Source organism: Pseudomonas sp. UBA7530 (assembly GCF_002479365.1).
Lineage (GTDB): Bacteria > Pseudomonadota > Gammaproteobacteria > Pseudomonadales > Pseudomonadaceae > Aquipseudomonas.
Genome location: NZ_DLMS01000001.1, coordinates 861,291 through 918,102 on the forward strand (window position 1 = coordinate 861,291; position 56,812 = coordinate 918,102).

Here is a 56,812-nt window from a genome sequence, read left to right on the forward strand (position 1 = left end):
GCCTTGCACGTAAATAAAGGCCATGTCCACGTCATGCCGCTTTTGCAGGAGAGGATTTAACCGCGAAATCGCGAATAAATTCGCTCCAACAGAAGCCGGATCAGGGCATAAAGGTAGCTTCGACATAGCCTAAAGAAAAGCCGCACGCCTGATTAGGGCAGTGCGGCTTTTCTCGGTCAGAAAGCTGACTGTGACTTATTGCGCGTGGGCAGTCACGTAGTCGATGGCTTCCTGAACGGTGGTGATCTTCTCAGCTTGCTCGTCCGGGATCTCGGTCTCGAATTCTTCCTCGAGAGCCATCACCAGCTCAACGGTGTCAAGAGAGTCGGCACCCAGGTCTTCAACGAAGGAAGCGCTGTTGGTTACTTCCTCTTCCTTGACGCCAAGTTGCTCAGCAACGATTTTCTTGACGCGTTCTTCGATGGTGCTCATACCTTGTTTTCACTCCTATTGGACAAATCCAGGCAGCTGGTAGCGGCCAAGTGTATAGAAAGGGTTTTTAGCATTTCAAGCTGAATGCCGGGGAGCCCCCAGGAACACTTCAACGATCTGTCTATAAACCTGTTGCAGCTTTATAACGGATTTTAGACAGCCACTATGACAGTTTTCTGATGGCTCGCGTCACATTCGAGAGCCTCCGGACATTCGGAGGCGCCCTTTTTAGCTCATGTACATCCCGCCGTTCACCGGAATAGTAGCCCCAGTGACGTAACCTGCGCCATCGGAAGCCAGGAAACCGACGACCTTGGCGATCTCTTCGGCCTGACCCAGACGGCCCAGTGGAATCTGCGTCAGCAGCGCGTCGCGCTGCGCTTCCGGCAGCTCGCGGGTCATGTCGGTATCGATGAAACCGGGAGCGACCGAGTTGACGGTAATGCCGCGCGAACCGACTTCACGCGCCAGGGCGCGGCTGAAACCTTCCAGACCGGCCTTGGCGGCAGCGTAGTTGGCCTGTCCGGCGTTGCCCATGGCGCCCACCACGGAACCAATGTTGATGATCCGGCCGAAGCGCGCCTTGGTCATGCCGCGCAGCACGCCCTTGGACAGGCGATAGAGGCTGTTCAGGTTGGTGTCGATGACGTCGAACCACTCGTCGTCTTTCATGCGCAGCATCAGGTTGTCGCGGGTGATACCGGCGTTGTTGACCAGAATCGCCGGCGCACCGAACTGCTCGGCGATGGCGCCCAGCACGGCCTCGACGGACTCGGCACTGGTCACGTTCAGCTCCATACCGGTACCGTTGATGCCGTGTTCTTTCAGCGTGGCAGCGATGCGCTCGGCGCCGGATGCCGAAGTGGCAGTGCCGATGACGATGGCGCCCTGACGGCCCAGCTCCAGGGCGATTGCCTGGCCGATACCACGGCTGGCGCCAGTGACCAGCGCGACCTTACCTTGCAGACTCATGTTCGTTCTCCTTTCTCAAGCCAACGCAGCACGAGCAGCGGCGAAAGCATCGGGGGTATCCAGGTTGTAAGTGTTGATGCCTTTGACGCAGCGCTTGTTCAGGCCGCTGAGCACCTTGCCCGGGCCGCACTCGACCAGATCGGTCACGCCCTGCTCGGACAGACGCACCATCGACTCTACCCAGCGAACCGGGCTGTATAGCTGCGCCAACAGGTCGGCCTTCAGGGTGGCCAGGTCGGATACCACGGCCGCACTGACATTCTGTACCAGCGGGATTTGCGGCGCCTGCCAGTTCAGCGCCTCGACCGATTCGGCGAAACGCTCGGCGGCCGGCTTCATCAGCGCGCAGTGCGACGGCACGCTGACCGGCAGCGCCATGGCGCGCTTGGCACCACGGGCCTTGCACGCCTCGATGGCACGCTCGACGGCAGCGGCGCTACCAGCGATCACCACCTGGCCGGGGGCATTGAAGTTCACTGCACTGACCACATCACCTTGCGCCGCTTCGGCGCAGGCGGCCAGCACGTCGGCATCTTCAAGGCCGAGGATAGCGGCCATACCGCCCTGCCCGGCCGGGACAGCTTGCTGCATCAGCTGACCACGACGCTCCACCAGCTTCACGGCGTCAGCAAAGCCGATACTGCCAGCAGCGACCAAAGCGGAGTACTCACCCAGGCTGTGGCCGGCGACGAACGCCGGCTTGGCGCCGCCCTCGGCCTGCCACAGGCGCCATAGGGCGATGGAAGCGGTGAGGATGGCCGGCTGAGTCTTGTCGGTCTGGTTCAGTTGCTCTTCCGGGCCTTGCTGGGTCAGTGCCCAGAGGTCGTAGCCGAGTGCTTCAGAGGCTTCACCGAAGGTATCGAGCACCAGCTTCTGCTGGGCACCGTGATCGGCGAGCATGGCCAGGGCTTGCGAACCCTGACCGGGAAAGACGAATGCGAGGGATGCAGACATGAATAAGTCCCTTGAGTCGAAAAACCAGCGCCAGGCGAGCCTGGCGCAGCAAACTGACAGTTGGATGACAGGCTGCGTGCCGCGGTCACATTCCGCCGCAGCCCATACCCTGAAGGGCGCCTCTAAAAACGTAGGCGAGGCTGCCAGCGCAAGGCAAAAAACAGGCGAAAAAGCGCAGTTTACGCGCTGTAAATGAGCATTTTGAGCCTGTTTTTAACGCCGCGATGGCAACGCAGGTAGTTTTTAGAGGCGCCCTGAAAACGCGACGAGTCTACAGCAACAAGTTCTCAAGTCGACCATGCAGTCGCTGCGGCAAATTTTCCTGCACCTCACGCAGCGCACAGCGGATCGCGCTCTGAAAGCTCTCCAGCCCCGCCGCGCCGTGACTCTTGACCACGATGCCCTGCAGCCCGAGAAAGCTCGCGCCGTTATGCCGGGCCGGCGCCAGGTCGGCCTTGAGACGGCGCAACAAAGGCATCGCCAACGCACCGATGGCCTGAGCGAACAGGCCATCATTGAACAGCGTCTCGACCCGCCCGGTGATCATCTTCGCCAGACCTTCGCTGGACTTGAGCAGGATGTTGCCGACGAAGCCGTCGCACACCACCACGTCGGCTTCGCCACGGTACACCCCGTCGCCTTCTATATAGCCGATGAAATTCAGCCCGCTCGCCTGCTGCAACAGACTGGCCGCCAGCTTGACCTGCTGATTGCCCTTGATGTCCTCGGTACCGACATTGAGCAAGGCGACCCGAGGTCGATTGATGCCCAGCGTTTCCGCGGCAACGGCGCCCATAATCGCGAACTGGTAAAGGTGCTCGGCACTGCAGTCGACGTTGGCACCCAGATCCAGCAGGTAGCAGTGACTACGCTCGGTCGGAATCGGGCTGACCATCGCCGGTCGATCAATCCCCGGCAGGGTCTTGAGCACATAACGCGACAACGCCATCAGCGCACCGGTATTGCCGGCACTGACGCAGGCATGTGCCTGACGCTGGCGCACCAGCTCAAGCGCCACACGCATTGAGGCATCCGGCTTGCCGCGCAAGGCCTGGGCCGGACGCTCGTCCATGGCGATCACTTCACTGGCGTGATGAACCTGCAGGCGCGAGCGATCGACGCCGGACTGGCGAGCGAGCTGTTCTTCGATGAGGGGAGCTTGGCCGACGAGGGCCAGGTGCAGCGAGGGGAATTCGGCCAGCGCAGAAATGCAGGCCGGAACAATGCAGTGGGGACCGAAGTCCCCACCCATTGCATCAATCGCGATGATCGAGGCGGACAAGGATTACTCGTCAGCGCCCTTGTCGATCACTTTGCGACCGCGGTACACGCCTTCCGGAGAAACGTGGTGGCGCAGGTGAACTTCACCGGTGCTCTTCTCTACGGACAGGGTGCTGGCCTCGAGAGCGTCGTGCGAACGACGCATGTCGCGGGCGGAACGGGATTTTTTGTTCTGCTGAACAGCCATAACTCATTAACTCCTAAACGTTTGGGTCACGCTTTAACTGCGCCAATACACTGAACGGGTTGGACCGCGATACCTCGTCCTCGCCCGGCTCGGGCTCATCGAGACCGTCCGGCTGCTGGCAATCACCTGGGGCATGAGCAGGAACGATCGGCAGGGCGAGAAGCAATTCATCCTCGACCAGACCAAGCAGTTCCAGCGGCTCTTCACCCACTTCCAGCACGTCGTAGCCCTTCGGCAAGGACTGAGTGTTCGCTCCAACCCGAACCACCGCGTATTCACATTCGCTGCGGATGGGTAGCGCGACCAGCTCCAGACAACGCTGGCAGACCATTTTGACCTCAACCTCGAGCTCACTGCGGATCACCACAGTTTTCTGCTCGTCACGCGCGAAATGAAATTTCGCCTGCACCGTGCCCGCCGTATCGGCAAGCGGGTCGCAGAGACGCGGCAGGCTGGCCAGCTCGAGCTGCCCTTCGAGGGTAGCTTCGCGGTCGGCGAGCTTGCGCGGATCAACGTGAGGTGGAATCGGCCCATTCAACATAGGCGCAGCATTCTAGGGATGCGCCCTGCCCATGTCAAAGGAAATTCGGCCTGTCTTCAGGGGCACCTCTAAAAACTACCTGCGTTGTTATCGCGGCGTTAAAAACAGGCTCAAAATGCTCATTTACAGCGCGTAAACTGCGCTTTTTCGCCTGCTTTTTGCCTTGCGCCGACTGCCTCGCCTACGTTTTTAGAGGCACCCACAAGTAGCGGATCAGTAGAATTTCCCACCCACCTATATAAAGGAAGAGAACATGCCCGCGCTGCTGCTCGCCTCCAGCTCACCCTATCGCCGCGAGCTGCTCGAACGCCTGCAACTGCCCTTTAGCTGGCAGTCGCCTAGCATTGATGAAAGCCGACGAAAGGACGAAGCGGCCATCGATCTGGTCAAACGCCTGGCCGAAGAAAAGGCCCGCGCTCTCGCCGATAGCCACCCAGACCATTTGATCATCGGCTCGGACCAGGTCGCCGTGCTCGGCAGCGGCGAAATACTCGGTAAACCCCACGACCTGCCAAGAGCCCAGCAGCAACTGCGCGCCGCCAGCGGCAGCAGTGTCACCTTCCTGACCGGCCTGGCATTACTCAACGCCAGCAGCGGCGAGTGCCAGGTCGACTGCGTGCCTTTTACCGTACATTTCCGCTCAATGAGCGACGAGCAGATCCTGCGCTACCTGCAGCGCGAGCAGCCATTCGATTGCGCTGGCAGTTTCAAGTCAGAAGGTCTGGGCATCACCCTGTTCCGCAGCACCGAAGGGGAAGATTCCACCAGCCTGATCGGCCTGCCACTGATCCGCCTGGTGAATATGCTGCTGAACGAAGGCGTGGAGATTCCGTAGGGCGGGTGCAACCCGCCAATATCTGCCAGGAGCGATTTTATTCGTGAATAAATTCGCTCCTACAGAATCAGCGCAGCGTCGGCCCCTGGAAGCCCATCCACAACGCAATGCGATCGGCCACGCTGGTGCCCAGACGTTTGGCGAAGCGGTCGAACGGCGTGTCACGCTGGGTGAAATCGACCATTTCCTTCTCGCCGATCACTTCACGCGCCACGTAGCTGGCACTGCCCAGCGCGTCGACCAATCCAAGCTGCAGCGCCTGCTCGCCAGACCAGACCAACCCCGAGAACAACTCGGGATGCTCGTCTACCTTGAGACGATCACCACGCCCCTTCTTCACACTGTCGATGAACTGACGATGAGTGGTATCGAGCACGGTTTTCCAGAAGCGGGTTTCCTCTTCCTTCTGCGGCTGGAACGGATCGAGGAATGCCTTGTGCTCACCCGAGGTGTAGACGCGACGCTCGACACCCAGCTTCTCCATGGTCTCGACGAAGCCGAAACTGGCCGCAGTAACACCAATGGAACCGACCAAGCTGGCCTTGTCGGCATAGATCTCATCGGCCGCACTGGCGATGTAGTAAGCCCCGGAAGCACCGAGGTCACTGATCACCGCATAGACCTTGGTCTGCGGGTGCTCGCCGCGCAGGCGGCGAATCTCGTCATAGATATAGCCGGACTGCACCGGACTACCGCCCGGGCTGTTGATGCGCAGGATCACGCCCTTAGTATTGGCATCTTCGAAAGCCGCACGCAGGCTACCCACGACCTTGTCGGCACTGGCCTCCTCGCGATCAGCGATCATGCCGCGAATTTCGATCAGCGCCGTATGGGCGGTGGTGGTCGAGGCCGATTTCAGATCAAGCGCCGGCAACACCAGTGCCAATGCACCGAACAGATAGATAAAGGTCAGCAGCTTGAAAAAAATGCCCCAGCGACGCGAGCGGCGCTGCTCCTGAACACTGGACAGCAGGGCTTTTTCCAGCAGCTTCCAGCTCTTGGCATCCTCGCCCGAAGAAGACGATGACTTCCACTCATCCGACATGCTCACTCACCTCTGCAGAACGCTGCGCGCGATGGCCATCCAGCCATGTACGCAGCTCATTGAATTCGTTGATCGCCAGGCGCGGCGAACAGTCACGCAACAGTGACAGCGGCTGCGCACCAAAACCCACCGCAACCGCGTCCATCCCCGCATTGCGCGCCATCAAGAGATCGAAGGTCGAATCTCCGACCATCAGCGCGTGCTCAGGCTGCACCCGGCAATGCGCAAGAATCTCGTGCAGCATCAGCGGATCGGGCTTGCTCGCCGTCTCGTCAGCGCAACGGGTGATATCGAAATAATCCAGCCAACCCTTGTCGGCCAGCACCCGATGCAGCCCCTTGCGCCCCTTGCCAGTCGCGACAGCCAATTGATAACCCTGCTCGCGAAAGGCTTCGAGCGACTCGCTCACACCATCGAACAACGGCGACGGCTCGGTTTCCAGAGCCAGATACTGCTCACTGTAGGCGCTACGGATGGCTTCGATACGCAACGATTCATCGAGTTCCGGATAGAGCGTGCGAATCGCCACGCCCAGCTCCAGCCCGATAATGCCGCGCACCGCGACATCGGTGCAGCGTGGCACACCCACCACATCAGCAGCACGGTGCATGGCCTCGACGATACGGCCGATGGAATCCACCAGCGTGCCGTCCCAGTCGAAGATCAGCAGTTGATAGTCAGGCACTGAGCCGCTCCAGGGTCTTGGCCCACACTTCGTCCACTGGCGCCTCGAGCTTCAGCACCCCACCTTCAGGCAGCGGCACATGCAATTCGTAGGCATGCAGAAACAGGCGCTTGCCGCCCAGCTCGCGAATCTCACGGGTGAAGTCGTCATCACCGTACTTGGAGTCGCCAGCGATGGAGTGCCCGGCATGCTTGGCATGCACACGAATCTGGTGGGTGCGACCGGTTACCGGCTTGGCCTCGACCAGCGTGGCGAAATCACCGAAGCGGCGCAGCACGCGGAACAGCGTCAGTGCCTCCTTGCCCTCGCCATCGACCTCGACCATGCGCTCACCGGAGCGCAGGTTGCTCTTCTGCAGCGGCGCATTGACCTGCTTCTTGGCTGTCGCCCAGTGGCCGCGCACCAGCGCCATGTAGCGCTTGTCGACGCCATCGCCTCGCAGCTGCTCATGCAGATGACGCAACATGCTGCGCTTCTTGGCGATCATCAGAAGACCGGACGTATCGCGATCCAGGCGATGAACAAGCTCCAGATCCTTGGCATCAGGGCGCAGCTGACGGAAGGCCTCGATCACCCCGTAATTCAAGCCACTGCCACCATGCACGGCGATGCCGGCCGGTTTGTTCAGCACGATCAGTGCTTTGTCCTCGTAAACGATGGCCGCCTCGAGACGCTCGAGCAGCCCCTGCGCCAGCGGCTCGGGCTCGTCGCGCTCAGCAAGGCGCAACGGCGGCACACGCACCACATCGCCAGCCTGGAGTTTGTATTCGGGCTTGATCCGCCCCTTGTTGACACGCACTTCGCCCTTGCGCAGGATGCGGTAGATCAGAGTCTTGGGCACGCCCTTGAGCTGCGCCCGGAGGAAATTGTCGATGCGTTGGCCGGCGAGTTCCGGTGCAACCTCGATCAGCTGGACGCCGGAGGTTGGAGAGGCAGGAGTAGTCATCGCGCAATCATAACAATTTTTTATGGAATTGAAGCACTTAATCATTGCTGCTATAGTCGCGAACGCCGCCAAAAGCGGCCTGGCTTGCGGATGATCGCCAAACTTGCCATCCCCTGCCCGCGCAAACCTTACTTGGACGTGAGGCCGTCCCACGGATTCTTCAGGTTAGAAAGGCCGCAAAAGGCCACGAAGACTTCGGAAATAAAGCCTTGAGTATGATGCGCGATTCGCCCGCAGGGCGGTCGCGGTAAATGACAACCGCTGCGGAATCCGCGCGCGGCACCCGATTTTCAGCGATACGTGTAGGGTGGAGATGTACAACTGTCGGACTGCGTAGCACATCGCTTGATCAAAGACGCCTCATCTCGTCCGCTACCGCCAGTTGATTCCTCTTCCTGACTGAGTGCTTCTGTCACCACAGCAAGCAGGAGACGTCCGTCGCGACCGCGGCCTGATATGGCTGGCCGTCGCTAGACAGTGGAACGATTTACGACCGTTTCTGACGCGCCTGACACCGACCCTGAGAGTCGTGTGTGCCTAACGTGGCTTCCGGCAGCCCCGGAACCCATTGGTACCACATGAAAAGAATGCTGATTAACGCAACTCAGCCCGAAGAGTTGCGTGTTGCCCTGGTAGATGGCCAAAAACTCTACGATCTGGACATCGAGTCCGGCGCCCGCGAACAGAAGAAGGCCAATATCTACAAAGGCCGCATCACCCGCGTCGAACCCAGCCTTGAAGCAGCCTTCGTCGACTTCGGCTCCGAACGTCACGGTTTCCTCCCCCTCAAAGAAATCTCCCGCGAATACTTCTCCAAGGCCCCCGAAGGCGGCCGCGTCAACATCAAGGACGTGCTCAAGGAAGGCCAGGAAGTCATCGTCCAGGTCGAGAAGGAAGAACGCGGCAACAAGGGCGCAGCCCTGACCACCTTCATCAGCCTGGCCGGTCGTTACCTGGTGCTGATGCCGAACAACCCGCGCGCCGGTGGCATCTCCCGTCGCATTGAAGGCGAAGAGCGCAACGAACTGCGCGAAGCGCTGAACGGCCTCAACGCTCCGGCCGACATGGGCCTGATCGTCCGCACCGCCGGCCTCGGTCGCTCCAGCGAAGAAATGCAGTGGGACCTCGATTACCTGCTGCAACTGTGGAGCGCCATCAAGGAAGCCTCCACCAGCCGCCCTGCCCCCTTCCTGATCTACCAAGAATCCAATGTCATCATCCGCGCCATCCGCGACTACCTGCGCCAGGACATCGGCGAAGTGCTGGTCGACAGCGTCGAAGCCCAGGAAGAAGCCCTGAGCTTCATCCAGCAGGTGATGCCGCAGTACGCCAGCAAGATCAAGCTGTACGAAGACAGCGTGCCGCTGTTCAACCGCTTCCAGATCGAAAGCCAGATCGAAACCGCCTTCCAGCGTGAAGTGAAGCTGCCGTCCGGCGGCTCCATCGTCATCGACCCGACCGAAGCCCTGGTTTCCATCGACATTAACTCGGCGCGTGCCACCAAGGGCAGCGACATCGAGGAAACCGCGCTGCAGACCAACCTGGAAGCAGCCGAGGAAATCGCCCGCCAACTGCGCCTGCGCGACATCGGCGGCCTGATAGTCATCGACTTCATCGACATGACCCCGGCCAAGAACCAGCGCGCCGTCGAAGAGAAGGTGCGTGAAGCCCTGGAAGCCGACCGTGCCCGCGTTCAGGTCGGTCGCATCTCGCGCTTCGGCCTGCTGGAAATGTCCCGTCAGCGTCTGCGTCCGTCCCTGGGCGAGACCAGCGGCATCGTCTGCCCGCGCTGCAACGGTCAAGGCATCATCCGCGACGTCGAATCCCTGTCGCTGGCCATCCTGCGCCTGATCGAAGAAGAAGCGCTGAAGGACCGCACCGCCGAAGTTCGTGCCCAGGTGCCGATCCCGGTCGCCGCCTTCCTGCTCAACGAGAAGCGCAACTCGATCACCAAGATCGAACTGCGCACCCGTGCGCGCATCGTGATCCTGCCGAACGATCACCTGGAAACCCCGCACTTCGAAGTGCAGCGCCTGCGTGACGACAGCCCGGAAGCGCTGAGCGGCCAGACCAGCTACGAAATCGCCGCCACCGCAGAAAACGAAGAAGCTGCCGCTCACCCGGCCGCCGCCACGCGCACCCTGGTTCGCCAGGAAGCCGCGATCAAGGCCGCCCCGCGCAGCAGCGCTCCGGTCGCCGCCGAGCCGCAACCGGCTCCACTGGCTCCGACCAAGGCACCTGAGCCGAGCCTGTTCAAAGGCCTGGTGAAGTCCCTGGTCAGCCTGTTTGCCGGCAAGGAAGAAGAAGCTCAGCCAGCCGTGGCCGAGAAAAAGAGCAGCGAGCGCCCGCCGCGCGAAGAACGCCGCAACGGTCGTCAGCAGAGCCGCAACCGTGGCGGTCGCCGCGATGACGAGCGCAAGTCCCGCGAAGAGCGCGCCCCGCGCGAAGAGCGCCAGACTCGCGAGCCACGCGAAGAACGCCAGCCGCGTGAAGAGCGTCAGCCGCGTGAAGAACGTGCCCCGCGCGAGCCGCGTGAAGGCCAGGAGAACCGCCGCGAGCGCAAGCCACGCGAAGAGCGTGCTCCGCGTGAAGAGCGCGTGCGCGAGCTGCGTGAGCCGCTGGACGCCGCCGGTAACGAGCAACGCGAAGAGCGCGCCGAGCGTCAGCCCCGTGGCGAGCGCCAGGAGCGTCAACGCCCGCCGCGCGAAGAGCGTCAGCCGCGTGCCGAGCAGGCCGAGGCTCTGCAGGACGAAGCCCTGCCAAACGAAGAACAGCTGCAGGATGACGAGCAGGACAACAACGACGGTGAACGTCCGCGTCGCCGTTCCCGTGGTCAGCGTCGCCGCAGCAACCGTCGCGAGCGTCAGCGTGATGCCGATGGCAACCTGATCGAAAGCGCCGAGAACAGCGAAGCCGCAGGTAACGAAGCTCAAGCAGCCGCTCCAGCTGCCGTAGCGACTGCTGCCGCCGTGGTCGCAGAAAGCGTCGACAGCAGCGAAGCCGTTGCCAGCGAAGCTCCGATCAGCGAAGTCCCGGCCGTTGCAGCACCGACTGCCCAGGCTGAAGAGACCCCTGCCGCTCAAGCGGTCGAGGCGCAAGCCGAGGCTAGCGTAAGCGAAGTGATCGAAACCGCTCCGGTCGTAGAGAAGCAAGCTGAAGCAGCCCCGGCCGCAGTCGCAACCCCTGCTGCCGTTGAAGTGCCACTCGCCGAGCCGGCCACTCAAGCTGAGCCGACGGTCGAAGTCGCCCAGGAGCCTGCTCCGGCGCCGGTCGAGCAAGCGCCTGCTGCCGCACCGGTTCCGGCAAATGCCACTGGCCGTGCACCGAACGATCCGCGTGAAGTGCGTCGTCGTCAGCGTGAAGCCGAGCGCCTGGCTCGCGAAGCTGCCCAGGCCGCTGCTGCAGCCCCGGCTGTAGAGGCTGCTCCGGTAGTCGAAGCCGCTCCGGCCGCTGAAGCGAGCCCCCTGGCAGAAACCGAAGCCACTGCAGTCGAAACCGCTCCTGCGGTCGAGCCAGTCGCCGAAGCCGAAGCCACTCCTATCGTCCGCGAGCAAAACGTGAGCGAAGCGGTAGAGCAAGCGCAGCCGGAAGAAGAGACGCCAGCCGACAAGGAAGAGGTCAAGCCTCAGGCTTGATCCTCCTGCGGTAACTAAAAAGGGGATGCCTAGGCATCCCCTTTTTCATGTCCGTCACTGATAGCCCGGATGCAATCCGGGAATGGCGGTCGTCGGATCACGTCCGCCCCGCAGATCAAAGCACGTTCGGTTCGATTTCCAGCGTAACGCCGAAACGCTGCAAGATATCGCTCTGGATGCGCTGCGCCAGCTGCAGCAGCTGCGCACCCGTCGCTTGGCCGTAGTTGACCAGCACCAACGCCTGCAGGCGGTGAACGCCGGCATCACCCTCGCGTACCCCCTTCCACCCTGCCCGCTCGATCAGCCAGCCGGCTGCCAGCTTCACCAGGCCATCGCCCGCCGGATAGCTGACCAGGTCAGCATGCTCGGCGCGGATGTGCTCGGCCAGCTCGAACGACACCACCGGATTCTTGAAGAAACTGCCGGCATTACCCAGCTCGACGGGATTCGGCAGCTTTTCGCTGCGAATGGCACAGATAGCCTGGCTGACGTCGCTGGCGGTCGGCGCTTCCACACCCATCTCGGCGAGGCGCTGGCGCACCGGACCGTAATCCAGTCGCAGCGAAGCCAGGCGGCTCAAGCGAAAGCGCACTCGCAGGATCAACCAACGTCCGGCTTCACGCTTGAACAGGCTGTCGCGATAGGCGAAGGCGCACTCCTCTAGCGCGAAATCGCGCAGCTCACCGGTATGCCGATCCAGTGCGGTCAGGCCGGCGAACAGGTCCTTGATCTCCACGCCATAGGCACCGATGTTCTGCATCGGCGCCGCGCCGACGGTGCCGGGGATCAGGCTGAGGTTTTCCAGGCCGCTCAGGCCCTGCGCCAGACTCCACTGCACGAAGGGATGCCAGGGTTCACCTGCCTCCGCCTCGACCAGTACCTGATCGCCATCCTCTTCGAGAATGCGAATACCACGGCTGGCCATGCGTAGCACCAGCGCCTCGACATCGCGAGTCAGCAACAGGTTGCTGCCACCGCCGATCACCAGCAGCGGCAAGCTCTGCTGCCCAGCCAGACGCAGCGCCTCGCGCACATCGTCATCGTTGTAGGCTTCGGCGAAACGCCGTGCACGCACGTCGACACCAAAGCTGTTGAAGGCCTTGAGCGAAACGTCGCTCTGCAGATTCAGGCTCACAGGCGCCCCTTGATTTCGCTCAGCAGCGCATCGCTGGCCTGCTCGATCAGGTCCAGCACCTGCTCGAAGCCCTCTTCGCCGCCGTAGTACGGGTCGGGCACCTCATCCAGTGCCAGGTCATAGCGACGCAGGTACAGATCCAGATCGGCGCGGGCATCGGCTGGGCGCAGCGCCTTGAGGTTGAGCAAGTTGCTCTGATCCATGGCCAGGATCAGGTCGAAGCGCTGGAAATCGGCGGCTTCCACCTGACGCGCACGCTGCGCGGACAGGTCATAACCACGGCTCAGGGCAGCCTGACGCGTGCGGCTGTCCGGCGTTTTGCCGACATGCCAGTCGCCGGTGCCGGCGGAATCCACCTGCACGCGATCCTCCAGCCCCGCCGCGCGCAGCTTGTGGCGAAACACGCCTTCAGCCGTGGGCGAACGGCAGATGTTGCCCAGACAAACGAACAGGACCTTCATCAGCCACCCAGCAGGCGGCGCACCCGCTCCAGGTCTTCGGCGGTATCCACGCCAGCAGCCGGCGCTTCGAGCGCATCGGCAACATGGATGCGCACACCGTTATACAGCGCACGCAATTGCTCCAGGCACTCGGTATCTTCCAGCCAGCATGGGCCCCAGGCCACGAAGTCATGCAGGAAGCCCGCGCGGTAGGCGTAGATGCCGATATGGCGGCGGTACGGCACACCTTGCGGTAACACATCGCGGCTCTTGGCGAAGGCATCGCGCGCCCAAGCCAGCGGCGCACGGCTGAAGGTCAGGGCCAAGCCGTTCTTGTCGGCGACCACCTTGACCACGTTGGGGTTGAACAACGCGGTGACGTCTTCGATGGGCTCGGCCAGGGTGGCGATACCCGCCTGCGGATTGGCCGCCAGGTTAGCCGCCACCTGATCGATGATCATCGGCGGAATCAATGGCTCGTCGCCCTGCACGTTGACCACGATGGCATCGGCCGGCAGACCAAGCTGGGTGGCAACTTCGGCCAGGCGGTCGGTGCCGGAGTTGTGATCCTCGCGAGTCAGCAGCACCTCGGCGCCGAACGCCTGACAGGCGTCGACGATGCGCGCATCGTCGGTGGCGATCACGACCTGGCTGGCCGAACTCTTCTTCGCCTGCTCCCAGACATGCTGCACCATCGGCTTGCCGGCGATGTCCTGCAGCGGCTTGCCGGGCAGACGAGTGGAGGCGTAACGGGCGGGAATGACGACGGTGAAGGCTGCACTCATTTACTTGTCCAGGCGCTCGTCGGTGTTCAGGGTGCGTGCTTCGCTTTCCAGCATCACCGGGATGCCATCGCGGATCGGGTAGGCCACGCCGGCGCCCTTGCTGATCAGTTCGGTCTTGTCTTCGGAAAGCTGCAGCGGGCCCTTGCAGATCGGGCAGGCGAGAATGTCGAGCAGTTTAAGGTCCATGGCGCAGTCCTTGATGGGGTCATCAAGACCCCGGTATGAGGCGAGCCAGCTCCTTGTCCAGCCAGTCGACGAAAGCCGGCGTAGGCACGGCGTCGACGGCCAGGTACCACCAGTCGGCGGCGGCGAAGGCCCGGCATTTCACCGCATCCTTTTCCGTCATCAGCAGCGGCAGCGCCGGCTCGAAACTGAGCTGCGCGGCATCGTACTGGGCATGGTCGGCAAAGGGGTGCGGAACCGGCCGCCAGTTTAGCGCTTCGAGGGTATTGAAGAAACGTTGCGGGTTGCCGATGCCGGCGACCGCATGCACGGGTTGGCCCGAGGGGAAATGCTCCAGCCCTACCCGCTCGCCAGTGGCCAGGTTGACCAGTGCGGTCGGCTGCAGGCCAAAAGCGTAACCGTCGCCGCGGTCGACTTCGGCGCCGTTGAACAGCACCGCATCCACCTCACGTAGACGCTCGGCCGGCTCACGCAGCGGCCCGGCGGGCAGGCAGCGGCGATTGCCCAGGCCGCGCGCGGCATCGATCAGCACCAGCTCCAGGTCGCGCGCCAGACGGTAGTGCTGCAGGCCGTCGTCGCAGAGGATCAGATCCAATGGCTCCTCGGCCAGCAGTGCACGCACCGCGCGGCTGCGGTCCGGATCGATCATCAGCGGCACGCCCGTGCGCTGGACGATCAGCAGCGGCTCGTCACCGGCCTGGCTCGCGGGCTGCTCGGCACGCACGCGCCAAGGCAGGCTCGGCGGCGTGGCGCCATAGCCGCGACTGACCACGCCGACCTTGAGGCCACGAGCCCGGCAGTGTTCGATCAGAAAGAGGATCAGCGGCGTCTTGCCGGTGCCGCCGATGGTGATGTTGCCCACCACCAGCACCGGCACCGGCGCACGGTAGATGTCACCCTGGCCGGCGAGAAAACGCTTGCGCTTGCCCTGTACCACGCGGCGATACAGCCACTCCAGCGGACGCAGCAGCGCCAGCGCCGGGTGGCCGCGATACCAGGCCTCGAGCAGGCGATCAGCAGCGCTCACTTAAGGATTTTCCTGTGCTTCCACCGTGGTGATGCGCAGGTGCGAGAAGCCCAACTTGCCAGCGGCGTCCATGGCAGTGATCACCGCCTGATGCGGCGTCTTGCCATCGGCGCTGATGATCAGCGGCAGGCTGTTGTCGCCCTCGGACTCCTTCTGCAGCGCAGCCATGAGATTGCTCAGGTTGCTCTCCAGCAGCGCCTTGCCGTTGACCGAAAACGCGCCATCGGCACCGATCAGCACCTCGACCTGCTTCAGCTCGGTCTGCTCCGGCGGCGTGCCGCTGGCCGCCTCGGGCAGGTCGACCTTGAGCTGGGTTTCGCGGGTGAAGGTGGTGGTGACCACGAAGAACAGCAGCAGGATGAATACCACGTCGATCAACGAGGCCAGGTTGATCTCGACGTTCTCCCGCGGTTTACGCCGGAATTTCACGCCTTGCCCTCGCCCAGGTCGACGTCGCGATCACCCTGGACCATTTCCACCAGTTTGATCGCTTCCTGCTCCATGCCCACCACCAGCTCGTCGACGCGACGCTGCAGGTAGCGATGGAAGAACAGTGCCGGAATCGCCACCATCAGGCCGGCTGCGGTGGTGATCAGCGCCTTGGAGATGCCTCCGGCGAGCATCGGCGCGTTGGCCATGCCCGAGCCCATGAAGGAGCTGAAGATCTCGATCATACCCAGCACGGTGCCAAGCAGGCCGAGCAGCGGTGCGATGCCGGCGATGGTACCGAGGGCGTTGAGGTAGCGCTCCAGATCATGGATGACGCGCGCGGCAGCCTCCTCGATGCACTCTTTCATGATCTCGCGACCATGCTTGGAGTTGGCCAGGCCGGCGGCGAGAATCTGCCCCAGCGGCGAATCCTCACGCAGCTCCTTGAGCTTCTGGTTGTTGAGTTTCTTGTCCTTGATCCAGCGCCATACCTGGGCCAGCAGATTGGCCGGGGTGACGCGGGCGGGCCGCAGGGTCCACAGGCGCTCGGCAACGATACCGGCAGCAGCGATGGAACAGAGAATGATCGGCAGCATCATCCAGCCGCCAGCTTTGACCAGTTCCCACACGGTAGAGAATCCCCCTCGAAAAAGTGGCGCCACTCTAGCACAGGGGGCAACGCCCGCCGACCGCCGCCGTTCTCATTTTTCCCGCCAGAAACGTGCCTCGCGTCGCAATGCCTGCGCTGCGCCATGCTCACCCAGGCGCAGATGCAGCGCGCCATCGAGCGCGGTGTCGTGCACCTGAACGCCCGCTGCCCGATAACGCTCTAGCACCTGCGGATGAGGATGACCGAAGGCATTGTGGCGGCTGCGGGTGATCAGCACATGCTGCGCCCCGACCGCGTCGATGAACGCCTGGCTGGACGAGGTGCGACTGCCATGATGAGGCGCCAGCAGCCACTGAGAAGCCAGGGGAAAGTCGGCCTGCATCAGCGCCCGTTCGGCCTGTACGTCGATATCGCCGGTCAACAGCAGGCGCTCGCCCGCAGCCTCTATCTGCAGAACACAAGACAGCTGGTTGCCGGAACTGGCCCGCTCCCACTGCCACAACCTAAAGGTCACCGCGTTCCATTGCCAGCTTTGTCCTGACTCGCACGCTTCGGCGCCAAGCGCATCGGCCAGCCTTTGCGGTTCACCGCTGACCACCCTCGACACCGGCATCCCGGCCTTGATCGCGGCCGCGCCGCCGGCATGATCGTTATCGGCATGGCTGAGCAGCATCAAGTCGAGCTGCCTGAGGTTCAGCGCCCGCAACGAGGGCAGGACGATTCGCTCACCGGTATCGAAATCACCGAAGCGCGGCCCGGCGTCATACAGCAGAGCGTGCTCTCGGGTACGCACCAGCACCGCCAGCCCCTGCCCCACATCCAGCACCCAGATGTCGGCGCGACCATCATCCAGATGCGGCGCTGGCAACAGCAATGCGGGCAACAACAGCGCAAGACCGGGCAGACGCAGCGGCACTCCGGCCGGTAAAAGGAGCAGCAGAGCACCGGCTGCCGCCAGCAACCATGCCCACAGCGGCATAACGCTCGGCAGCCAGGCGGGTAGCCAGCCGGCGATGATGCCGAGCAACTCGAACAGGAGGTGCAGCGCACCACCGGCCAGCCACAACAGCCCTTCGCCCAGCATCGGTATAGGCAACAGCAAGGTGCCCAGCAAGGCCAGAGGCACGACTACCAACCCGACCCAGGGCACGGCGATCAGATTGGCCAACGGCCCGCTGCTGCTGACCGGCAGGCCGAGGATCAACATCATCGGCAACAGGCCGATGGCCATGGTCCATTGCGCACGCGTGAGCCCGCGCCACCAACCCCAGACGCCGAGCCGACCGCCAAACACCAGAGCCAGAATCGCCACCGCCGAAAACGACAACCAGAAACCCGGCTGCAAGGACGCCAGCGGCTCCAGCAGCAGAACCACGATCAAGGCCAGCAACAATGGCCACCACGCGCCCAGATGGCGAAAGCGCATGCGCCACAGCAGCACCAACGCGACCATCACGCAGGCCCTGCGCACCGGCACCTCAAAGCCCGCCAGCAAGCCATAGGTCAAGGCCCCGCCCAGGGCCAGCGCACAGGCGCAAGGTAACCATGGCCAGCGCGCCGGCCATGCGCCGAGCTTCGCCAGCAAGGCCACCAAACCGTAGAGAAAGCCGGCCAGCAGTCCGATGTGCTGCCCGGAAATGACCATCAGGTGCACCGTGCCGGTGTGTTGCAACAGGCGCCAATCTTCGCTGCTCAAGCCAGAACCGTCGCCCAGAACCAAAGCGGCGATGGCGCCTTCGCGCTCAACAGCTGGCGCCGCCAACAAGCGTTGGCGCAGGCTGTCGCGCCAACTACCCAGGCCCGAAGCTGGAGCAAGGCGCTGACCGGACTTGATCGTGCCCGTGGCGCCGATACGCTGCGCCAGCAACCAGGCTTCGTAGTCGAAGCTCTGCGGATTGACCAGGCCATGCGGCCGCTTCAGGTTGACCGCCAGACGCCAGCGCTCGCCGCCCTGCACAGTCGGCCCGCCATACCAGGCCACCCGCAACCTTTTTGGCAGCTCGGCGCGACGCGATTGCGCATCCTCCAGCAGGAAGCGCACCACACCATCGGATACCTCGGGCAATCCGACCACCCGTCCTTCCAGCCATAGCGTGCGGCCGTCGAGCTCAGGGGCGAGGCGATCGTCCAGCGCCCACTGCGCAGAACCGCAGGCGCAGGCCAGCCCCAGCAAAAAGAACCCCAGCGGATAGAGACGCGAGAGCAGCGAAGCCATGCCGACACAAGCTGCAACCAGCAACAGCCAGCCTGGCGGCAGGCTCGGCAGAAAGCGCAAGCTGAGCAGCCCCAAGGCCAGCGCCAACATCCCTGTTCGCATCCATCCTCCCTGCTCATCGAGCTACAGCGAACGCGTCCGGCGCTCACCTTCGGTCACAATATGAAAACGCTGGCCGAGCCGAATCCGTGCATAATATCGGCGCTTTTGCCTGCCCAGAGACTCTTCATGCCGCGTCGTTTATTCAAGCGCTACATGCCCACCCCCGACAGCATCAAGGGTAACAAGTCCCTGCGCTTTCTCGGCAAGCTGATTCATGATCCCAATCTCTGGCACCTCAACCGTCACTCTGTAGCGCGCGGCATGGCCATCGGCCTGTTCTGGGCGATGATCCCCATGCCGATGCAGATGCTGGCCGCCGCCGCCGTCGCCATTCCGCTGCGCGCCAACCTGCCGATCTCCATCGGCCTGGTCTGGCTGACCAACCCCATCACCATGCCGCCGATCTTCTACTGCACCTACAAACTCGGTGCATGGATCATGCAGACACCGCCGGTGCGCATGCCGCAAACCCTGAGCCTGGAATGGATCACGGCCGAGGTCGCCATCCTGTGGAAGCCGCTGTACCTCGGCTCTTTCATCTCCGGTCTGGTGCTCGCCGCACTGGCCTATGTGCTGACCATGCTCTACTGGCGCTGGTGGGTCCAGCGCAGTTGGCGCAAGCGTCAGGAAAAGCGCCGCCAGCAACGCCCCTGAAAAGAAAAAGCCGTCGAATACCAGGCCGTGTGAAAACGTAGCGAGCGAAGGTCAGGCAAGGCAAAAGCAGGCGAAGAAGCGCAGTTTACAAGTGGTAAATGAGCATTCGACCGGGCTGGCGTTCCAGCCTGCTTTTAACGCAGCATGACCGAGCGCAGTAGTTTTCGCACAGCCTGGTTCGACGGCTTTTCGTTCTTACTCGTAGCGCAGCGCTTCGGCCGGTTGTACCTGCGCCGCGCGCCAGGATGGGTAGAGCGTGGCGAGGAAGCTCAGGATCAATGCCGCCGAGCAGATCAGCGCCACATCCAGCCACTGCAGGTCCGATGGCAGGCTGCTGATGAAGTACACGTCGGAGCTCAGCACCTGCTGTCCGGCGAAGGATTCCAGCCAGGCCACCAGCGCACTGACATTCAGCGCCGCCAGCACGCCAAGTACCGTGCCGATCAGGGTGCCGACCAGGCCGATCACCGAGCCCTGCACCATGAAGATGGCCATGATCTGCCGTGGCGTAGCGCCCAGGGTGCGCAGGATGGCGATATCACCGCCCTTGTCGGCGACCACCATGATCAGGGTGGCGATGATATTGAAGGCAGCGACTGCGACGATCAGCAGCAGAAGCAGGCCGATCATGGTCTTTTCCATCTTCATCGCGCTGAACAGGCTGCCTTGGGTATGGGTCCAGTCATCGGCGCGGTAATCGGCGCCCAGCTCGGTAAGCAGCGCCTTGGACACCTGCGGCGCCTGGTAGAGATCCTTCAGCGCCAGGCGGATGCCCGGCACCGTGCCCTCCGGCAGGCGCTGCATGGCTGCGGCATCGGCGACGTTGATCAGCGCCAGCGAGCTGTCCAGCTCGGCACCAACCTTGAACACCGCTGCCACGTTCAGGCGCTGCATGCGCGGCGTGACACCACCAGGAGCATTGCTCAGCTCGGGAATGATCAGCGTCAGCTTGTCGCCCACCTGCAGACCGAAGCGCCGTGCAGTGATATCACCGATCACCACGCCGAACTCACCGGGTTGCAGGTTGTTCAGGCTGCCCTGACGGATATGGTCGGGCAGGATCGACACCTTGCCCTCCTCCGCCGGATCGATGCCGTGGATCTGGATCGGCTGCATCAGCCCGCGATGCGAAAGCATGCCCTCCAACTCGGCATAAGGCGCGGCCGCCTGCACCTGCGGATTGGCCTTGGCCTTTTCCGCCAGGGCGCGCCAGTCGGCAACCGGCTCGGCGCCATAGACCATGGCGTGCGGCACCATACCGAGAATCCGTGAGCTCATTTCCTTCTGGAAGCCGTTCATCACCGACAGCACCACGATCATCGCCAGTACGCCGAGCGCCAGGCCGATCATCGAAGTCAGCGAAATGAAGGAAATGAAGTGATTGCGGCGCTTGGCCCGTGTGTAGCGAGCGCCGATGAAGATACTCAGCGGACGAAACATCAGAGGGCCACCAGCTTGCCGTCCTGCAGGCTCAGCACGCGATCCATCTGCCGCGCCAGCTGCATGTCGTGAGTCACCACCAGGAATGCGGTATTGGAGTCACGGCTGAGCTCGCGCATCAGCTCCTGAATACCTTCGGCGGTGTGCTGATCGAGGTTGCCGGTTGGCTCGTCAAGCAGCACCAGCCCCGGGCGATTGACCAGCGCGCGGGCGATGGCCACACGCTGGCGCTCGCCACCAGACAGTTCTGACGGCTTGTGATTGAGGCGATGCCCCAGCCCCACGCGCTCCAGCAATGCAGTCGCGCGCTGGCGCGCTTCGGCGATCGACGTCTTGCCGATCAGCAGCGGCATGCAGGCATTCTCCAGCGCAGTGAATTCAGCCAGCAGGTGATGGAACTGATAGACGAAACCCAGCGCCCGATTACGCAGCAACCCACGGGCGGTCTCGCTCAGCGCCGACAGTTGCTCACCGGCCAGCCACACACTGCCCTCGCTGGGCGTATCCAGGCCGCCGAGCATGTTCAGCAGAGTGCTCTTGCCGGAACCGGAGCTGCCGACGATGGCCACGCGCTCGCCGGGAAAGAGTTCCAGTTCGAGCCCGTCGAGCACGACCACCGACTCGGGGCCCTCGTCGTAACGCTTGCTCAGGTTGCGGCAGCTGAGCACGGCATTCTGCTGTTTCATGGCGTTCTGGTTCATGGGTTCACTCATAGCGCAGGGCCTCGGCGGGCTGGGTGCGCGCGGCGCGCCAGGCCGGATACAGGGTAGCGAAGAAGCTCAGCAGCAGCGCCGCGGTACAAACCATCACCACGTCGGCGCTCTGCAGTTGCGAAGGCAGGTAATCGATGAAATAGACATCGGCATTGAGAAACTTGATGCCCAACAGGCGCTCGATGCCGGCGATCAGACTACTGACATTAAGCGCCGCGAGAATCCCCAGCACGGCGCCTATGAAAGTACCGACCACGCCGATCACGGTGCCCTGCACCATGAAGATGGCCATGATCTGCCGCGGCGTGGCGCCAAGGGTACGCAGGATGGCGATATCGCCCTTCTTGTCGGTCACCACCATCACCAGGGTGGAAATGATATTGAAGGCGGCCACCGCGACGATCAGCAGCAACAGCAGACCGATCATGGTCTTCTCCATGCGGATGGCCTGGTACAGGTTGCCGTGAGTGCGCGTCCAGTCGCGTGCGTAGAAATCACCGTCGAGGGTCTGGGCGATCTCCCAGGCGCTGCGCGGCGCCTGGAACAGGTCGTCGAATTTCAGGCGCAGGCCCTGCACCTGATCCGGCTTCCAGCGCTGCAGGCGCGCCAGATCACTGATGTTGGCCAGCGCCAGGGCACCATCGATCTCGCCGGCACCGACATGAAAGATACCGGTGACGGTAAAACGCTTCAGGCGCGGGAACATACCGGCCGGGGTCACGGTAACTTCGGGCGCGACGAAGGTGACCTTGTCACCGAGTTTGAGGCCCAGCTTGGCGGCGGCCTTGTCGCCGATGACCATGGCGAAATCACCTGGCTGCAGGCTGTCGAGACTGCCCTGCTGGAAGAAGTCATCGATGATCGAAACCTTGCGCTCCTGCTCGGGATCGATGGCATTGATCAGTACCTTCTGCACCTTGCCGTCGTGCGTCAGCAAGCCCTGCATCTGGGTGAAGGGAGCCAGCGCCTCGACACGCGGGTGGCGCTCGACCTGGCGCGCCAGTGCCGACCAGTCACTGACCGGGGTCGGCGACTCGACCGTGGCGTGAGGGATCATCCCCAGCACACGGGTGCGCATCTCGTGGTCGAAACCGTTCATGACCGACAGCACCAGGATCATCACCATCACCCCCAGGGTGAGGCCGAGCATGGACGTCAGGGAAATGAAGGAGACGAAGTGGTTGCGGCGCTTGGCCCGCGTGTAGCGCGTGCCGATGAATACGAACAGAGGTCTGAACATGTCGGAGAGATTCGGGGGAAAGAAAAACGTCCATGTGGCAGGGCCCGGTCAGCGGCCTTACACTCAGAAGCAACTCGAAGTCGGCTGCGTAACGGGCCTGCTGCGTTAAAAACACTTGGAAAGCCACTTATGGCTATCACACATCAGTGTGACCCCGAAGGGGCGAGCGAAGCGAGAATTGCTCGTTTACCATTCGTAACCGGCGCTTGCCCAGCGATGTTCGCCCGGCTCGCATACCGTTCGCGAAGCCTTCAACAGGCTCTTCGACCACCACTGCTTTCATGGGTTCGCCATGTCGACTAACGATGTAGATGATCGCCGCGAATACTACCGTATCGAGGATACGATCGCACTGGAATTCAGCCTACTGTCAGGGGCCGAAGCCCAGGCCAGCGACGTGCTTCACGACCCGTCGCCGCTGTTCAATCTGCTCAGCGATCTGCACCTGATGGACTTCGAGTCGCAGCATCTGCTGCGCCACATCAGCGAGCGTGATCGCACCCTGGCCAACTACCTGAAAGTGATCAACAAGCGCATCGACCTGCTCGGCCAGGCAGTGGCGCAGAGCCTGCTACGTGATATCGGGGCCCCGCGCCAGGTATCGCTGTCCGAGGGCGGTATCAGCTTCAGCCATGCTCAGGCCGTGGCACCGGGCAGCCACCTGGCGATCAAGATGGTATTGATGCCACAAGCACTCGGTCTGATGCTGCGCGCCCAAGTGGTGCACTGCAGCGCACGCAGCGACGGCCAGTACGATATCGGCACCGAGTTCGAAGCGTTGACCGACGCACAGCGCCAGTTGCTGGCCCGGCATATCCTGCAGAGACAGGCCCTGGAACGTCGCCAGGCCCGCGAATGAACGTCAAGGAATCGCCATGTATCGCCTCGCCCTGCTACTCGCCCTGCTCGCCCCTACTGCCTCGTTCGCTGACACCCTGAATATTCCGTTGGGCAACCAGGGTGCGGATATCGATGCCCGCAACCTGCCCCAGAAAGGCGAGTCGAAACGCTCGGTACTCGAGCGCTTCGGCCTGGCCGATGAAGAACACAAGCCGGTCGGCCAGCCGCCGATCACCCGCTGGGACTACCGCGAGTTCAGCGTTTATTTCGAATACGATCACGTGATCAACAGCGTGCGCCACCATCAGCCGCACCACCTCGACACCGTCAAGGAGCAACAGTGACTCTCATCTACGGCCATCGCGGCGCCAAGGGCGAAGCCCCGGAAAATACCCTCGCCAGCTTCCAGCGCTGCCTGGAGCATGGCGTCAATCGCTGCGAGCTGGATCTGCACCTGTCACGCGACGGCGAGTTGATGGTGATTCACGATCCAACCCTGAAGCGCACCACCGGCGTGCGCGGCAAGGTGGTCGAACATGATGCCGCCGATCTGATCAAGTATGACGCGCGCAAGGGCGGCCCGGGCTGGGTGCGCCCCTGCCCCATTCCGCGCCTGCAAGATCTGTTCGAGCAGTGTCAGTTCGAGCACTGGCAACTGGAAGTGAAAAGCGCCTCGAAAGTGCGTGCCGCGCGCACCGTACTGGCCATCGCCGAGCTGGTCGAGCGCTTCGGCCTGCGCGATCGGATCACCATCACCTCCAGCTCGCGCGAAGTGCTCAAGGCCGCACGCGAGCTGACTCCGCAACTTCAACTGGGCCTGGTCGCCGAGTATGCCTGGCTCGATCCGCTGAAAGTGGCGGCGCACTATGAGTGCCACCTGCTGGCGCTGAACTGGACCCTATGCACTCCGGAGCGCCTGCTCAAGGCGCAGAAGCAGGGGCTGCACGTGTCGGTCTGGACGGTCAACGAACCGGCGCTGATGCGCCGCCTGGCCGACTTTGGCGCCGACAGCATCATCACCGACTTCCCCGGCATAGCGGTGCAGACGTTACGCGGCTGAGACTCATCGCCCTCTCCCCCGGCCCCTCTCCCGCAAGCGGGAGAGGGGAGCAAGCCAGAACAGCTCGCGCGACGTTCGGATGCAATTCGAGGGATGCAGAGAGAGCATTTCCGGATTGCATCCGGGCTACGAACTGGCGGTGCAGACGCTGCGCGGATGAAACTTGTAGGGTGCACCATGCGCACATAGCGTCGCTCGAACAGGCGGGGCCAAGCGGTGCGCACGGCACACCCTACGGGCTGAGGCGATTAGCCTTTGTAGGAGCGGATTTATCCGCGATATGCAGCCAACACCGAGCGCACCAGCATCGCGAATAAATTCGCTCCTACACCAGAACCCATGTAGCCCGGATGCAATCCGGGTTTGTCTTCGCGCCTGTACCCGAATGGCATCCAGGCTACGAACACAACGCCCTATAACAACAAAACCGGCCCAAGAGCCGGTTTTGTCGTTGCTGCCGCCTGAGACGCTAGAAGCTCTCCCGATTCGGCCAGCGCCACTCGGAAGCCGCTACCCAGCCTGTCTCCCCGACCGGCTCAGGCCGCCGGCCGGAGCCGCTCAAAAAAGCCGGTTGAGGCCGTCGAACGCGGCAACCCGATAGGCCTCGGCCATGGTCGGGTAGTTGAAGGTGGTGTTGATGAAGTACTTGATGCTGTTGGCTTCACCCTTCTGGTTCATGATCGCCTGACCGATGTGAACGATCTCCGAAGCCTGATAGCCGAAGCAGTGCACACCCAGCACTTCCAGAGTTTCGCGGTGGAAGAGGATCTTCAGCATGCCCACCGGTTCGACCGAGATCTGGGCACGGGCCATGCCCTTGAAGAACGCCTTGCCGACTTCGTAAGGCACCTTGGCCTGGGTCAACTCACGCTCGGTCTTGCCGATCGAGCTGATCTCCGGAATGGTGTAGATGCCGGTCGGCACATCATCGACGAAGCGCCAGCTGCCGTTGTCGACGATGCTGCCGGCAGCCGATCGCCCCTGGTCGGAGGCGGCACTGGCCAGGCTCGGCCAACCGATCACGTCACCGGCGGCGTAGATGTTGCTGACCTCGGTGCGGTAGTGTTCGTCGACCTGAATCTGGCCACGACTGTTGACCGCGATGCCGATGTTCTCCAGGCCCAGCTGATCGGTGTTGCCGGTACGGCCGTTACACCACAGCAGCGCATCGGCCTTGATCTTCTTGCCCGACTTCAGGTGCAGGACCACACCGTTTTCCACACCTTCGATGCGCTCGTACTCTTCGTTGTGACGAATCAGCACATTGTTGTTGCGCAGGTGATAGGAGAGCGCATCGGAGATCTCTGAATCAAGGAAGCTGAGCAGTTGATCGCGGTTGTCGATCAGGTCGACCAGCACACCCAGGCCACTGAAGATCGAGGCGTACTCGCAGCCGATGACCCCGGCTCCGTAGATGATCAGACGGCGCGGCGTGTGGCCGAGGCTGAGAATGGTATCGCTATCGTAGATGCGTGGGTGAGTGAAGTCGACATCAGCCGGGCGGTAGGGGCGCGAACCCGTGGCGACGACGACCTGCTTGGCCACCAGTTTCTCCACCACGCCATTGAGACAGACCACTTCCACCGTTTGCTCGTCGGCGAAGCTGGCGGTACCGAAGTAGGTGTCGATGCGGTTGCGCGCGTAGTAGCCGGTGCGCGAGGTGACCTGCTTGGCGATCACCTTCTCCGCACTCTTGAGCACGTCGGGGAACGAGAACCAGCGCGGCTCGCCGATCTGGCGGAACATCGGGTTGGTGTTGAACTGCATGATCTGCCGCACCGAGTGGCGCAGCGCCTTGGAGGGAATGGTGCCCAGGTGGGTGCAGTTGCCGCCGACCAGCGGACGGTTGTCCACCACGGCCACCTTGCGCCCGGCCTTGGCCGCGTTCATCGCCGCGCCCTCGCCTGCCGGGCCGGAGCCCAGCACCACCACATCGTAATTGTAGACCGCCATGTTTACTCCTTCAGATCAGGCCGGAGCGCTTGTGGCGCACCCTCGGCAGGGCCGGCAGCGGATAGCGCCGCCGGCTTTCAAAGCATGCCGCCTGGCTTAGCGCTTGCTCGCGTCGTAGGCCAGGTCGGTGTTCGGCGCCTCGCTCTTGTCGCGATTGACCTCTTCGCACTTCTCACGGCTACCGCCACAGATCGAACATTCCTTCTCGATGCCCAGGTTGGCGATACCGCCGCAGGAACCGGCGATGGGTTTGCGCCCCATGATCACGCCGACGGCCATCATGCCGACGACCAGAATCATGGCCAGAAATACAACCAGAAAAGTCATTGCTCATCTCCTGCAGCGAATAGCTGCTCGAATGCGACCGTGCCCTGTGTGACGAAGCCCTCGCCCTCACGCGTCACGAAAAACGCCGCGATATCGTTGCGCTCGGCGAAGGCCATGCCGGCATCCGGCCCAAGCACCATCAATAGGGTAGACAAGCCATCAGCGCGCAAGGTCGATGGATCTGCCACCGTGACAGCTGCCAGCTTGTGATTGACCGGCATACCCGACAGCGGGTCGAGCGTATGCGAATAACGCTGGCCGTTCTCTTCGAAGTAGTTGCGATAGTCACCCGAAGTGGAGATACCGTAACCATCGAGTTGCAGGATGCGCTGGGCAATGCGCTGATCATCGCGCGGCGCTTCCAGCCCGATACGCCAGTGGCTGCCATCGGGCTTGAAGCCGGCTGCCTTGAGTTCACCGGTGGCCTCGACCAAGTAACTGGTGACACCCAACTCGCCCAGGCGCGCGACGATCTGATCGACAGCGTAGCCCGCAGCGATGCTGTTGAAGTCGACTTCCACGTCGACGTCCTTGCACAGTTGCTCGCCTTCGATCCGCAGATGCTGCTGACCGACTCGCTGGCGCACTTCAGCCAGGCGCTCGGCGTCCGGCACGGCCTCGCCCTGCCCTTTGGGTCCGAAACCCCAGAGGTCGAGCAGAGGTTCGATAGTCAGGTCAAAATAGCCCTGACTCTCTTCATGCAGGCGATCACCGGCGCGCACCAGATCCAGCACACCCTTGGGCATGGCCTGACAGGTGCCGGCCGGCGCCAGGTTGAATTGCTCGATCAGCGAATCATCGCGATAGGTGGACATCTGCAGATCGATCTCGGCGAGGATCGCCTCGGTCGCGGCCTTGAGTTCGGCTTGCGGCGCGACACCTTCACTGCGGACGTATTTGATCGAATAGGTGCTGCCCATGGTCGGGCCACCGAACTCTTCGATCCGTTCAGAATGCAAGCAGCCCGTTAGGGCTGCCGCCAGGGCGACAGCGATAACGGGCTGGAGTACAGCAGACCTCATGCGTTAACCGCCGAAGTCGTCAAGGAGGATGTTCTCCGGCTCGACACCCAGGTCGGTCAGCATCTTGATCACTGCGGCGTTCATCATGGGTGGGCCGCACATGTAGAACTCGCAATCCTCAGGAGCCGGGTGGTCCTTCAGGTAGTTCTCATACAGCACGTTGTGGATGAAACCCTTGAGACCGGTCCAGTTGTCTTCCGGCTGCGGATCGGACAGCGCCAGGTGCCATTCGAAGTTCGGGTTTTCCGCGGCCAGCTGATCGTACTCTTCGTTGTAGAACGACTCGCGCATGGAACGCGCACCGTACCAGAAGCTGATCTTGCGCTTGGACTTCAGGCGCTTGAGCTGGTCGAAGATGTGCGAACGCATCGGCGCCATGCCGGCGCCACCACCGATGAAGACCATCTCGGCGTCGGTGTCCTTGGCGAAGAACTCACCGAACGGTCCGTACACGGTGATCTTGTCGCCCGGCTTGAGGCTGAACACGTAGGAAGACATCTTGCCCGGCGGCAGATCGTCCTTGCCGGGAGGCGGCGAGGCGATACGGATGTTGAACTTCACCAGACCGCGCTCTTCCGGGTAGTTGGCCATGGAATAGGCACGGATCACGGTCTCGTCGACCTTGGACACGTACTTCCACTGGTTGAACTTGTCCCAGTCGCCGCGATACTCCTCCTGAATGTCGAAGTCCTTGTAGTTGACGGTGTGCGGCGGGCATTCCAGCTGCACGTAACCGCCAGCGCGGAAGTCGACGTTCTCGCCTTCCGGCAGCTTCAGCGTCAGCTCCTTGATGAAGGTAGCGACGTTCGGGTTGGACTCGACGGTGCACTCCCACTTCTTGACGCCGAAGACCTCTTCCGGAACTTCGATCTTCATGTCCTGCTTGACCGGGGTCTGGCAGGACAGGCGCCAGCCCTCGCGGGCCTCGCGCTTGGTGAAGTGCGATTCTTCGGTGGACAGCATCTCGCCGCCACCGCTTTCAACGACGCACTTGCACTGGGCGCAGGTGCCGCCGCCACCGCAGGCGGAGGACAGGAAGATGTTGTTGTCGGCCAGGGTCTGCAGCAGCTTGCCGCCAGCTGGTACCACGATGGTTTTTTCGCCGTTGATCTCGATGCTCACGTCACCGCTGGAGACCAGCTTGGCGCGAGCGGCGAGGATGATCAGCACCAGCGCGAGAACGATGGCGGTGAACATGCCGATGGCGAGGAAGATTTCGTAATTCATCTGTTCATCCTTTCCTTACAGCTGCACGCCGGAGAAGGACATGAAGCCCAGCGACATCAGACCGATGGTGATGAAGGTGATGCCCAGACCCTGCAGACCAGCCGGTACATCGCTGTACTTGAGCTTCTCGCGGATACCTGCCAGCGCGGCGATGGCCAGCGCCCAGGACACGCCCGCGCCAACACCGTAGACGGTGCTTTCGGCCAGGTTGTAGTCACGCTCGACCATGAACAGCGAGCCACCCATGATGGCGCAGTTCACGGTGATCAGCGGCAGGAACACGCCGAGGGCGTTGTACAGCGACGGTACGTACTTATCCAGGGTCATTTCCAGGATCTGTACCAGCGCCGCGATCACTCCGATGAAGGTCAGCAAGCCAAGGAACGACAGGTCCACTTCAGGCAGACCGGCCCAGGCCAGGGCGCCATCCTTGAGGATGTTGGCATAGATCAGGTTGTTCACCGGCATGGTGATACCCAGTACCACGATCACCGCGACGCCAAGACCGATGGCGGTTTCCACCTTCTTGGAGATGGCGATGAAGGTACACATGCCGAGGAAGAACGCCAGCGCCATGTTCTCGACGAACACCGCACGGACGAACAGGCTGATGTAATGTTCCATTAATAGGCCTCCTTGCTGGATACCTGAGGCGCCATCTTGTAGGCATTGGCCTCGATCTGATCCTTCTTCCAGCTACGGATGCCCCAGATGAACAGACCGATCAGGAAGAATGCCGATGGCGGCAGCAGCAGCATGCCGTTGGGCTGGTACCAGCCCCCATCGTTGACCACCGACAGGATCTCGTAGCCCATCAGTTTGCCGGCACCGAACAGCTCGCGAATGATGCCCAGGGCGATCAGCATGGCGCTGTAACCCAAACCGTTACCGATACCGTCGAAGAACGACAGCACGGGCGGGTTCTGCATGGCGAACGCTTCGGCACGCCCCATCACGATGCAGTTGGTGATGATCAGGCCGACGAACACCGACAGCTGTTTGGACAGGCTGAAGGCGTAGGCCTTGAGCACCTGATCGACCACGATCACCAGCGAGGCGATGATCACCATCTGCACGATCATGCGAATCGAGCCAGGGATCTGGCTGCGGATCATGGAGATGAACAGGTTGGAGAAACCGGTCACCAGCGTCAGCGCGGCGGACATCACCAGCGCAGTCTGCAGGTTCGAGGTGACCGCCAGGGCCGAGCAGATCCCGAGGATCTGCAGGCCGATGGGGTTGTTATTGAAGATCGGGTTGAGCAGGACTTCTTTAATAGTCGGCTGCGACATGATCAGGCCTCCCCTGCACGCAGGTTAGCGATAAACGGACCGAAGCCGTTCTGGCCGAGCCAGAACTTCAGCAGGTTATCCACGCCGACGCTGGTCAGGGTGGCGCCTGCCAGGCCATCGACCTGGTGAGTGGCTCGCGGGCTCTGCGGATCGACACCGCCCTTGACGATCTGCACGGCAAGATCGCCGTTGTCATCGAACAGGGTCTTGCCTGGCCACTGGCCTTTCCATTTCGGGTTGTCCACCTCGCCGCCGAGACCCGGGGTCTCGCCATGCTGGTAGAAGCCCATGCCCACGACGGTGTTCAGATCCCCTTTCACCGCGATAAAGCCGTGCAGTGTCGACCACAGGCCATAACCACGCACCGGCAGGATCAGGGTTTCGAGCTCGCCGTCCTTCTCCACCATATAAACGGTGGTGTACTGCTCCTGGCGCTTGATCCCGGCGATGTCTTCGCTGCCCTTCAGGGCCTCGGAGGTTTTCGGGTCCTTGGCAGCCTTGAGCGGGTCGAAGGTGATCGGATCGAACGCATCGGAGAACGTGCCGCTCTCCAGATCCACCAGCTTGGCGGTGATGGTGCTGTCGAATACTTCCTTGACCTTGGCACTGGACATGCCGGGCTCACCCAGGCCGGCGATGGCCAAGATACTGCGCTGCTTGTCCAGCAGACGGTTTTCAACCTGAGTCGGCTTCAGTGCGATGGCGGCGCCGGCGACGAACACCGAGCACACCAGACACACCAGCACGGCCACCGTCAGGGTGCGGACGGTGGATTCTTTTTGACTAGACATTGCGTGCCAGCCTCCGCTTGATATTGGCTTGAACGACGAAGTGGTCGATCAGCGGTGCAAACAGGTTGGCGAACAGGATCGCCAGCATCATGCCCTCGGGGAAGGCCGGGTTGACCACACGGATCAGTACGACCATCACGCCGATCAGGGCGCCGAAGATCCACTTGCCGGTGTTGGTCATGGAGGCCGAAACCGGGTCGGTGGCCATGAAGAACATGCCGAAGGCGAAGCCGCCCACTACCAGATGCCAGTACCAGGGCATGGCGAACATCGGGTTGGTGGTGGAGCCGATCGTGTTGAGCAGCAGGCTCAGGCCGATCATGCCCAGCATCACGCCAGCGACGATGCGCCAGGAGGCGATCTTGGTGATCAGCAGGACCAGGCCGCCGAGGGCGATGGCCAGGGTGCTGGTTTCGCCGAGCGAGCCATGAATGGTGCCGATGAAGGCGTCCATCCAGGTGATGCCGCTGTTGATCACGTTCTCGACACCGCCGGAAGCCGCCAGGCTCAGCGAAGTGGCGCCGGCGAAACCATCGACCGCAGTCCAGACCGCGTCGCCCGACATCTGCGCCGGATAGGCGAAGAACAGGAAGGCACGGCCGGTCAGCGCCGGGTTGAGGAAGTTCTTGCCGGTACCACCGAACACTTCCTTGCCGATCACCACGCCGAAGCTGATGCCCAGGGCCACCTGCCACAGCGGAATGCTCGGCGGCAGGATCAGGGCGAACAGCACGGAGGTGACGAAGAAGCCTTCGTTGACTTCATGCTTGCGGATCGAGGCGAACAGCACTTCCCAGAAGCCGCCGACGATGAAGGTCACCGCGTAGACAGGCAGGAAGTAGGCCGCACCCTGGATGAAGTTGTCCCACAGGCTGCTCGGATCGAAACCGGCCAGCGAGCCGATCAGGGCGAAGCGCCAGCCATCCTGGTTCGCCAGCAGCTCGGGGCTCTGGGCGAAGATCAGGTTGGCCTGGTAGCCGGTGTTCCACATACCGAAGAACATGGCCGGGAAGGTGCACAGCCACACGGTGATCATCATGCGCTTGAGGTCGATGCCATCACGCACGTGAGCGGTGGTCTTGGTCACGCTGCCAGGACGGTAGAAGAAAGTGTCGATGGCTTCGTAAAGGGCGTACCACTTTTCGTACTTGCCGCCCTTTTCGAAGTTGTGCTCGATCTTGTCGAGAAATGCACGAATGCCCACGGATTAACCCTCCTTCTCGATGCGGGTGAGGTTGTCCCGCAGGATCGGGCCATATTCATACTTGCCGGCACAGACATAGGTGCACAGCGCCAGGTCTTCTTCATCGAGCTCCAGGCAACCCAGTTTCTGGGCCATCTCGGTGTCACCGACGATCAGGTAGCGCAGCAGTTGAGTCGGCAGGATATCCAGTGGCATCACCGCCTCGTAGTTGCCTACCGGCACCATGGCGCGCGGGCTGCCATTGGTGGTGGTGGTGAAGTTGAACAGCCTGGCGCCAGCGAGCTTGGAGACGAAGACGTTGAGGACCGAGTGCTTGTTAACGCCGGCACGCAGGTAGTGCATCATCTCGCGCTCGTTACCTTCGCTCAGGCAGGACACCTGGTTGTGGTAGCGACCGAGGAAAGCGAAAGCGCCCTGCGCGGTACGACCGCCGAACACCGAGCCGGAAATCACCCGATTGAAGCCGGGCTTGAGTTCACCGGCGGTGAGCTCCTCCAGGCTGGCGCCCAGACGGGTACGCAGCAGACGTGGCTGCTCGGCAACCGGGCCGCCGAGGGCAATCACGCGCTCGACGAACAGCTGACCGGTGGTGAACAGTTTGCCCACCGCGATCACGTCCTGATAGCCGATCTGCCATACGCTCTTGCTGGTGCTGACCGGATCGAGGAAGTGAATGTGAGTGCCCGGCAGACCTGCCGGGTGCGGGCCGGCAAAGGCTTCGCTCTGCACCTTGGCCAGTTTCTCGCCAGGCAGGTTGGCGCCATCGGCCTTGCACAGGAACACTTTGGCCAGGTTGCCGAGAACCTTCAGGCCATTTTCGAAATCAGCGGCATATTCACCGATGATCACCGCAGGATCGGCGGCGAGCGGGTGCGTATCGATGGCGGTGACGAAGATCGAGTTGGGCACGGCATCGAGCGCCGGCACTTTGCTGAACGGACGCGTACGTAGCGCGGTCCAAAGGCCTGACTGCTGCAGATTTTCGCGAACCTGCTCGTCACTCAGCGTTTCGAGCTGATCGGCAGCGTACTGGGCGAAGGTCTCCTGCTCGTCGCCATCGATATCGATGACCACGGATTGCAGAACACGCTTCTCGCCGCGGTGAATGGCGCTGATCACGCCACCAGCGGGAGCGGTGTAACGCACGCCGGGTGTCTTCTTGTCGGTGAACAGCAATTGACCGAGCTTGACCCGGTCACCGACCTGCACTTCCATCGTCGGCTTCATCCCGTGATAGTCGAAGCCGATGACGGCGACACTACGCACGGGCCTGGCGGCCTCGATACGCTGTGTCGGCGCACCCGTTATGGGCAAATCGAGCCCATGCTTTAGTTTGATCATAGGTTTGCCTAACCACTGATTTAGAAAGCTTTTTATAGGACAGGCGGCGCAACCAAAAGTCTAATGGACCCGACCACACCGATAAGATATGGGCGTGGAGGAAGGCGCCAAACCTGGGTAAAAAATCCGCTCAATTATAAAGACGCCCCCCTTCACTGACCACCCAAGCGCTTGCTTTTTTTGGCTGTGCGGTAACAGGCCGCAACAATCTCGGCGCTGATTCGCGTCAATTCTCACGCATAAAAAACGGGAGCCGAGGCTCCCGTTCCTTTCACGCTATTTGGCTATCAGCGCGGGAAAGCCGGCGGGTTGACCCCAGCCATGTCTTCCATCACGCGTACAACCTGGCAGCTGTAACCGAACTCGTTGTCGTACCAGACGTACAGCACGACGCGGTTATCGTTGGCGATGGTGGCTTCGGCATCGACCACACCGGCATGGCGCGAACCGACGAAGTCGGTCGAGACCACTTCCTGCGAGCTGACGAAATCGATCTGCTTCTGCAGATCGGAGTGCATGGCCATCTGGCGCAGGTACTCGTTGATTTCTTCGCGGGTGGTGGCCTTTTCCAGATTCAGGTTGAGGATGGCCATGGACACGTTCGGCGTCGGCACACGGATGGCGTTGCCGGTCAGCTTGCCTTTGAGCACTGGCAGCGCCTTGGCAGCAGCGGTGGCGGCGCCTGTTTCGGTGATGACCATGTTCAGCGCGGCACTGCGACCACGACGACTGCCCTTGTGGAAGTTGTCGATCAGGTTCTGGTCGTTGGTGTAGGAGTGAACGGTCTCGACGTGACCGTTGACGATGCCGTATTGATCATTGACTGCCTTGAGCACCGGCACGATGGCGTTGGTGGTGCAGGAAGCAGCGGAGATGATCTTGTCCTCAGCGCTGATTTCGCTGTGGTTGATGCCGTGCACGATGTTCTTCAGCGCGCCCTTGCCAGGCGCGGTCAGAACCACGCGATCGACACCCGGGCAGGTCAGGTGCTGACCCAGGCCCTCGGCGTCACGCCATACACCGGTGTTGTCCACCAGCAGCGCATTCTTGATGCCGTACTGGGTGTAGTCGACCTCCTTCGGGTCCTTGGCGTAGATCACCTGGATCAGGTTGCCATTGGCCGTCAGGGTGTTGTTCTCTTCATCGATGGTGATGGTGCCGTTGAACTTGCCGTGCACCGAGTCACGACGCAGCAGGCTGGCACGCTTGACCAGGTCATTGCTGGCGCCCTTGCGCACGACGATGGCGCGCAGACGCAGGCCGTCACCGCCACCGGTCTTCTCGATCAGGATGCGCGCCAGCAGGCGGCCGATACGACCGAAGCCGTAGAGCACCACGTCGGTGCCTTCACGGGCCGAACCGTTCTGCTTGCCGACCACATCGGCCAGCTCGTCCTTGACGAACTGCTCGACGCCACGGCCAGCGCCTTCGGCCTTGAACTTGGCAACCAGCTTGCCCAGATCCACGGAAGCGGCGCCCAGCTTGAGCTCGCTCATGGCCTTGAGCATGGGGAAGGTGTCGTGCACCGACAGCTCGGCTTCTTCAGCCAGGCGGTGACGGGCGAAACGGTGAGCCTTGAGGATGTCGATGACCGAACGGTTGATCAGGCCACGGCCGTAGATCGAGGTCACCACATTGTTGTTGCGATAGAGCTGACCAATCAGCGGAATCATCGCTTCCGCGAGGGCTTCACGATCGATCCATTCACCGAGACACTGGTCGGGCTTCTGAGTCACGGGCAGTACCTTCCACATGTAGGGGCTGAAAAAAGGGGCTACATTATGACGGCGTGCGCTCGTGGGAGCAATGCGCGCCTGTCGTGACTGACATTGACCGCCAAGCCCCGTTACAATTCCCGGCCCTTCGTAATGATCGTGAGCCGCCCGTGTCCGTACTGCGTCTTCCGTCTCTTCCGGCCAGCGCCGGCAAACAGCAATGGGGCAACCTGCCCGGCGCCGCCCTGTCCCTGGCGATAGCCGAAGCGGCCAGCAATGCCGGGCGTTTTACCCTGGTCTTGACCGAGGGCAGCCAGAGCGCCGAGCGCCTGCAGGAAGAACTGGCCTTCTTCGCCCCGGACCTGCCGGTGCTGCATTTCCCCGACTGGGAAACCCTGCCCTACGACGTCTTCTCGCCACACCAGGACATCATTTCCCAGCGTATCGCCGCCCTCTACCGGCTACCGCAACTGAGCTGCGGCATTCTCGTAGTGCCGATCGCCACCGCCCTACACCGCCTGGCGCCGAAGCGCTTCCTGCTGGGTAGCAGCCTGGTGCTGGATGTCGGCCAGAAGCTGGACGTGGAGCAGATGCGCACGCGCCTGGAGGCAGCCGGCTACCGCTGCGTCGACACGGTATACGAACACGGTGAGTTCGCCGTACGCGGCGCACTGATCGACCTGTTCCCCATGGGCAGCGAGGTACCCTATCGCATCGATCTGTTCGACGACGAGATCGAAACCCTGCGCACCTTCGACCCGGAAAACCAACGCTCGGTGGACAAGGTCGAGTCGATCCGCCTGTTGCCGGCGCGCGAATTTCCGCTGGAGAAGAAAGCCGTCACCGATTTCCGCGGCCGTTTCCGCGAGCGCTTCGATGTGGATTTCCGCCGCTGCCCGATCTATCAGGACCTGTCCAGCGGCATCACCCCGGCCGGTATCGAGTACTACCTGCCGCTGTTCTTCGAGGAAACCGGCACCCTTTTCGACTACCTGCCGGGCGACACCCAGGTGTTCTCCCTGCCCGGTATCGAGAAGGCCGCCGAGCAATTCTGGCTGGATGCGCGCAACCGCTATGAAGACCGCCGTGTCGATCCGGAACGGCCGCTGCTGCCACCTGCCGACATCTTCCTGCCAGTCGAGGACTGCTTCGCCCGCCTGAAGAACTGGCCGCGTGTGGTGATCAACCAGGACGACATCGAGCCCGGCGTCGGCCAGACCCGCTTCGACGCCCGCGTCCTGCCCGACCTGGCGATTCAGGCCAAAGCCGGCGAGCCGCTGGCGGCACTGCGCCGCTTCATCGAGGAATACCAGGGCCGCGTGCTGTTCTGCGCCGAGTCGGCCGGGCGCCGCGAGGTACTGCTGGAGTTGCTCGCCCGCCTCAAGCTCAAGCCGAAGGAGGTCGACGGCTGGCCCGCCTTCGTCGAAAGCGGCGAACGCCTGAACATCTGCATCGCGCCGCTGGACGAAGGCCTGCTGCTCGACGAGCTGGCGCTGATCCCGGAAAACCCGCTGTTCGGCCAGCGCGTGATGCAGCGTCGTCGTCGCGAAAAAGGACGCGACGGCGGCGACAACGTGATCAAGAACCTCACCGAACTGCGCGAAGGCGCGCCGGTGGTGCATATCGATCACGGCGTCGGCCGCTACCTGGGCCTGGTGACCATGGAGTTCGACGGCCAGGCCGCCGAATTTCTCGCCCTGCAATATGCGGACGACGCCAAGCTCTACGTGCCGGTGGCCAGCCTACACCTGATCGCCCGCTACAGCGGCAGCGATGACGCTCTGGCACCACTGCACCGTCTCGGCTCGGAAGTCTGGCAGAAAGCCAAACGCAAGGCCGCCGAACAGGTACGCGACGTCGCCGCCGAACTGCTCGACATCTACGCCCGCCGCGCAGCCCGCGAAGGCTTCGCCTTCCAGGACCCGGCCGTCGACTACGCCACCTTCAGCGCCGGCTTCCCCTTCGAGGAAACCCCGGATCAGCAGACCGCCATCGACGCCGTGCGCGCCGACATGCTCGCCGGCAAGCCGATGGATCGCCTGGTCTGCGGCGACGTCGGCTTCGGCAAGACCGAGGTGGCCATGCGCGCCGCCTTTATCGCCGTGCACAGCGGCAAGCAGGTGGCCGTGCTGGTGCCCACCACCCTGCTCGCCCAGCAGCACTACAACAGCTTCCGTGACCGCTTCGCCGACTGGCCGGTGAAAGTCGAGGTGATGAGCCGCTTCAAGAGCGCCAAGGAAGTCGAAGGCGCCGTGCAGCAGCTGGCCGAAGGCAAGGTGGATATCGTAATCGGCACCCACAAGCTGCTGCAGGACGATGTGAAATTCCACAACCTGGGCCTGGTGATCATCGACGAGGAACATCGCTTCGGCGTGCGCCAGAAGGAGCAGCTCAAGGCGCTGCGCAGCGAGGTGGATATCCTCACCCTGACTGCCACGCCGATCCCGCGCACCCTGAACATGGCCGTGGCCGGCATGCGCGACCTGTCGATCATCGCCACGCCGCCGGCGAGGCGCCTGTCGGTGCGCACCTTCGTCATGGAAGAGAACAAGCCGACCATCAAGGAAGCACTGCTGCGCGAATTGCTGCGCGGCGGCCAGGTCTACTACCTGCACAACGATGTGAAGACCATCGAGAAATGCGCCGCCGATCTGGCCGAACTGGTGCCGGAAGCGCGTATCGGCATCGGCCACGGGCAGATGCGCGAGCGCGAGCTGGAACAGGTGATGAGCGACTTCTACCACAAGCGCTTCAACGTCCTAGTGGCCTCGACCATTATCGAAACCGGTATCGACGTGCCCAGCGCCAACACCATCATCATCGAGCGCGCCGACAAGTTCGGCCTGGCCCAGCTGCACCAGCTGCGTGGCCGCGTCGGTCGTAGTCACCACCAAGCCTACGCCTACCTGCTGACGCCGCCGCGCAAGAGCATGACCGAGGATGCGCAGAAGCGCCTGGAGGCCATCGCGGGCGCGCAGGATCTCGGCGCCGGCTTTATCCTGGCAACGCACGACTTGGAAATCCGTGGCGCTGGCGAACTGCTCGGCGACGGCCAGAGCGGGCAGATCCAGGCCGTCGGTTTCACCCTGTATATGGAAATGCTCGAGCGCGCGGTCAAGGCTATTCAGAAAGGCGAACAACCCAACCTCGACCAGCCACTGGGCGGCGGCCCGGAGATCAACCTGCGCGTGCCGGCGTTGATTCCCGAGGACTACCTGCCCGATGTGCATGCGCGCCTGATCCTCTACAAGCGCATCGCCTCGGCTACCGATGAGGACGGTCTGAAGGAACTGCAGGTGGAGATGATCGACCGCTTCGGCCTGCTGCCGGAGCCGACCAAACACCTGATGCGCCTGACCCTGCTCAAGCTGCAAGCCGACAAGCTGGGCATCACCAAGGTCGACGCCGGCCCGCAAGGTGGCCGCATCGAGTTCGCCGCGGAAACCTGCGTCGACCCGCTGACGCTGATCAAGCTGATCCAGGCGCAACCAAAACGCTACAAGTTCGAAGGCGCCACCGTCTTCAAGATCCAGGTGCCGATGGAGCGCGCGGAAGAGCGCTTCAACACCCTGGAAGCCCTGTTCGAGCGCCTCGCGCCCACCACCTGAAGGACTCTCACATGCTGCGCCCATTGCACCTGATCGCCCTGCTGCTCTGCCTGCTCGCCCCGAGCGCCTTCGCCGAACGCCTGTACCAGGTCGAACTGCTGGTATTCCGCCAGGCGGGTGACCCAGTCATCGCGCCGAAGATCGCCCCGGACGACTGGGCAGGCACCGCACTGCCGATCGGCGGCAGCGAGCGCGCCACCAGCCTCGACAACGAAGCCGCCAAGCTCAATCCCGGCAACGGTTATGAGGTCCTGCTGCACAAGGCCTGGAGCCAGACGCTGGGCACTACACCGAGCCGCGTCGCGGTCACCAGTGGCGAGGCGCACCTCGGCCACTACCCGGTCGAAGGCACCCTCGCCTTCACTCAGGATCGCTTCGCCGATCTGGATCTGGAACTGTGGATCAATCGTTTCAGTGCCGACGGTCTGCTGGAAAGCAGCGAACACATGAAAGTCGCCCAGCGCCTGAAGGACAACAGCCTGACCTATCTGGATCATGGCAGCCTGGGCGCCCTGGTACGCATCAGCCCGCTTTGAGCGTAGTGCCGCTCACTTAAGGTTTCACACGCTTGGCTCCCCTCTCCCCTTCATGGAAGAGGGGTTGGAGAGGGCCGAAAACGCCGCAAAGCGACTTTTGCGCAGAGGCCCGCCCCTCAGTCAATCAACTGCGCGCTCCTAAGCGCTGCCACTGCCGCCGACCAGCGCGGCGCCTGGCGGTAATCGGTGCAGGCATGACCGCGCCCACGCATGCGCTGCAGGCGCTCGGCGGGCGTGACCTGCAAGCGCTGCAAGGCGCTGAGGGCCAGTTCGGCCGCCTCCCGGTCATTGCACACCAGTCCCATGTCGCAACCGGCCGCGAGCGCCGCCTCGATACGCTTGCCGGCATCACCAACCACATGCGCACCGGCCATGGACAGGTCATCGCTGAAAATCACCCCATCGAAGCCCAGCTCGCCGCGCAAGATGTCCTGCAGCCAACGCCGCGAGAACCCCGCCGGCTGCTCATCGACCTGCGGATAAATGACGTGCGCCGGCATCACCGCATCGAGCTCGCCAGCCAGACGCTTGAATGGCTGCATGTCACAGGCACGAATCTCGTCGAGGCTGCGCTCGTCGACCGGAATGGCCACGTGAGAGTCCGCCTCGGCCCAGCCATGCCCGGGAAAGTGCTTGCCGGTGGCGGCCATGCCGGCTTGGTGCATGCCGCGAATGAACGCGGCAGCCAGCGTGGTGGCGCGCTGCGCATCGCCTTCGAAGGCGCGGCTGCCGACCACCGCACTACGCTGGTGGTCGAGGTCCAGTACCGGGGCAAAGCTCAGATCCAGCCCGACGGCCAGCACCTCGGTCGCCATCAGCCAGCCGCAATGTTCAGCCAGCTCTTCGGCGTTGTGGTTATCGGCAATCGCGCGCATCGCCGGTAGCCGCAGAAAGCCCTGACGCAAGCGCTGCACGCGGCCGCCTTCCTGATCCACAGCCAGCAGCAGATCCGGGCGCACAGCGCGGATGCTCTGGCACAGCTCACGTACCTGACGCGGCGACTCGATGTTGCGGGCGAAAATGATCAGACCGCCCACCTCGGGCTGGCGCAGCATCTGGCGATCCTCGGCAGTCAGCCAGGTACCGGCGATGTCCATCATCAAAGAGCCTTGCATGAACGTATTCCTTATTTGAAATCCTGGTTTGCAGCCCACTGCGGGCAAGGCGCCTCGTCGATACGCACCTTGCAGTGCAGCGGCACGCGATCGAAGAGCGCCAGCATGTCGACGTTACGCAAACGAATGCAGCCATGGGACAGCGGCTCGCCCATGGGTTCCGTGTCCGGCGTGCCGTGCAGGTAGATGTAGCGATGGAAGGTATCGACCTCGCCCATGCGGTTACGCCCCGGCTCGAGACCGCTCAGCCAGAGAATGCGGGTGAGAATCCAGTCACGCCCGGGGAACTGCTCGTGCAGTTGCGGCGACCACACCTCGCCGGTCCAGCGACGGCCGCGCAACACAGCGGCCAGGGGCAAACCGGCGCCGATCTTCGCGCGCACCTGATGCAGCCCCCGCGGGGTACAGCCCGAGCCATTGCTCTCACCCGCGCCGTTACGTGCAGTGGATACGGACAAGCGCACCACCAGTTGCCCGGCATTGAAGCCGTAGAGCATCTGGTCGGCAATGGAGATATGGAGGAGATCGAGATCGCACATGGGCCGCTAGCTTAGCCGAAGGGCGAAGCCAAGCCCACCGGCTGACCGGTCAGACCTTGGGCGTGGCGCTCGGCGCTTTGCTGCGCGGCTTGAGCTGCGCGCCGGCCAGCGCCGGATCGTTGACCCCGGTTTCCGAGCGCATGCCCGCGGCCAGGAACGGCACCATCATGCGCATCACCTGCTCGATCGAGGTATTGACGCCGAAATCGGTCTCGGCCATCGCGCGCAGGGCCTTGATGCCGGACATGCTGAATGCGGCAGCACCAAGCATGAAGTGCACGCGCCAGAACAGCTCAAGCGGGGGAATACGCGGCGCGGCGTCGTGCACCAGCAGCATGTAGCGGCGGAATACCTTGCCGTACACCTCTTCGAGGTACTTGCGCAGGTGCCCCTGGCTCTGACTGAAGGCCAGGCCGAGCAGGCGCATGAAGATGGACAGGTCGTTGCCGCTGCGCGGCTTCACCGCGAGGGCCTGCTCCACCAGCAGTTCAAGCAGCTCCTCCAGAGACACCTGGGTGTCGGACTTGGCCTGACGGCGATCGAGTTCCTTTTCCAGACTGGCGCAGAATGGGCCGAGGAACCGCGAGAAGACAGCCTGGATCAGCGCCTTCTTGGAACCGAAGTGATAGTTGACGGCTGCCAGGTTGACCCCGGCCTTGCTGGTGATTAGACGCAACGAAGTCTCGGCGAAGCCTTTTTCCGCGAACAGCTGTTCCGCAGCATCGAGAATGCGTTCAACGGTTTCCGACTGAGCCATGAGTTATCACCTGACAAACACTTGTTTGAAACATACGTTTCAGCTCACCGCATTGTCAAGCCGCATGAGCCGTCTTTTGGCCGGCGGGTCACAGCTTACAACAAGCAGAGACGAAGATTACGCAGCACGGATAACAAGCTGGAGATGGGCGCCAGTAAATAGATCGTTGCCAAGCCCCGCTTACTGTATATAATCCCAGTCACTGTATATAAAGACAGAGCCCAGCCATGCTGAAACTGACGCCACGCCAAGCCGAGATCCTCGCCTTCATCAAACGCTGCCTGGAAGACAACGGCTACCCTCCCACCCGTGCGGAGATCGCCCAGGAACTGGGGTTCAAATCACCCAATGCGGCAGAGGAGCACCTCAAGGCTCTCGCCCGCAAGGGCGCCATCGAGATGACCCCAGGCGCGTCGCGCGGCATTCGCATTCCCGGCTTCGAAGCGGGCGCTGCGAACGAGGACGAGGGCCTGCCGGTGATCGGCCGTGTCGCCGCTGGCGCACCGATCCTCGCACAACAACATGTCGAAGAATCGTGCCAGATCAACCCGGCCTTCTTTCAGCCCAAGGCCGACTATCTGCTGCGCGTACGCGGCATGAGCATGAAGGACATCGGTATTTTCGATGGTGACCTGCTCGCCGTACATACCACCCGCGAGGCACGTAACGGCCAGGTCGTGGTTGCGCGCATCGATGACGAGGTGACGGTCAAGCGCTTCAAGCGCGAGGGCAACAAGGTCTGGCTGCTGGCCGAAAATCCCGAGTTCGCCCCGATCGAAGTGGACCTGGAGCACCAGGACCTGGTCATCGAAGGTTTGAGTGTCGGTGTAATCCGCCGCTGAGGAAACGCCATGCAAATGCAGCAGTCGTTCGAGCGCCCGCAACTTCCCCTTTTCGACGCCTTTCTTGCCAACGCGTCGGGCGAACCATTGGTTACCGATGACATCGCCCCTGGCGAAGCCGAACAGGCTTTCAGTGAATTGGCTCTGCGCGGCGCGGCCGGCCACTGCCTGCACTTGCTGGCGCCGATTCTGCGCGAGCTGAGCCAGAATCAGGACGCGCGCTGGCTGACCCTGGTGGCGCCGCCTGCCAGCCTCACGCAAAGCTGGCTGCGTGACGCTGGGCTCAATCGCGAACGCATCCTGCTGCTGCAGCCACGGCAAGGGCAAAGTGCCCTGGAGCTGGCCGAGGAAGCGCTCAAGCTGGGGCGCAGCCATACGGTGATCAGCTGGCTGCACCCGGTCGAGCGCAGCACCCGCCAGCGCCTGGCACAGGCCGCCAGTAGCGGTGGCGCGCAGAGTTTGAATATCAGCCTGGGCTGAACCATGCTCGCAAATGAAAACGGGGCTCCATTGGAGCCCCGTTTGCGTTGTATCGCAGCGATCTCAGTGCAGGACCCGCGGCCCCTCTTCCTCGTGACTGAAATCACCCTCGGCCATGCGCCCGGCCATCTGCACCCCGACATTGAGCATCGCCTTGGCCACCTCGATATGTTGCCCCTGCAGAAAAGCCTTGGCATCAGCGGAGAAGTCCAGGGTCACCAACGCCTCTTCATCCTCTGCGCGACGCAGGGCGATGCGCCCATCGGGCAGTTCGACGATTTCCAGAAAGGATGTAGGCATGGCTCAGTCTCTGTGCAAAAACACGACATTGTAACAGTCCGCCGGAGTCATCCCCAGCCCACTGGTCCAGTTAAACCCAATCAGCACTCACTGAGGCCTTCGCGGAAACGCAGTATCAAGGCCTTGAGCTGCTGACGCCAGGCATCGATATCGTCGAGGCTCACCTCGACAGGCTCTTCGCCGACGCTGACTGCCGTGATCAACGGCATCGACGGGTCGACCTTGGCCTTGCGCTCCTCGCGCGGAGGCTGGAACAGCTCAGCGTAGGCAGCTAGCAGCTGCGCCAGCCAGGTCTCGCGCTGCTGCGCCAGTTCGACCAGCTCAGCCAGCTCCGGGCTGGGCGATCCCTCGAGTACTGCCTGCTGAACGAAAGCCTCGACACGCGAAGGCGCGGCGTCGCTCATGCGGTAGTAACCCGCAATCTCATGGCAAACCCCAAGGAGCCCACCGTAAAGGTGAAACAGCGCGGCCTCACGCTCGGCCTGCACCAGCGCCTGCACATTGAACGCGGAAGACGCCTCGGCCTTGCGCCAGTTGTCCAGGGCAATGCCGGCGAAGAAGATCTTCTGATTGGTGCGGGTGTAGATTTCTTTGGCCATTACGGCGACCTCCACAGCAGACCGGCTGATGATACGCGCGTTGGCAGTCGCCAGACGCGCATCTCGTCAGCCTTGCAATCTCGCGAGCGTCGGCCTGGCTCTAAACCCGGTCAACGCTCGGCAACTGATGGACAAGGCCTTAGCGCTTGTCCTCGACCTTCCACTTACCGCCGTCGTAGAACGCACGCCAGCCGGTCGGCTTGCCGTCGACCTCGGACTGCACGTACTGCTCCTTGGTCTTGCGGCTATAGCGAATCACCGCCGGGCGACCATCCGGATCCTTTTGCGGGGCATCGCAGAGGAAGTGGTACTTGGGATCGATCTCGTGCTTGTGCGGGACGATCTCCAGCACCAATGGCGCGCGCGTCTCGCGATTCTTCGGGAACTGACTGGCGGCGAGGAACAGACCCGAGGCACCGTCGCGCAGCACGTAGGTGTCGTCCACCTTCTCGCACTTGAGCTCGGGCATCTCTACCTTGTCCATCTTCGGCGGCGCCGCCTCGCCATTCTTGAGCAGCTTGCGGGTGTTCTTGCAGCTTGGGTTGGTGCAACCGAAGAACTTGCCGAAACGGCCGGTCTTGAGCTGCATTTCGCTGCCGCACTTGTCGCACTCCAGGCTCGGGCCTTCATAGCCTTTGATGCGGTACTGGCCCTGCTCGATTTCGTAGCCGGTGCAGTCCGGGTTGTTACCGCAGATATGCAACTTGCGGGTTTCATCCAGCAGGTAGGCATCCATGGCCGTGGAGCAAATTGGGCAGCGATGCTTGCCGAGCAACACGCGGGACTCGGACTCACCCTCGTCGTCCGCGGCGATCTCGTCGCCCGGCACCAGGTTGATGGTGGCCTTGCAGCGCTCCTTCGGCGGCAGCGCATAGCCGGAGCAGCCGAGGAACACGCCAGTGGAGGCAGTACGGATCATCATCGGCCGGCCGCACTCGCGGCACGGGATGTCGGTCAGGGTCGGCTGGTTGGCACGCATGCCGCCCTCGCCAGCCTCGGCCGCTTCGAGCTTCTTCTTGAAGTCGCCGTAGAATTCGTCGAGCAGGTTCTTCCACTCGCGCCCACCCTGGGCCACATCGTCGAGATGCTCTTCCATGGTGGCGGTAAAGCTGTAATCCATCAGGTTGGCGAAGCTCTCGTCGAGACGCTCGGTGACGATGTCGCCCATCTTCTCGGCATAGAAGCGACGGTTGTGCACCGTGACGTAGCCACGATCCTGGATGGTGGAGATGATCGCCGCGTAAGTGGACGGGCGGCCGATGCCGCGCTTTTCCAGCTCCTTGACCAGGCTGGCTTCGGAGTAGCGTGCCGGTGGCTTGGTGAAGTGCTGGCTGGGGTCGAGCTGGATCAGCTTGAGGCCCTCGCCTTCCTTCATTTCCGGCAGGACGTCATCCTCGCCCGGCTTGCTCTGCTGCGGCAGTACACGGGTGTAACCGTCGAACTTGAGAATACGGCCCTTGGCGCGCAGCTCGAAATTGCCAGCGGCTACGGTGACGCTGGTGGACAGGTACTCGGCCGGCGGCATCTGGCAGGCCACGAACTGGCGCCAGATCAGGTCATACAAACGCTCGGCATCGCGCTCCATGCCCGACAGCTGGGTCGGGCGCAGGTTGACGTCGGACGGACGAATCGCCTCGTGCGCTTCCTGAGCGCCTTCCTTGCTCGAATACAGGTTGGGCTTGCCCGGCAGGTACTTGTCGCCGTACTCGCTGCCGATAAAGCCGCGCACCATCTCCACCGCGTCGTTGGACAGGTTGGTCGAGTCGGTACGCATATAAGTGATGTAGCCGGCCTCGTAGAGACGCTGGGCCATCATCATGGTCTTCTTCACCCCAAAGCCCAGGCGGTTGCTCGCTGCCTGCTGCAGGGTCGAGGTGATGAACGGCGCCGACGGCTTGCTGCTGGTCGGACGGTCCTCACGCTTGACCACGCTGTAGCTGGAAGCCTTGAGCTTCTCCAGCGCCGCCATGGCCTGCGCTTCATTGACCGGTTTGAAGGCCGCACCGTCTTCGCGCACCACCTCGAAGCGCACCTTGGCGTTCTTAGCGGTGCCCAGGTCGGCATGCACCTCCCAGTATTCTTCCGGCACGAAGGCGCGGATTTCTTTCTCGCGCGCCACCACCAGCTTCACCGCCACCGATTGCACGCGACCGGCAGACAGGCCGCGGGCGATCTTGGCCCACAACAGCGGCGAAACCATGTAGCCGACCACGCGGTCGAGGAAGCGGCGCGCCTGCTGCGCGTTGACGCGGTTGATGTCCAGCTCGCCGGGCCTGGAGAAGGCGTCCTGAATCGCCTTCTTGGTGATCTCGTTGAACACCACGCGCTTGTAGCGGCTGTCATCGCCGCCGATGGACTCGCGCAGGTGCCAGGCGATGGCTTCCCCTTCGCGGTCCAAGTCGGTTGCGAGATAGATGGTGTCGGCATCCTTGGCCAGGCGGCGCAGTTCTTCGATCACCTTTTCCTTGCCGGGCAGAATCTCGTACTTGGCCTTCCAGCCGTGCTCGGGATCGACGCCCATACGAGCGAACAGCTGACGCTTGGCCTTTTCCTTGGGCGACAGCGCAGGCGCTTCACCAGCGGCGGCCTTGCCACGCTTGGCCGGCTCCTTGGCGGCGCTTGCCGAGCCGCTGGTAGGCAGGTCACGGATATGGCCGATGCTCGACTTCACCACGTACTGGCTGCCCAGGTACTTGTTGATGGTCTTGGCCTTGGCCGGGGATTCCACGATGACCAGCGATTTGCCCATGGATCAGAAAATTCCTGAATTGCGAAATATAGAAGGCAGGGAGCCTTGAGGCCCCGCTATATATAGTGGCGACCAAGCGAAGGTCAAGCGCAGGGGCTGCGCAGTCAGACTTCCGAACTGCCGATAGGGCTGACTTCGGCCTGAATCAAAGCAAAGCGTGGAACGCGCTTGCCGTCCACCTCGATCTCTTCGCAGAACATGCTCAGCGGTCGTACCCACAAACCAAACTCGCCGTACAACGCCTGGTAGACCACTACCTCTTCCTCATTTTCGGAATGGCGTGCCACACCGAATACACGGTACTGCGGGCCTTTGTAGTGGCGATAGAGTCCTGGCTGCAACTGCATTGAGCGGTTCCCGAAATAAAAAGCCGTAAAAAGCAAAACCGGGGCACTGGGCCCCGGTTTCTGTCCACTGACGCTTAAATGCGTTCGAAGACGGTGGTGATGCCTTGGCCAAGGCCCACGCACATGGTGGAGACACCCAGGGTGCCGCCGTTTTGTTTCATGACGTTGAGCAGGGTACCGGAGATACGGGCCCCGGAACAACCGAAGGGGTGACCCAAGGCGATCGCGCCGCCGTGCAGGTTGACCTTCTCTTCCATCTTGTCGAGCAGTTTCAGATCCTTCAGCACAGGCAGGGCCTGGGCCGCGAAGGCTTCGTTGAGTTCGACGAAATCGATATCGGCCATGCTCAGACCAGCGCGCTTGAGCGCCTTCTGCGTGGACGGCACCGGGCCGTAACCCATGATCGCCGGATCGACACCAGCAACGGCCATCGCGCGAACCACGGCCATCGGGGCGATGCCCAGATCCTGAGCACGCTGGGCGCTCATGACGATCATGCAGGAAGCGCCGTCGGTGATCTGCGAGGAGGTACCTGCAGTCACGGTGCCGCCTTTCGGATTGAAGGCCGGCTTCAGCGCAGCCAGGCTTTCGACGGTGGTTTCCGGACGAATGGTTTCGTCGAAATCGTACATCTTCAGGAAACCGTTCTCGTCGTAGCCCTGCATCGGGATGATTTCATCCTTGAACTTGCCTTCGACGGTGGCCTTGTGCGCCAGGCGGTGCGAACGCTCACCGAAGGCGTCCTGCGCCTCACGGGTGATGCCGTGCATCTTGCCCAGCATTTCCGCGGTCAGGCCCATCATGCCGGACGCCTTGGCGGCGTACAGCGACAGGTGCGGGTTCGGGTCGACACCATGCATCATGCCGACGTGGCCCATGTGCTCCACACCGCCGACGACGAACACGTCGCCGTTGCCGGTCTGGATCGCCTGCACGGCGGTGTGCAGCGCGCTCATGGACGAGCCGCACAGACGGCTGACGGTCTGGCCGGCGCTGGTGTGCGGGATCTGGGTCATCAGCGACGCCATGCGCGCGATGTTCCAGCCCTGCTCCAGGGTCTGGTTGACGCAGCCCCAGATCACGTCCTCGACTTCTGCCGGGTCGATCTTGGCGTTGCGCTCCAGCACTTTGCTGATCAGGTGCGCGGACATGGTCTCGGCACGGGTGTTGCGGTGCATGCCACCCTTGGAACGACCCATCGGGGTACGACCGAAGTCGACGATCACTGCATCTCTAGGATTCAGGCTCATATATCTATTCTCGCTCTGTTCGCTGCACGATTAACCGAAGAACTTCTGGCCCTTGGCGGCCATTTCGCGAAGTTTTGCGGTCGGGTGGTACAGGGCGCCCAGCTCGGCATATTTGTCGGCCAGGGCGACGAATTCAGCAACACCGATCGAATCGATGTAGCGCAGCGCACCGCCACGGAAGGGAGGGAAGCCGATACCGTAGATCAGGCCCATGTCGGCCTCGGCTGCGGTGTCGACGATGCCGTCTTCCAGGCAACGAACGGTTTCCAGGCACAACGGGATCATCATGAAGTTGATGATGTCCTCGTCGGTCACTTCACGCTCTTCGACCACGATGGACTTGAGCAGCTCGTAGGCCTGCGGGTCGGTGACCTTCTTCGGCTTGCCGCGCTTGTCGGTCTCGTAGGCGTAGAAGCCCTTGCCATTCTTCTGACCCAGGCGATCCGCTTCGTACATCACGTCGACGGCGGTCTTGCCTTCCACGGCCATGCGGTCCGGGAAGCCTTCGGCCATCACGTCACGGCCGTGGTGGCCAGTGTCGATGCCGACCACGTCGGAGAGGTAAGCCGGGCCCATGGGCCAGCCGAACTTCTCCATCACCTTGTCGATGCGCACGAAGTCGACGCCGAAGCCCAGCAGCTTGGAGAAGCCGCCGAAGTACGGGAACAGCACGCGGTTGACCAGGAAGCCCGGGCAGTCGTTGACCACGATCGGGTTCTTGCCCATCTTCTTGGCGTAGGCAACGGTGGTGGCCACGGCCACTTCGCTGGACTTCTCGCCACGGATGACTTCCACCAGCGGCATCATGTGCACCGGGTTGAAGAAGTGCATGCCGACGAAGTTTTCCGGACGCTTGAGCGCCTGGGCCAGCAGGGAAATGGAGATGGTCGAGGTGTTGGAGGCCAGGATGGCATCCTCACGCACGACGGCTTCCACTTCGGCCAGCACGATCTGCTTGACCTTGGGGTTCTCGACCACGGCTTCGACGACGATGTCGACGTTGCCGAAATCACCGTAAGACATGGTCGGACGGATGGCGTTGAGCGCCTCGGCCATCTTCGCCGGGGTCATACGGCCCTTCTCGACGCGCTTGCCGAGCAGCTTGGAAGCCTCGTTCAAGCCCATCTGGATACCCTCTTCACGGATATCCTTCATCAGGATCGGGGTGCCCTTGGAGGCCGACTGGTAGGCGATACCGCCGCCCATGATGCCGGCACCGAGCACGGCTGCCAGTTTCACGTCACGCGCGATTTCGTCGTGGTGCTTGGCCTTCTTCTTCAGTTCCTGATCGTTCAGGAACAGGCCGATCAGACTCTCGGCGACCGAGGTCTTGGCCAGCTTGACGAAGCCGGCGGCCTCGACTTCCAGCGCCTTGTCACGGCCGAAGTTGGCAGCCTTCTGAATGGTCTTGATCGCCTCGACCGGAGCCGGGTAGTTCGGGCCGGCCTGGCCAGCGACGAAGCCCTTGGCGGTCTCGAAGCACATCATCTGCTCGATGGCGTTGAGCTTGAGTTTTTCCAGCTTGGGCTGACGCTTGGCCTTGTAGTCCAGCTCGCCGGAGATGGCGCGCTTGATCAGGTCCAGTGCGGCGTCCTTGAGCTTGGCAGGAGCGACCACGGCGTCGACGGCGCCGACTTTCAGCGCGTCATCAGCGCGATTCTCCTTGCCGGAGGCGATCCACTCGACGGCGTTGTCGGTACCGATCACACGCGGCAAACGCACGGTACCGCCAAAGCCCGGGTAGATACCCAGCTTGACTTCCGGCAGACCGATCTTGGCGCTCTCGCTCATTACGCGGTAGTCACCGGCCAGGCACATCTCGAAGCCGCCGCCCAGGGCGATGCCGTTGATGGCGACGACGGTCGGCACGGCGAGGTCTTCGAAATCACTGAAGATCTTGTTGGCTTCGAGGTTGCCGGCCACCAGTTCTTCGTCGGACAGTTTGAAGTTGTCGACGAACTCGGTGATATCGGCACCGACGATGAACACGTCCTTGCCACTGGTGACAATCACGCCCTTGATCGAACCGTCAGCCTTGATCGCGTCGACGGAGGCGCGCAGCTCGTTGAGGGTAAGACGGTTGAATTTGTTGACGGACTCACCCTTGAGGTCGAAATTCAATTCGACGATGCCGCTCTCAAGAGCCTTAACCGTGATGGCTTTACCTTCGTAAATCATCAACTGATCTCCACGGTATGGAAGCTGAACAGTACACATCGGAGCCAACCGGCAGGCCAGCTCACGGCACAGCCGTCGAGCATAGCTCCAATCGGTACGACACACCCACCGACGCGATATTCGGGCTGTAAACGGCGCGCCTGACCAGGCAAACGCTCAATTCATACGCCCGTTTGATTTGGGTGTGCACACCTTCGGGGAAAAGCCTGCACTTGTCAATTGGCCCGTTTTCGTCGTTTTCCCGACGAATTCTGCAGGCCCGGTCATTCGCGGGCTCCAGGCGATCTCGATAAATCGCGTCAATACCGCGCCATTGCGAGTGTTTTACCGGCCGTTACAGGTATGGCCAGGTGCCTAGCCAAACAATCAAGCTCCGGTTACAGTCGCCTCACTCGTAGCTGGCACAGGGCCAGTCGCGAGTAACAAAAAACAAATCGAGCCCCACGATGGGCCATACGGAGTCGCCCATGTCGAGCCGCCGTTCGCTTGTATTTCCCCTGAGCGCCCTGCTCGTTTTTCTCTTCACGTCACTCTCCCCTTCCTTGCTCAGCGCAGCGCCGGCCGATGATCTGCTGCGCCTGCATCAGTTGCGCCTGGCGACGCAAAAGAGCCTGGGCGACTTCTACATGTACAACGGCATGGAAGGCGACCAGCGCTACGCGCGGATGATTGGCGAGTCACTGCAGGAGGGCCAGGCGCACCTGGACGGCCTGGGCGAGATGCCTGGCGACGCAAGCAAGGCGCTCCGCACGCAGTTGCAAACCAACTGGCAAAGTTACCGCAGCGGTCTACAGGCACTGATGGAGGCCATGCGCAGCCAGGGTTTCACGGACCTGCAACCCGTCGCCGACCTGGCCGACAGCAATCAGCACATCATCGCCATTAGTCAGGAGCTGTATCAGAAGATTCAGCAAGAAAGCGGTTTCAGCGTCCCGCCACTCACGCAGAAGAGCCGCGAGCAAAGCCTGCTGATGCAAAACATCGCCCTGGACTATGCTTCCCGCAGTGCCTCGGTTGGCACCAGTTTCTTTGGCGGCGGCGAAGAGCGCGCCATCGATGAGCTGGTCGGCGAGTTCGCCAATCAACTCGACAACCTCAGCGCCGCCCAGCAGAACACCCCGCAGATCAGCGCTGCGCTGGGCTCAATCGAAACCAAGTGGCGTTACATCGAGAAATCCCTGCGCAACTACAACGAGAACACCGTACCGTTTTTGATCAGCAAGTATTCCGACAGCATCATCGAGGGCCTGGAAGGCGTTGCCGCCCAGTACGCTGCAGGCCAACACTGATGCCCATATTTCCGGCCTGCCTGGCCCAACCATTGCCCGGTGCTCACACCGGGCTTTTCTTTGCCTTTTCAAGACCAGTCGCTCTATCCCACACAATGGGGCCATACTTGAGACAGAGCCATTTGCTTCCTTAAGGAGGAGTTCACCATGCCCTACCAGCACATTCTGGTCGCCGTCGACCTGACCGAGGAATGCGACCCCGTAGTGGTCCGTGCACAGAAGCTGGCCCAGGCCAGTGGCGCCAAGATGTCCCTGGTGCATATCGTCGAACCGATGGCCATGGCCTTTGGCGGCGACGTGCCGATGGATCTGTCGATGCTGCAGCAACAGCAGTTCGAGCAGGCCCGCGAGCGCATGGACAGCTTCACCGGCAAGTACCCGGAACTCACCGCCGACCAGCGCCACCTGGCTTACGGGCAGCCGCGCCAGGAAATCCACCGCCTGGCCGAAGAACAGGGTTGCGACCTGATCGTGGTTGGCAGCCATGGGCGTCACGGCCTTGCGCTGCTGCTGGGCTCCACCGCCAATGACGTGCTGCACGGCGCGCCCTGCGATGTGCTCGCGGTGCGTCTGAAGAAAGGCGAAAAAGGCACTTGAAATCGCGTCGCGGCTGAAGCCCCTCCCACACAGTAGCTGCGTTGGCTTTGCCCGTGGGAGGCGCTTCAGCGGCGAGCTTTTTGGCTTCGGCCTTAGAGGGTGTTTACAAGATAGGCGAACGAAGGCAGGACAAGGCGAAAACGATCGAGAAAGCGGAGTTTACGTGCTGTAAATGAGCATTTCGAGATCGCTTTCAACGCAGTATTGCCAAGTGCAGCCATTTTGTAGACACCCTTTTACTCGAACGACTCGCCCGCGCTCATCACCAGCGGGCGGATCTTCTGCAGCTGGGTTTCCAGCGACACCGTCATGCTCGACGACATCGAGAAGAAGGTCAGGAAGGCCTTGAGGTTGGAGTCGCCTTCACAGGTGTCGTGAATACGCTGCCAGAAGGCCTGGTTGACCAGCTTGAGTTGCTGGAACAAGCGCACCAGCCCCTTTAGCTCCCAATCGGCCAGGCGCCCCTCGCGCATGTTGAAGTATTGCCGCGCCAGGTACAGCGACACCGCACGCAGGATGAACTCCTGGTTGTTGGCAAACGGCAGATGGTGCTGCGCCATGGGTTTCAGGCGCGCCAGCACCGGGCAGGCGCTGGTGGCCATGATCACTCCAAGCAGCGCCCGCAACCCCTCCTCCAGCCCGACATGCTTGGTGTACTCACGCTCTGGCGTGCGTACCCAGACACTGGCCTTCTTGAACGCCGGCAGACCATGGAAGTCCTCGATCACCCGCTGCAGATCGACCGCGGCCGGGCAGTGGCTGAACTGCTCGCGGCTGAGCGGGCAATTGCTGCACTGCTGATGCTCGAGGCGGGTCCAGGCAGGTGCCTGTTGCGCTTCAGTGGGGTCATATTCGCGATTCAGTTCGATCCGGTAGCTGAACTGATGATTGTCGTCGAGAGTGATGCGGTACTCGATGGCCATTGCCCGTCGTTCCTTCGTCAGCCTTCCAGCTCTGCCCAGCGCTCGAGCAGCGCGTCCATTTCCTTCTGCAAGCCCTCGAGACGCGCCAATACGTCCGTGGTGACCTGCACCGGCTGCTGATAGAAGGCTGGATCGGATACCTGCTCCTGCACAGCGGCCATTTCCTGCTCCAGGGCGTCGATCTGCCCGGGAATCGCCTCCAGCTCGCGCTGCAGCTTGTAGCTCAGTTTCTTCTTCGCCGGCTCGGCGCTCCCCTGCACCGGGGCCGCTGCCGCTGGGGCCGGCGCTTCGACGATGGCGGTGGCCAGCTCGGCCTTGCCGGACTTGCTTTCACCCACGCCAAGCAGACGCGGCGAGCCGCCCTGGCGCAGCCAGTCCTGATAGCCACCGACGTATTCGCGCACCTTGCCTTCACCCTCGAACACCAGGGTGCTGGTCACGACGTTATCGAGGAAGGCACGGTCGTGGCTGACCATCAGCACGGTGCCGGGGAAATTGAGCAGCACTTCTTCGAGCAGTTCCAGGGTTTCTACGTCCAGATCGTTGGTCGGTTCGTCCAGCACCAGAAGGTTGGCCGGCTTGCTGAACAACTTCGCCAGCAACAGTCGTGCCCGCTCGCCACCCGATAGCGCCTTGACCGGTGTACGGGCCCGTTGCGGGCTGAACAGGAAGTCGCCCAGGTAGCTCAGCACATGGCGGTTCTGGCCATCGATAGTGATGAAGTCGCGACCTTCGGCGACGTTGTCGATCACCGTCTTTTCCGGCTCGAGCTGGTGACGCAATTGGTCGAAATACGCCACTTCCAGTTTGGTGCCGACCTCGATGCTGCCGCTGCTCGGCTGCAGATCACCCAGCAGCAGCTTGAGCAGCGTGGTCTTGCCGGTACCGTTGGCGCCGAGCAGGCCGATACGGTCGCCGCGCTGCAGGACCATGGAGAAATCCTTGACCAGGAACGGGCCGCCGCTATGCGCGAAGCTGACGTTCTCCGCCACCATCACCTGCTTGCCGGACTTGTCCGCGGTCTCCAGCTGGATATTCGCCTTGCCCTGACGCTCGCGGCGCTCGGCACGCTCGGCGCGCATCGCCTTGAGCGCACGCACGCGGCCTTCGTTACGGGTGCGGCGGGCCTTGATGCCCTGACGAATCCACACCTCCTCCTGGGCCAGACGCTTGTCGAACAGCGCGTTGGCGGTTTCCTCGGCAGCGAGCTGCTGCTCCTTGTGCACCAGGAAGCTGGCGTAGTCGCCGTTCCAGTCGATCAGGCCGCCACGGTCCAGTTCGAGGATGCGTGTGGCCAGGTTCTGCAGGAAGGAACGGTCGTGGGTGATGAACAGCACGGCGCCGCCAAAATCCTTCAGTGCCTCTTCCAGCCAGGCGATGGCGCCGATGTCCAGGTGGTTGGTGGGCTCGTCGAGCAGCAGCAGATCCGGCTCGGACACCAGCGCCTGGGCCAGCAGCACGCGACGGCGCCAGCCACCGGAAAGCTCGGCCAGGGTCTTGTCCGCCGGCAACTGCAGGCGGCTCAGGGTGCTGTCGACCAGTTGCTGCAGGCGCCAGCCGTCTTTGGCTTCCAGCTCCTGCTGCACGTGCATCAGTTGCTCGAGGTCGTCATCGCCCTGGATGTTCTGCGCCAAGTGGTGATAGCGCGCCAGCAACTCGCCGACACCGGCCAGGCCTTCGGCGACCACGTCGAACACGGTACGCTCATCGGCGCGCGGCAGCTCCTGTGGCAACTCGCCGATCTTCAGCCCAGGTGCGCGCCAGATCTCGCCGTCGTCCGGCATCTGGTCGCCCTTGACCAGGCGCAGCATGCTCGACTTGCCGGTCCCGTTGCGGCCAATGATGCACACGCGCTCGCCCCGCGCGATCTGCCAGGACACTCCGTCCAGCAGGGGCATGGCGCCATAGGCGAGGGATACGTCGGCAAACTTGAGCAGGGTCATGGGCATCTCCAGAAACAGGCGGCGCATTCTACCCGAGTTGCCAGTCGGCTGTTGCCGTTTCCACCGAAGCGGCAGCCGTGGGATCAGCATTCCAGGTGGCGCACATACGCGCTTTTTTGCTGCATGTGTCGATCCCGCCCGGCGGCATTCACCGCGCCCCGATGAAAGGCTAAGCTAGAGGCATGCAACGATACGGACCGCGTTGTCCCACACCTCTGCTTGCCCCTGGAAATGCCATGCGCAGTCGCTTTCTCTCTTTAGTTTCATGTCTGATTCTTACCACCACCGGCATCGCCAGCGTCGAAGCCGCCAGCCTCGCCCAGCAACGCCAGTACTACGATGAGGCCAAACGCGCCCTGGCCAAGGGCGACAGCGGTCCTTATCGCCAGTACGCCAGCGCGCTGCGCGATTACCCGCTCACGCCTTATCTGGCTTATGACGAGCTGACCAATCGCCTCAAGTCGGCGAGCAACGCCGAGATCGAGAAATTCCTCGCCGAGCACGGCGACCTGCCCCAGGCCAACTGGATGAAGCTGCGCTGGTTGCGCTGGCTTGCCGAACGCGGCGACTGGAAGCCCTTCCTCGATCACTACGACCCGGACCTCAACTTCACCGAACTGGACTGTCTGTACGGCCAATACCAGCTGAGCCACGGTCTGACTGCAGAAGGCAATGCCACCGCCGAAAAGCTCTGGCTGGTGGGCAAGTCCCAACCCAATGCCTGCGACCCGCTGTTCGAGCGCTGGGCAGCCAATGGCCAACTCACCGAGCAGCGCCGCTGGCAGCGCACCAAGCTGGCGGTGGAAAGCGGCAACTACGGTCTGGCCAACTTCCTGATCAAGGGCATGCCGACGCTCGGCGAGCGCGGCAAGCTGATGGTCGAAGTGGCGCAGAAACCGCAATTGCTGAAGAACACCGCGCGCTTCGCCCCAGCCGATGACGCCATGAGCGACGTGGTCGGCTTCGGACTGCGCCGTCTGGCCCGGCAGAGCCCCGAAGACGCCCTGGCCCTGCTCGACGGCTATGCCCAGCGCATGAAGTTCTCCGCCGACGAGCAGGTCGCCATCGCCCGGCAGATCGGTCTGCGCCTGGCGCAACGCTTCGATCTGCGTGGTCTGCAGGTGATGGCCAAGTACGACCCACAGTTGCGTGACAACACCGTCAGCGAATGGCGTGCACGCCTGCTGCTGCGCCACGGCCGTTGGGAAGAGGCGTATCAGTTGACACAGAAGATGCCGTCCGACCTGGCCAGCAGCAACCGCTGGCGCTACTGGAACGCGCGCAGCCTGCAACTGGCGCAGCCCAACAGCCAGCAACCGGCGGTGCTGTTCCAGGCCCTGGCCAAGGAGCGTGATTTCTACGGCTTCATGGCAGCGGATCAGGTCAAGGCGCCGTACGCGCTGAATAACCAGCCGCTGGCGCTTGACCCCAAGGTCGTGCAGAAGGTGCGCAACACGCCCGGCATCAAGCGCGCCATGGAATTTCATGCGCGTGGCCAGATC

General features: G+C 62.4%; 55 protein-coding genes (1 of these 55 running past the window's edge). 14 read left to right on the forward strand and 41 right to left on the reverse strand.

The window, feature by feature from the left end; genetic code table 11:
• Positions 1-195 precede the first annotated feature (195 nt).
• The 3 genes from acpP to fabD all read right to left on the reverse strand — a co-directional run bounded on the left by acpP (position 196) and on the right by fabD (position 2,358).
• Positions 196-432 carry an acyl carrier protein gene (acpP, locus tag B2U07_RS04105; protein WP_003245177.1) on the reverse strand — a complete coding sequence of 79 codons (237 nt, stop codon included), beginning with the start codon at positions 430-432 and terminating at the stop codon, positions 196-198.
• Between the two features lie 228 nt (positions 433-660).
• A complete protein-coding gene (gene fabG, locus B2U07_RS04110; RefSeq protein ID WP_197855912.1) occupies positions 661-1,404 on the reverse strand; it encodes a 3-oxoacyl-ACP reductase FabG in 744 nt (247 codons plus the stop codon).
• Positions 1,405-1,419: 15 nt separating this feature from the next.
• Complete coding sequence (fabD, locus tag B2U07_RS04115) at positions 1,420-2,358, reverse strand: ACP S-malonyltransferase (RefSeq protein ID WP_275544606.1); 939 nt, start codon at positions 2,356-2,358, stop codon at positions 1,420-1,422.
• Between fabD and B2U07_RS04120 the strand changes: the two genes are divergently transcribed.
• Positions 2,357-2,554 carry a hypothetical protein gene (locus tag B2U07_RS04120; protein WP_275544605.1) on the forward strand — a complete coding sequence of 66 codons (198 nt, stop codon included), beginning with the start codon at positions 2,357-2,359 and terminating at the stop codon, positions 2,552-2,554. The genes fabD and B2U07_RS04120 overlap by 2 nt on opposite strands.
• Before the next feature lie 75 nt (positions 2,555-2,629).
• On the opposite strand, the gene plsX is transcribed toward B2U07_RS04120, so the two are convergent.
• Genes plsX through B2U07_RS04135 form a run of 3 tightly spaced genes read right to left on the reverse strand, consistent with a single transcriptional unit; the run spans position 2,630 to position 4,367 of the window.
• Positions 2,630-3,640 carry a phosphate acyltransferase PlsX gene (gene plsX / locus B2U07_RS04125; protein ID WP_275544604.1) on the reverse strand — a complete coding sequence of 337 codons (1,011 nt, stop codon included), beginning with the start codon at positions 3,638-3,640 and terminating at the stop codon, positions 2,630-2,632.
• 3 nt (positions 3,641-3,643) lie between these two features.
• Positions 3,644-3,826, reverse strand: coding sequence for a 50S ribosomal protein L32 (gene rpmF, locus B2U07_RS04130; protein ID WP_003245185.1), 183 nt, complete (start codon positions 3,824-3,826; stop codon positions 3,644-3,646).
• Positions 3,827-3,839: 13 nt separating this feature from the next.
• Complete coding sequence (locus B2U07_RS04135; protein WP_013714813.1) at positions 3,840-4,367, reverse strand: YceD family protein; 528 nt, start codon at positions 4,365-4,367, stop codon at positions 3,840-3,842.
• Between the two features lie 253 nt (positions 4,368-4,620).
• On the opposite strand from B2U07_RS04135, the gene B2U07_RS04140 reads away from it, so the two are divergent.
• Positions 4,621-5,202: a Maf family protein gene (locus B2U07_RS04140; protein WP_275544603.1), complete on the forward strand. Its 582-nt coding sequence runs from the start codon at positions 4,621-4,623 to the stop codon at positions 5,200-5,202.
• 67 nt (positions 5,203-5,269) lie between these two features.
• On the opposite strand, the gene sppA is transcribed toward B2U07_RS04140, so the two are convergent.
• From sppA to rluC, 3 genes are read right to left on the reverse strand one after another with little or no spacing between them, the layout of a single operon-like run.
• The gene (sppA, locus tag B2U07_RS04145) at positions 5,270-6,247 is read right to left on the reverse strand and encodes a signal peptide peptidase SppA (RefSeq protein WP_275544602.1); all 978 of its coding nucleotides are present in this window, start codon (positions 6,245-6,247) and stop codon (positions 5,270-5,272) included.
• Positions 6,237-6,932 carry an HAD-IA family hydrolase gene (locus tag B2U07_RS04150; RefSeq protein WP_197855917.1) on the reverse strand — a complete coding sequence of 232 codons (696 nt, stop codon included), beginning with the start codon at positions 6,930-6,932 and terminating at the stop codon, positions 6,237-6,239. Before B2U07_RS04150 ends, sppA begins: the two co-directional genes overlap by 11 nt.
• Positions 6,925-7,878 carry a 23S rRNA pseudouridine(955/2504/2580) synthase RluC gene (gene rluC, locus B2U07_RS04155; RefSeq protein ID WP_275544601.1) on the reverse strand — a complete coding sequence of 318 codons (954 nt, stop codon included), beginning with the start codon at positions 7,876-7,878 and terminating at the stop codon, positions 6,925-6,927. Before rluC ends, B2U07_RS04150 begins: the two co-directional genes overlap by 8 nt.
• 578 nt (positions 7,879-8,456) lie before the next feature.
• On the opposite strand from rluC, the gene rne reads away from it, so the two are divergent.
• On the forward strand, positions 8,457-11,513 hold the full coding sequence (rne, locus tag B2U07_RS04160; protein ID WP_275544600.1) for a ribonuclease E: 3,057 nt from the start codon (positions 8,457-8,459) through the stop codon (positions 11,511-11,513).
• 115 nt (positions 11,514-11,628) lie between these two features.
• On the opposite strand, the gene murB is transcribed toward rne, so the two are convergent.
• From murB to B2U07_RS04200, 8 genes are all read right to left on the reverse strand, one after another.
• Positions 11,629-12,648: a UDP-N-acetylmuramate dehydrogenase gene (murB, locus tag B2U07_RS04165; protein WP_275544599.1), complete on the reverse strand. Its 1,020-nt coding sequence runs from the start codon at positions 12,646-12,648 to the stop codon at positions 11,629-11,631.
• On the reverse strand, positions 12,645-13,109 hold the full coding sequence (locus B2U07_RS04170; protein ID WP_275544597.1) for a low molecular weight protein-tyrosine-phosphatase: 465 nt from the start codon (positions 13,107-13,109) through the stop codon (positions 12,645-12,647). Before B2U07_RS04170 ends, murB begins: the two co-directional genes overlap by 4 nt.
• A complete protein-coding gene (kdsB, locus tag B2U07_RS04175; protein ID WP_275544596.1) occupies positions 13,109-13,873 on the reverse strand; it encodes a 3-deoxy-manno-octulosonate cytidylyltransferase in 765 nt (254 codons plus the stop codon). The genes B2U07_RS04170 and kdsB overlap by 1 nt, the downstream gene beginning before the upstream one ends.
• Positions 13,874-14,059, reverse strand: coding sequence for a Trm112 family protein (locus B2U07_RS04180; RefSeq protein WP_013714804.1), 186 nt, complete (start codon positions 14,057-14,059; stop codon positions 13,874-13,876).
• A 22-nt stretch (positions 14,060-14,081) separates the two neighbouring features.
• Positions 14,082-15,083 carry a tetraacyldisaccharide 4'-kinase gene (gene lpxK / locus B2U07_RS04185; RefSeq protein ID WP_275544595.1) on the reverse strand — a complete coding sequence of 334 codons (1,002 nt, stop codon included), beginning with the start codon at positions 15,081-15,083 and terminating at the stop codon, positions 14,082-14,084.
• Positions 15,084-15,512 carry an ExbD/TolR family protein gene (locus B2U07_RS04190; RefSeq protein WP_275544594.1) on the reverse strand — a complete coding sequence of 143 codons (429 nt, stop codon included), beginning with the start codon at positions 15,510-15,512 and terminating at the stop codon, positions 15,084-15,086.
• Positions 15,509-16,141: a MotA/TolQ/ExbB proton channel family protein gene (locus B2U07_RS04195; RefSeq protein WP_013714801.1), complete on the reverse strand. Its 633-nt coding sequence runs from the start codon at positions 16,139-16,141 to the stop codon at positions 15,509-15,511. The genes B2U07_RS04190 and B2U07_RS04195 overlap by 4 nt, the downstream gene beginning before the upstream one ends.
• Before the next feature lie 72 nt (positions 16,142-16,213).
• Entirely contained in the window at positions 16,214-18,427 is a 2,214-nt protein-coding gene (locus B2U07_RS04200; protein WP_275545323.1) for a DNA internalization-related competence protein ComEC/Rec2, read from the reverse strand.
• 138 nt (positions 18,428-18,565) lie between these two features.
• Between B2U07_RS04200 and B2U07_RS04205 the strand changes: the two genes are divergently transcribed.
• Entirely contained in the window at positions 18,566-19,093 is a 528-nt protein-coding gene (locus tag B2U07_RS04205) for a DUF2062 domain-containing protein (protein WP_197855924.1), read from the forward strand.
• A gap of 195 nt (positions 19,094-19,288) precedes the next feature.
• Here the strand turns inward: B2U07_RS04205 and B2U07_RS04210 are convergent, their stop codons facing one another.
• From B2U07_RS04210 to B2U07_RS04220, 3 genes are read right to left on the reverse strand one after another with little or no spacing between them, the layout of a single operon-like run.
• Positions 19,289-20,533 carry a lipoprotein-releasing ABC transporter permease subunit gene (locus B2U07_RS04210; RefSeq protein WP_275544593.1) on the reverse strand — a complete coding sequence of 415 codons (1,245 nt, stop codon included), beginning with the start codon at positions 20,531-20,533 and terminating at the stop codon, positions 19,289-19,291.
• Positions 20,533-21,219, reverse strand: coding sequence for a lipoprotein-releasing ABC transporter ATP-binding protein LolD (lolD, locus tag B2U07_RS04215; protein WP_419096320.1), 687 nt, complete (start codon positions 21,217-21,219; stop codon positions 20,533-20,535). The genes B2U07_RS04210 and lolD overlap by 1 nt, the downstream gene beginning before the upstream one ends.
• A 19-nt stretch (positions 21,220-21,238) precedes the next feature.
• Positions 21,239-22,486 (reverse strand): lipoprotein-releasing ABC transporter permease subunit, encoded by a 1,248-nt coding sequence (locus B2U07_RS04220; protein ID WP_275544592.1) that lies wholly within the window; start codon positions 22,484-22,486, stop codon positions 21,239-21,241.
• Between the two features lie 292 nt (positions 22,487-22,778).
• Between B2U07_RS04220 and B2U07_RS04225 the strand changes: the two genes are divergently transcribed.
• From B2U07_RS04225 to B2U07_RS04235, 3 genes are read left to right on the forward strand one after another with little or no spacing between them, the layout of a single operon-like run.
• Positions 22,779-23,345 (forward strand): PilZ domain-containing protein, encoded by a 567-nt coding sequence (locus B2U07_RS04225; RefSeq protein WP_197855928.1) that lies wholly within the window; start codon positions 22,779-22,781, stop codon positions 23,343-23,345.
• Between the two features lie 16 nt (positions 23,346-23,361).
• Positions 23,362-23,670, forward strand: coding sequence for a phosphodiesterase (locus tag B2U07_RS04230; RefSeq protein ID WP_275544591.1), 309 nt, complete (start codon positions 23,362-23,364; stop codon positions 23,668-23,670).
• Positions 23,667-24,386, forward strand: a complete 720-nt coding sequence (locus B2U07_RS04235; protein ID WP_275544590.1) for a glycerophosphodiester phosphodiesterase — start codon at positions 23,667-23,669, stop codon at positions 24,384-24,386. Before B2U07_RS04230 ends, B2U07_RS04235 begins: the two co-directional genes overlap by 4 nt.
• Positions 24,387-24,944: 558 nt before the next feature.
• On the opposite strand, the gene sthA is transcribed toward B2U07_RS04235, so the two are convergent.
• The 10 genes from sthA to B2U07_RS04285 form a co-directional block, all read right to left on the reverse strand.
• Positions 24,945-26,339: a Si-specific NAD(P)(+) transhydrogenase gene (sthA, locus tag B2U07_RS04240; RefSeq protein ID WP_197855931.1), complete on the reverse strand. Its 1,395-nt coding sequence runs from the start codon at positions 26,337-26,339 to the stop codon at positions 24,945-24,947.
• A 96-nt stretch (positions 26,340-26,435) separates the two neighbouring features.
• A complete protein-coding gene (gene nqrM, locus B2U07_RS04245; RefSeq protein WP_024307556.1) occupies positions 26,436-26,666 on the reverse strand; it encodes a (Na+)-NQR maturation NqrM in 231 nt (76 codons plus the stop codon).
• Positions 26,663-27,586: an FAD:protein FMN transferase gene (locus B2U07_RS04250; RefSeq protein WP_275545322.1), complete on the reverse strand. Its 924-nt coding sequence runs from the start codon at positions 27,584-27,586 to the stop codon at positions 26,663-26,665. The genes nqrM and B2U07_RS04250 overlap by 4 nt, the downstream gene beginning before the upstream one ends.
• A gap of 105 nt (positions 27,587-27,691) precedes the next feature.
• On the reverse strand, positions 27,692-28,915 hold the full coding sequence (gene nqrF, locus B2U07_RS04255; RefSeq protein WP_197855933.1) for an NADH:ubiquinone reductase (Na(+)-transporting) subunit F: 1,224 nt from the start codon (positions 28,913-28,915) through the stop codon (positions 27,692-27,694).
• A 15-nt stretch (positions 28,916-28,930) separates the two neighbouring features.
• On the reverse strand, positions 28,931-29,539 hold the full coding sequence (nqrE, locus tag B2U07_RS04260; protein WP_161866469.1) for an NADH:ubiquinone reductase (Na(+)-transporting) subunit E: 609 nt from the start codon (positions 29,537-29,539) through the stop codon (positions 28,931-28,933).
• Positions 29,539-30,213 (reverse strand): NADH:ubiquinone reductase (Na(+)-transporting) subunit D, encoded by a 675-nt coding sequence (locus tag B2U07_RS04265; protein ID WP_197856076.1) that lies wholly within the window; start codon positions 30,211-30,213, stop codon positions 29,539-29,541. Before B2U07_RS04265 ends, nqrE begins: the two co-directional genes overlap by 1 nt.
• Positions 30,210-30,998 (reverse strand): Na(+)-translocating NADH-quinone reductase subunit C, encoded by a 789-nt coding sequence (locus tag B2U07_RS04270; protein WP_275544589.1) that lies wholly within the window; start codon positions 30,996-30,998, stop codon positions 30,210-30,212. Before B2U07_RS04270 ends, B2U07_RS04265 begins: the two co-directional genes overlap by 4 nt.
• Entirely contained in the window at positions 30,991-32,202 is a 1,212-nt protein-coding gene (locus B2U07_RS04275) for an NADH:ubiquinone reductase (Na(+)-transporting) subunit B (RefSeq protein ID WP_275544588.1), read from the reverse strand. Before B2U07_RS04275 ends, B2U07_RS04270 begins: the two co-directional genes overlap by 8 nt.
• A 3-nt stretch (positions 32,203-32,205) precedes the next feature.
• Positions 32,206-33,543: a Na(+)-translocating NADH-quinone reductase subunit A gene (locus B2U07_RS04280; protein WP_275544587.1), complete on the reverse strand. Its 1,338-nt coding sequence runs from the start codon at positions 33,541-33,543 to the stop codon at positions 32,206-32,208.
• Positions 33,544-33,830: 287 nt separating this feature from the next.
• Positions 33,831-35,297 carry a glyceraldehyde-3-phosphate dehydrogenase gene (locus tag B2U07_RS04285; RefSeq protein WP_275544586.1) on the reverse strand — a complete coding sequence of 489 codons (1,467 nt, stop codon included), beginning with the start codon at positions 35,295-35,297 and terminating at the stop codon, positions 33,831-33,833.
• 131 nt (positions 35,298-35,428) lie between these two features.
• Between B2U07_RS04285 and mfd the strand changes: the two genes are divergently transcribed.
• Positions 35,429-38,866 carry a transcription-repair coupling factor gene (mfd, locus tag B2U07_RS04290; protein WP_296275972.1) on the forward strand — a complete coding sequence of 1,146 codons (3,438 nt, stop codon included), beginning with the start codon at positions 35,429-35,431 and terminating at the stop codon, positions 38,864-38,866.
• An 11-nt stretch (positions 38,867-38,877) separates the two neighbouring features.
• On the forward strand, positions 38,878-39,402 hold the full coding sequence (locus tag B2U07_RS04295) for a CsiV family protein (protein WP_275544584.1): 525 nt from the start codon (positions 38,878-38,880) through the stop codon (positions 39,400-39,402).
• A gap of 116 nt (positions 39,403-39,518) precedes the next feature.
• On the opposite strand, the gene nagZ is transcribed toward B2U07_RS04295, so the two are convergent.
• From nagZ to B2U07_RS04310, 3 genes are read right to left on the reverse strand one after another with little or no spacing between them, the layout of a single operon-like run.
• Entirely contained in the window at positions 39,519-40,517 is a 999-nt protein-coding gene (nagZ, locus tag B2U07_RS04300) for a beta-N-acetylhexosaminidase (protein WP_275544583.1), read from the reverse strand.
• An 11-nt stretch (positions 40,518-40,528) separates the two neighbouring features.
• On the reverse strand, positions 40,529-41,056 hold the full coding sequence (locus B2U07_RS04305; RefSeq protein WP_275544582.1) for a L,D-transpeptidase: 528 nt from the start codon (positions 41,054-41,056) through the stop codon (positions 40,529-40,531).
• Between the two features lie 49 nt (positions 41,057-41,105).
• Positions 41,106-41,813 (reverse strand): TetR/AcrR family transcriptional regulator, encoded by a 708-nt coding sequence (locus tag B2U07_RS04310; protein WP_275544581.1) that lies wholly within the window; start codon positions 41,811-41,813, stop codon positions 41,106-41,108.
• A 227-nt stretch (positions 41,814-42,040) separates the two neighbouring features.
• On the opposite strand from B2U07_RS04310, the gene lexA reads away from it, so the two are divergent.
• Positions 42,041-42,655, forward strand: coding sequence for a transcriptional repressor LexA (gene lexA / locus B2U07_RS04315; RefSeq protein ID WP_197855943.1), 615 nt, complete (start codon positions 42,041-42,043; stop codon positions 42,653-42,655).
• A 9-nt stretch (positions 42,656-42,664) separates the two neighbouring features.
• On the forward strand, positions 42,665-43,135 hold the full coding sequence (gene sulA / locus B2U07_RS04320) for an SOS-induced cell division inhibitor SulA (protein ID WP_275544580.1): 471 nt from the start codon (positions 42,665-42,667) through the stop codon (positions 43,133-43,135).
• Positions 43,136-43,198: 63 nt separating this feature from the next.
• Here the strand turns inward: sulA and B2U07_RS04325 are convergent, their stop codons facing one another.
• The 6 genes from B2U07_RS04325 to fadB form a co-directional block, all read right to left on the reverse strand.
• Complete coding sequence (locus B2U07_RS04325; RefSeq protein WP_197855945.1) at positions 43,199-43,435, reverse strand: hypothetical protein; 237 nt, start codon at positions 43,433-43,435, stop codon at positions 43,199-43,201.
• 80 nt (positions 43,436-43,515) lie between these two features.
• Positions 43,516-44,034, reverse strand: coding sequence for a DUF6586 family protein (locus B2U07_RS04330; RefSeq protein ID WP_275544579.1), 519 nt, complete (start codon positions 44,032-44,034; stop codon positions 43,516-43,518).
• 139 nt (positions 44,035-44,173) lie between these two features.
• The gene (gene topA, locus B2U07_RS04335) at positions 44,174-46,783 is read right to left on the reverse strand and encodes a type I DNA topoisomerase (protein ID WP_275544578.1); all 2,610 of its coding nucleotides are present in this window, start codon (positions 46,781-46,783) and stop codon (positions 44,174-44,176) included.
• 104 nt (positions 46,784-46,887) lie between these two features.
• Entirely contained in the window at positions 46,888-47,130 is a 243-nt protein-coding gene (locus B2U07_RS04340; RefSeq protein WP_179590019.1) for a DUF1653 domain-containing protein, read from the reverse strand.
• A gap of 74 nt (positions 47,131-47,204) precedes the next feature.
• The gene (gene fadA / locus B2U07_RS04345) at positions 47,205-48,380 is read right to left on the reverse strand and encodes an acetyl-CoA C-acyltransferase FadA (RefSeq protein WP_197855949.1); all 1,176 of its coding nucleotides are present in this window, start codon (positions 48,378-48,380) and stop codon (positions 47,205-47,207) included.
• A 30-nt stretch (positions 48,381-48,410) separates the two neighbouring features.
• On the reverse strand, positions 48,411-50,558 hold the full coding sequence (fadB, locus tag B2U07_RS04350) for a fatty acid oxidation complex subunit alpha FadB (protein WP_275544577.1): 2,148 nt from the start codon (positions 50,556-50,558) through the stop codon (positions 48,411-48,413).
• 467 nt (positions 50,559-51,025) lie between these two features.
• Here fadB and B2U07_RS04355 point away from each other — a divergent pair, with 467 nt between their 5' ends.
• Positions 51,026-51,847, forward strand: a complete 822-nt coding sequence (locus B2U07_RS04355; RefSeq protein WP_275544576.1) for a hypothetical protein — start codon at positions 51,026-51,028, stop codon at positions 51,845-51,847.
• A 147-nt stretch (positions 51,848-51,994) separates the two neighbouring features.
• Positions 51,995-52,444: a universal stress protein gene (locus B2U07_RS04360; RefSeq protein WP_275544575.1), complete on the forward strand. Its 450-nt coding sequence runs from the start codon at positions 51,995-51,997 to the stop codon at positions 52,442-52,444.
• Positions 52,445-52,680: 236 nt separating this feature from the next.
• Here the strand turns inward: B2U07_RS04360 and B2U07_RS04365 are convergent, their stop codons facing one another.
• Both B2U07_RS04365 and B2U07_RS04370 read right to left on the reverse strand, forming a co-directional pair.
• Positions 52,681-53,367 (reverse strand): DUF6901 family protein, encoded by a 687-nt coding sequence (locus B2U07_RS04365; protein ID WP_197855953.1) that lies wholly within the window; start codon positions 53,365-53,367, stop codon positions 52,681-52,683.
• A 17-nt stretch (positions 53,368-53,384) separates the two neighbouring features.
• A complete protein-coding gene (locus B2U07_RS04370; protein WP_275544574.1) occupies positions 53,385-55,310 on the reverse strand; it encodes an ATP-binding cassette domain-containing protein in 1,926 nt (641 codons plus the stop codon).
• A gap of 236 nt (positions 55,311-55,546) precedes the next feature.
• On the opposite strand from B2U07_RS04370, the gene B2U07_RS04375 reads away from it, so the two are divergent.
• Positions 55,547-56,812 carry the 5' portion of a transglycosylase SLT domain-containing protein gene (locus tag B2U07_RS04375; RefSeq protein ID WP_275544573.1) on the forward strand. It continues 663 nt past the right edge of the window, so the window shows 1,266 of its 1,929 coding nt (coding positions 1-1,266); it begins with the start codon at positions 55,547-55,549; the stop codon falls past the right edge of the window.

Coding starts and splice junctions, on each gene's coding strand:
- acpP (WP_003245177.1), bottom strand. CDS start 432: ATGAGCACCATCGAAGAACGCGTCAAGAAAATCGTTGCTGAGCAACTT.
- fabG (WP_197855912.1), bottom strand. CDS start 1,404: ATGAGTCTGCAAGGTAAGGTCGCGCTGGTCACTGGCGCCAGCCGTGGT.
- B2U07_RS04120 (WP_275544605.1), top strand. CDS start 2,357: ATGAATAAGTCCCTTGAGTCGAAAAACCAGCGCCAGGCGAGCCTGGCG.
- fabD (WP_275544606.1), bottom strand. CDS start 2,358: ATGTCTGCATCCCTCGCATTCGTCTTTCCCGGTCAGGGTTCGCAAGCC.
- rpmF (WP_003245185.1), bottom strand. CDS start 3,826: ATGGCTGTTCAGCAGAACAAAAAATCCCGTTCCGCCCGCGACATGCGT.
- B2U07_RS04135 (WP_013714813.1), bottom strand. CDS start 4,367: ATGTTGAATGGGCCGATTCCACCTCACGTTGATCCGCGCAAGCTCGCC.
- B2U07_RS04140 (WP_275544603.1), top strand. CDS start 4,621: ATGCCCGCGCTGCTGCTCGCCTCCAGCTCACCCTATCGCCGCGAGCTG.
- sppA (WP_275544602.1), bottom strand. CDS start 6,247: ATGTCGGATGAGTGGAAGTCATCGTCTTCTTCGGGCGAGGATGCCAAG.
- rluC (WP_275544601.1), bottom strand. CDS start 7,878: ATGACTACTCCTGCCTCTCCAACCTCCGGCGTCCAGCTGATCGAGGTT.
- rne (WP_275544600.1), top strand. CDS start 8,457: ATGAAAAGAATGCTGATTAACGCAACTCAGCCCGAAGAGTTGCGTGTT.
- B2U07_RS04170 (WP_275544597.1), bottom strand. CDS start 13,109: ATGAAGGTCCTGTTCGTTTGTCTGGGCAACATCTGCCGTTCGCCCACG.
- kdsB (WP_275544596.1), bottom strand. CDS start 13,873: ATGAGTGCAGCCTTCACCGTCGTCATTCCCGCCCGTTACGCCTCCACT.
- B2U07_RS04180 (WP_013714804.1), bottom strand. CDS start 14,059: ATGGACCTTAAACTGCTCGACATTCTCGCCTGCCCGATCTGCAAGGGC.
- B2U07_RS04200 (WP_275545323.1), bottom strand. CDS start 18,427: ATGTTGGCGCTGGCCTTGGGGCTGCTCAGCTTGCGCTTTCTGCCGAGC.
- B2U07_RS04205 (WP_197855924.1), top strand. CDS start 18,566: ATGCCGCGTCGTTTATTCAAGCGCTACATGCCCACCCCCGACAGCATC.
- B2U07_RS04210 (WP_275544593.1), bottom strand. CDS start 20,533: ATGTTTCGTCCGCTGAGTATCTTCATCGGCGCTCGCTACACACGGGCC.
- lolD (WP_419096320.1), bottom strand. CDS start 21,219: ATGAAACAGCAGAATGCCGTGCTCAGCTGCCGCAACCTGAGCAAGCGT.
- B2U07_RS04220 (WP_275544592.1), bottom strand. CDS start 22,486: ATGTTCAGACCTCTGTTCGTATTCATCGGCACGCGCTACACGCGGGCC.
- B2U07_RS04225 (WP_197855928.1), top strand. CDS start 22,779: ATGTCGACTAACGATGTAGATGATCGCCGCGAATACTACCGTATCGAG.
- B2U07_RS04230 (WP_275544591.1), top strand. CDS start 23,362: ATGTATCGCCTCGCCCTGCTACTCGCCCTGCTCGCCCCTACTGCCTCG.
- sthA (WP_197855931.1), bottom strand. CDS start 26,339: ATGGCGGTCTACAATTACGATGTGGTGGTGCTGGGCTCCGGCCCGGCA.
- nqrM (WP_024307556.1), bottom strand. CDS start 26,666: ATGACTTTTCTGGTTGTATTTCTGGCCATGATTCTGGTCGTCGGCATG.
- B2U07_RS04250 (WP_275545322.1), bottom strand. CDS start 27,586: ATGGGCAGCACCTATTCGATCAAATACGTCCGCAGTGAAGGTGTCGCG.
- nqrF (WP_197855933.1), bottom strand. CDS start 28,915: ATGAATTACGAAATCTTCCTCGCCATCGGCATGTTCACCGCCATCGTT.
- nqrE (WP_161866469.1), bottom strand. CDS start 29,539: ATGGAACATTACATCAGCCTGTTCGTCCGTGCGGTGTTCGTCGAGAAC.
- B2U07_RS04270 (WP_275544589.1), bottom strand. CDS start 30,998: ATGTCTAGTCAAAAAGAATCCACCGTCCGCACCCTGACGGTGGCCGTG.
- B2U07_RS04280 (WP_275544587.1), bottom strand. CDS start 33,543: ATGATCAAACTAAAGCATGGGCTCGATTTGCCCATAACGGGTGCGCCG.
- B2U07_RS04285 (WP_275544586.1), bottom strand. CDS start 35,297: ATGTGGAAGGTACTGCCCGTGACTCAGAAGCCCGACCAGTGTCTCGGT.
- B2U07_RS04295 (WP_275544584.1), top strand. CDS start 38,878: ATGCTGCGCCCATTGCACCTGATCGCCCTGCTGCTCTGCCTGCTCGCC.
- nagZ (WP_275544583.1), bottom strand. CDS start 40,517: ATGCAAGGCTCTTTGATGATGGACATCGCCGGTACCTGGCTGACTGCC.
- B2U07_RS04305 (WP_275544582.1), bottom strand. CDS start 41,056: ATGTGCGATCTCGATCTCCTCCATATCTCCATTGCCGACCAGATGCTC.
- B2U07_RS04310 (WP_275544581.1), bottom strand. CDS start 41,813: ATGGCTCAGTCGGAAACCGTTGAACGCATTCTCGATGCTGCGGAACAG.
- lexA (WP_197855943.1), top strand. CDS start 42,041: ATGCTGAAACTGACGCCACGCCAAGCCGAGATCCTCGCCTTCATCAAA.
- sulA (WP_275544580.1), top strand. CDS start 42,665: ATGCAAATGCAGCAGTCGTTCGAGCGCCCGCAACTTCCCCTTTTCGAC.
- B2U07_RS04325 (WP_197855945.1), bottom strand. CDS start 43,435: ATGCCTACATCCTTTCTGGAAATCGTCGAACTGCCCGATGGGCGCATC.
- B2U07_RS04330 (WP_275544579.1), bottom strand. CDS start 44,034: ATGGCCAAAGAAATCTACACCCGCACCAATCAGAAGATCTTCTTCGCC.
- topA (WP_275544578.1), bottom strand. CDS start 46,783: ATGGGCAAATCGCTGGTCATCGTGGAATCCCCGGCCAAGGCCAAGACC.
- B2U07_RS04340 (WP_179590019.1), bottom strand. CDS start 47,130: ATGCAGTTGCAGCCAGGACTCTATCGCCACTACAAAGGCCCGCAGTAC.
- fadA (WP_197855949.1), bottom strand. CDS start 48,380: ATGAGCCTGAATCCTAGAGATGCAGTGATCGTCGACTTCGGTCGTACC.
- fadB (WP_275544577.1), bottom strand. CDS start 50,558: ATGATTTACGAAGGTAAAGCCATCACGGTTAAGGCTCTTGAGAGCGGC.
- B2U07_RS04355 (WP_275544576.1), top strand. CDS start 51,026: ATGTCGAGCCGCCGTTCGCTTGTATTTCCCCTGAGCGCCCTGCTCGTT.
- B2U07_RS04360 (WP_275544575.1), top strand. CDS start 51,995: ATGCCCTACCAGCACATTCTGGTCGCCGTCGACCTGACCGAGGAATGC.
- B2U07_RS04365 (WP_197855953.1), bottom strand. CDS start 53,367: ATGGCCATCGAGTACCGCATCACTCTCGACGACAATCATCAGTTCAGC.
- B2U07_RS04370 (WP_275544574.1), bottom strand. CDS start 55,310: ATGACCCTGCTCAAGTTTGCCGACGTATCCCTCGCCTATGGCGCCATG.